Annotated in this window: 57 protein-coding genes and 1 tRNA gene (2 of these 58 running past the window's edge); 31 read left to right on the top strand and 27 right to left on the bottom strand. The window is 36.3% G+C overall.

Annotation, left to right across the window (positions count from 1 at the left end; all coding sequences use genetic code 11):
- The 4 genes from N0B16_RS01085 to N0B16_RS01070 form a co-directional block, all read right to left on the bottom strand.
- On the bottom strand, window positions 1-181 hold the start of the coding sequence (locus N0B16_RS01085) for an alpha/beta hydrolase (protein WP_262988874.1). 647 nt of this gene lie to the left of the window's left edge; the window shows 181 of its 828 coding nt (coding positions 1-181); its start codon is at window positions 179-181; its stop codon lies beyond the left edge, outside the window.
- 91 nt (window positions 182-272) lie between these two features.
- Window positions 273-2,603, bottom strand: a complete 2,331-nt coding sequence (locus N0B16_RS01080; RefSeq protein WP_262988873.1) for an ATP-dependent helicase — start codon at window positions 2,601-2,603, stop codon at window positions 273-275.
- A 139-nt stretch (window positions 2,604-2,742) separates the two neighbouring features.
- Complete coding sequence (locus N0B16_RS01075; RefSeq protein WP_262988872.1) at window positions 2,743-3,111, bottom strand: response regulator; 369 nt, start codon at window positions 3,109-3,111, stop codon at window positions 2,743-2,745.
- On the bottom strand, window positions 3,104-5,053 hold the full coding sequence (locus N0B16_RS01070; protein WP_262988871.1) for a PAS domain-containing sensor histidine kinase: 1,950 nt from the start codon (window positions 5,051-5,053) through the stop codon (window positions 3,104-3,106). Before N0B16_RS01070 ends, N0B16_RS01075 begins: the two co-directional genes overlap by 8 nt.
- Window positions 5,054-5,392: 339 nt before the next feature.
- Here N0B16_RS01070 and N0B16_RS01065 point away from each other — a divergent pair, with 339 nt between their 5' ends.
- From N0B16_RS01065 to secG, 3 genes are all read left to right on the top strand, one after another.
- Window positions 5,393-6,706 (top strand): M16 family metallopeptidase, encoded by a 1,314-nt coding sequence (locus N0B16_RS01065; protein ID WP_262988870.1) that lies wholly within the window; start codon window positions 5,393-5,395, stop codon window positions 6,704-6,706.
- 53 nt (window positions 6,707-6,759) lie between these two features.
- Window positions 6,760-8,805 carry a M16 family metallopeptidase gene (locus N0B16_RS01060; protein ID WP_262988869.1) on the top strand — a complete coding sequence of 682 codons (2,046 nt, stop codon included), beginning with the start codon at window positions 6,760-6,762 and terminating at the stop codon, window positions 8,803-8,805.
- 128 nt (window positions 8,806-8,933) lie between these two features.
- Window positions 8,934-9,284: a preprotein translocase subunit SecG gene (secG, locus tag N0B16_RS01055; RefSeq protein ID WP_262988868.1), complete on the top strand. Its 351-nt coding sequence runs from the start codon at window positions 8,934-8,936 to the stop codon at window positions 9,282-9,284.
- Window positions 9,285-9,333: 49 nt separating this feature from the next.
- Here secG and N0B16_RS01050 read toward each other — a convergent pair whose 3' ends face one another.
- Complete coding sequence (locus tag N0B16_RS01050; protein WP_262988867.1) at window positions 9,334-10,167, bottom strand: glycosyltransferase family 2 protein; 834 nt, start codon at window positions 10,165-10,167, stop codon at window positions 9,334-9,336.
- 6 nt (window positions 10,168-10,173) lie between these two features.
- Window positions 10,174-10,785 carry a recombination mediator RecR gene (recR, locus tag N0B16_RS01045; RefSeq protein ID WP_262988866.1) on the bottom strand — a complete coding sequence of 204 codons (612 nt, stop codon included), beginning with the start codon at window positions 10,783-10,785 and terminating at the stop codon, window positions 10,174-10,176.
- A gap of 195 nt (window positions 10,786-10,980) precedes the next feature.
- Here recR and N0B16_RS01040 point away from each other — a divergent pair, with 195 nt between their 5' ends.
- The 3 genes from N0B16_RS01040 (at window position 10,981) to N0B16_RS01030 (ending at window position 13,640) form a co-directional block, all read left to right on the top strand.
- Window positions 10,981-11,586, top strand: coding sequence for an LURP-one-related family protein (locus N0B16_RS01040; protein WP_262988865.1), 606 nt, complete (start codon window positions 10,981-10,983; stop codon window positions 11,584-11,586).
- Between the two features lie 16 nt (window positions 11,587-11,602).
- Window positions 11,603-12,094, top strand: a complete 492-nt coding sequence (locus N0B16_RS01035) for a hypothetical protein (protein ID WP_262988864.1) — start codon at window positions 11,603-11,605, stop codon at window positions 12,092-12,094.
- A gap of 100 nt (window positions 12,095-12,194) precedes the next feature.
- Entirely contained in the window at window positions 12,195-13,640 is a 1,446-nt protein-coding gene (locus N0B16_RS01030) for an aminoacyl-histidine dipeptidase (protein ID WP_262988863.1), read from the top strand.
- Between the two features lie 72 nt (window positions 13,641-13,712).
- On the opposite strand, the gene N0B16_RS01025 is transcribed toward N0B16_RS01030, so the two are convergent.
- Both N0B16_RS01025 and N0B16_RS01020 read right to left on the bottom strand, forming a co-directional pair.
- Window positions 13,713-14,042, bottom strand: a complete 330-nt coding sequence (locus N0B16_RS01025) for a 2Fe-2S iron-sulfur cluster-binding family protein (protein ID WP_262988861.1) — start codon at window positions 14,040-14,042, stop codon at window positions 13,713-13,715.
- 12 nt (window positions 14,043-14,054) lie between these two features.
- On the bottom strand, window positions 14,055-15,110 hold the full coding sequence (locus N0B16_RS01020; RefSeq protein WP_262988860.1) for an NAD(P)/FAD-dependent oxidoreductase: 1,056 nt from the start codon (window positions 15,108-15,110) through the stop codon (window positions 14,055-14,057).
- Window positions 15,111-15,262: 152 nt separating this feature from the next.
- On the opposite strand from N0B16_RS01020, the gene N0B16_RS01015 reads away from it, so the two are divergent.
- Both N0B16_RS01015 and N0B16_RS01010 read left to right on the top strand, forming a co-directional pair.
- Entirely contained in the window at window positions 15,263-16,033 is a 771-nt protein-coding gene (locus N0B16_RS01015) for a DUF3108 domain-containing protein (protein WP_262988859.1), read from the top strand.
- 102 nt (window positions 16,034-16,135) lie between these two features.
- Window positions 16,136-18,565: a DUF5916 domain-containing protein gene (locus N0B16_RS01010; RefSeq protein WP_262988858.1), complete on the top strand. Its 2,430-nt coding sequence runs from the start codon at window positions 16,136-16,138 to the stop codon at window positions 18,563-18,565.
- Window positions 18,566-19,138: 573 nt separating this feature from the next.
- On the opposite strand, the gene N0B16_RS01005 is transcribed toward N0B16_RS01010, so the two are convergent.
- From N0B16_RS01005 to N0B16_RS00990, 4 genes are all read right to left on the bottom strand, one after another.
- Entirely contained in the window at window positions 19,139-19,783 is a 645-nt protein-coding gene (locus tag N0B16_RS01005) for a response regulator (protein ID WP_262988857.1), read from the bottom strand.
- Window positions 19,780-21,324, bottom strand: coding sequence for a sensor histidine kinase (locus tag N0B16_RS01000; protein ID WP_262988856.1), 1,545 nt, complete (start codon window positions 21,322-21,324; stop codon window positions 19,780-19,782). Before N0B16_RS01000 ends, N0B16_RS01005 begins: the two co-directional genes overlap by 4 nt.
- Before the next feature lie 259 nt (window positions 21,325-21,583).
- Window positions 21,584-22,594, bottom strand: a complete 1,011-nt coding sequence (pheS, locus tag N0B16_RS00995; RefSeq protein WP_262988855.1) for a phenylalanine--tRNA ligase subunit alpha — start codon at window positions 22,592-22,594, stop codon at window positions 21,584-21,586.
- A gap of 132 nt (window positions 22,595-22,726) precedes the next feature.
- A complete protein-coding gene (locus N0B16_RS00990) occupies window positions 22,727-23,386 on the bottom strand; it encodes a YceI family protein (protein WP_262989953.1) in 660 nt (219 codons plus the stop codon).
- An 82-nt stretch (window positions 23,387-23,468) separates the two neighbouring features.
- Here N0B16_RS00990 and N0B16_RS00985 point away from each other — a divergent pair, with 82 nt between their 5' ends.
- Entirely contained in the window at window positions 23,469-24,413 is a 945-nt protein-coding gene (locus N0B16_RS00985) for a sulfate/molybdate ABC transporter ATP-binding protein (RefSeq protein WP_262988854.1), read from the top strand.
- Window positions 24,414-24,425: 12 nt separating this feature from the next.
- Here N0B16_RS00985 and N0B16_RS00980 read toward each other — a convergent pair whose 3' ends face one another.
- Window positions 24,426-24,770 carry a zinc ribbon domain-containing protein YjdM gene (locus N0B16_RS00980; protein ID WP_262988853.1) on the bottom strand — a complete coding sequence of 115 codons (345 nt, stop codon included), beginning with the start codon at window positions 24,768-24,770 and terminating at the stop codon, window positions 24,426-24,428.
- A 124-nt stretch (window positions 24,771-24,894) separates the two neighbouring features.
- Between N0B16_RS00980 and N0B16_RS00975 the strand changes: the two genes are divergently transcribed.
- From N0B16_RS00975 to N0B16_RS00895, 17 genes are all read left to right on the top strand, one after another.
- Entirely contained in the window at window positions 24,895-26,100 is a 1,206-nt protein-coding gene (locus N0B16_RS00975) for an RsmB/NOP family class I SAM-dependent RNA methyltransferase (protein WP_262988852.1), read from the top strand.
- Between the two features lie 98 nt (window positions 26,101-26,198).
- Window positions 26,199-27,863, top strand: coding sequence for a GLPGLI family protein (locus N0B16_RS00970; RefSeq protein WP_262988851.1), 1,665 nt, complete (start codon window positions 26,199-26,201; stop codon window positions 27,861-27,863).
- A 316-nt stretch (window positions 27,864-28,179) separates the two neighbouring features.
- The gene (gene asnB, locus N0B16_RS00965; RefSeq protein WP_262988850.1) at window positions 28,180-29,847 is read left to right on the top strand and encodes an asparagine synthase B; all 1,668 of its coding nucleotides are present in this window, start codon (window positions 28,180-28,182) and stop codon (window positions 29,845-29,847) included.
- 142 nt (window positions 29,848-29,989) lie between these two features.
- A complete protein-coding gene (locus tag N0B16_RS00960; RefSeq protein ID WP_262988849.1) occupies window positions 29,990-30,805 on the top strand; it encodes a hypothetical protein in 816 nt (271 codons plus the stop codon).
- 95 nt (window positions 30,806-30,900) lie between these two features.
- Window positions 30,901-32,304, top strand: a complete 1,404-nt coding sequence (locus tag N0B16_RS00955; protein WP_262988848.1) for an MFS transporter — start codon at window positions 30,901-30,903, stop codon at window positions 32,302-32,304.
- Window positions 32,305-32,470: 166 nt separating this feature from the next.
- Window positions 32,471-32,788, top strand: a complete 318-nt coding sequence (locus N0B16_RS00950; protein WP_262988847.1) for a GNAT family N-acetyltransferase — start codon at window positions 32,471-32,473, stop codon at window positions 32,786-32,788.
- Window positions 32,789-32,855: 67 nt separating this feature from the next.
- Window positions 32,856-33,758 (top strand): pirin family protein, encoded by a 903-nt coding sequence (locus N0B16_RS00945; RefSeq protein ID WP_262988846.1) that lies wholly within the window; start codon window positions 32,856-32,858, stop codon window positions 33,756-33,758.
- Window position 33,759: 1 nt separating this feature from the next.
- Window positions 33,760-34,632 (top strand): subclass B3 metallo-beta-lactamase, encoded by an 873-nt coding sequence (bla, locus tag N0B16_RS00940; protein ID WP_262988845.1) that lies wholly within the window; start codon window positions 33,760-33,762, stop codon window positions 34,630-34,632.
- Window positions 34,633-34,650: 18 nt separating this feature from the next.
- Window positions 34,651-35,187, top strand: coding sequence for an NADPH-dependent FMN reductase (locus N0B16_RS00935; protein WP_262988844.1), 537 nt, complete (start codon window positions 34,651-34,653; stop codon window positions 35,185-35,187).
- On the top strand, window positions 35,184-35,762 hold the full coding sequence (locus tag N0B16_RS00930; protein WP_262988843.1) for a TMEM175 family protein: 579 nt from the start codon (window positions 35,184-35,186) through the stop codon (window positions 35,760-35,762). The genes N0B16_RS00935 and N0B16_RS00930 overlap by 4 nt, the downstream gene beginning before the upstream one ends.
- Window position 35,763: 1 nt before the next feature.
- Window positions 35,764-35,982 (top strand): (4Fe-4S)-binding protein, encoded by a 219-nt coding sequence (locus N0B16_RS00925; RefSeq protein ID WP_262988842.1) that lies wholly within the window; start codon window positions 35,764-35,766, stop codon window positions 35,980-35,982.
- The gene (locus N0B16_RS00920) at window positions 35,982-36,380 is read left to right on the top strand and encodes an OsmC family protein (protein ID WP_262988841.1); all 399 of its coding nucleotides are present in this window, start codon (window positions 35,982-35,984) and stop codon (window positions 36,378-36,380) included. The genes N0B16_RS00925 and N0B16_RS00920 overlap by 1 nt, the downstream gene beginning before the upstream one ends.
- Window position 36,381: 1 nt before the next feature.
- Complete coding sequence (locus N0B16_RS00915) at window positions 36,382-36,663, top strand: GNAT family N-acetyltransferase (RefSeq protein WP_262988840.1); 282 nt, start codon at window positions 36,382-36,384, stop codon at window positions 36,661-36,663.
- 119 nt (window positions 36,664-36,782) lie between these two features.
- Window positions 36,783-38,357, top strand: a complete 1,575-nt coding sequence (locus N0B16_RS00910; protein WP_262988839.1) for a sodium:solute symporter — start codon at window positions 36,783-36,785, stop codon at window positions 38,355-38,357.
- A gap of 30 nt (window positions 38,358-38,387) precedes the next feature.
- Entirely contained in the window at window positions 38,388-38,903 is a 516-nt protein-coding gene (locus N0B16_RS00905; RefSeq protein WP_262988838.1) for a hypothetical protein, read from the top strand.
- Window positions 38,904-39,001: 98 nt separating this feature from the next.
- Window positions 39,002-39,853, top strand: a complete 852-nt coding sequence (locus tag N0B16_RS00900; RefSeq protein WP_262988837.1) for a transketolase — start codon at window positions 39,002-39,004, stop codon at window positions 39,851-39,853.
- A gap of 79 nt (window positions 39,854-39,932) precedes the next feature.
- Entirely contained in the window at window positions 39,933-40,877 is a 945-nt protein-coding gene (locus N0B16_RS00895) for a transketolase family protein (RefSeq protein WP_262988836.1), read from the top strand.
- A gap of 105 nt (window positions 40,878-40,982) precedes the next feature.
- Here the strand turns inward: N0B16_RS00895 and N0B16_RS00890 are convergent, their stop codons facing one another.
- From N0B16_RS00890 to N0B16_RS00880, 3 genes are all read right to left on the bottom strand, one after another.
- On the bottom strand, window positions 40,983-41,366 hold the full coding sequence (locus N0B16_RS00890) for a hypothetical protein (protein ID WP_262988835.1): 384 nt from the start codon (window positions 41,364-41,366) through the stop codon (window positions 40,983-40,985).
- Between the two features lie 68 nt (window positions 41,367-41,434).
- The gene (locus tag N0B16_RS00885; protein WP_047446659.1) at window positions 41,435-41,905 is read right to left on the bottom strand and encodes an Lrp/AsnC family transcriptional regulator; all 471 of its coding nucleotides are present in this window, start codon (window positions 41,903-41,905) and stop codon (window positions 41,435-41,437) included.
- A 135-nt stretch (window positions 41,906-42,040) separates the two neighbouring features.
- A complete protein-coding gene (locus N0B16_RS00880) occupies window positions 42,041-46,837 on the bottom strand; it encodes a translocation/assembly module TamB domain-containing protein (protein WP_262988834.1) in 4,797 nt (1,598 codons plus the stop codon).
- Window positions 46,838-46,841: 4 nt separating this feature from the next.
- On the opposite strand from N0B16_RS00880, the gene tsaD reads away from it, so the two are divergent.
- The 3 genes from tsaD to N0B16_RS00865 are packed head-to-tail and all read left to right on the top strand — an operon-like array spanning window position 46,842 to window position 49,037.
- Window positions 46,842-47,858 (top strand): tRNA (adenosine(37)-N6)-threonylcarbamoyltransferase complex transferase subunit TsaD, encoded by a 1,017-nt coding sequence (tsaD, locus tag N0B16_RS00875; RefSeq protein ID WP_262988833.1) that lies wholly within the window; start codon window positions 46,842-46,844, stop codon window positions 47,856-47,858.
- Between the two features lie 29 nt (window positions 47,859-47,887).
- Window positions 47,888-48,301, top strand: a complete 414-nt coding sequence (locus tag N0B16_RS00870; protein ID WP_262988832.1) for a hypothetical protein — start codon at window positions 47,888-47,890, stop codon at window positions 48,299-48,301.
- A gap of 40 nt (window positions 48,302-48,341) precedes the next feature.
- A complete protein-coding gene (locus tag N0B16_RS00865) occupies window positions 48,342-49,037 on the top strand; it encodes an RsmE family RNA methyltransferase (protein WP_262988831.1) in 696 nt (231 codons plus the stop codon).
- Here the strand turns inward: N0B16_RS00865 and N0B16_RS00860 are convergent.
- Window positions 49,034-49,480: a hypothetical protein gene (locus tag N0B16_RS00860; RefSeq protein ID WP_262988830.1), complete on the bottom strand. Its 447-nt coding sequence runs from the start codon at window positions 49,478-49,480 to the stop codon at window positions 49,034-49,036. The genes N0B16_RS00865 and N0B16_RS00860 overlap by 4 nt on opposite strands.
- Window positions 49,481-49,606: 126 nt before the next feature.
- Window positions 49,607-50,278 carry a TrmH family RNA methyltransferase gene (locus tag N0B16_RS00855; RefSeq protein WP_262988829.1) on the bottom strand — a complete coding sequence of 224 codons (672 nt, stop codon included), beginning with the start codon at window positions 50,276-50,278 and terminating at the stop codon, window positions 49,607-49,609.
- Window positions 50,279-50,355: 77 nt separating this feature from the next.
- On the opposite strand from N0B16_RS00855, the gene N0B16_RS00850 reads away from it, so the two are divergent.
- Entirely contained in the window at window positions 50,356-51,372 is a 1,017-nt protein-coding gene (locus tag N0B16_RS00850) for an asparaginase (RefSeq protein WP_262988828.1), read from the top strand.
- Window positions 51,373-51,430: 58 nt separating this feature from the next.
- A tRNA-Ser gene (locus N0B16_RS00845) sits at window positions 51,431-51,517 on the top strand.
- A gap of 253 nt (window positions 51,518-51,770) precedes the next feature.
- Here N0B16_RS00845 and N0B16_RS00840 read toward each other — a convergent pair.
- From N0B16_RS00840 to N0B16_RS00800, 9 genes are all read right to left on the bottom strand, one after another.
- Window positions 51,771-52,106 (bottom strand): hypothetical protein, encoded by a 336-nt coding sequence (locus N0B16_RS00840; protein WP_262988827.1) that lies wholly within the window; start codon window positions 52,104-52,106, stop codon window positions 51,771-51,773.
- A 208-nt stretch (window positions 52,107-52,314) separates the two neighbouring features.
- Entirely contained in the window at window positions 52,315-52,755 is a 441-nt protein-coding gene (locus N0B16_RS00835; protein ID WP_262988826.1) for a hypothetical protein, read from the bottom strand.
- Window positions 52,756-52,848: 93 nt separating this feature from the next.
- The gene (locus tag N0B16_RS00830) at window positions 52,849-53,076 is read right to left on the bottom strand and encodes a hypothetical protein (protein WP_262988825.1); all 228 of its coding nucleotides are present in this window, start codon (window positions 53,074-53,076) and stop codon (window positions 52,849-52,851) included.
- A 92-nt stretch (window positions 53,077-53,168) separates the two neighbouring features.
- A complete protein-coding gene (locus N0B16_RS00825) occupies window positions 53,169-53,561 on the bottom strand; it encodes a hypothetical protein (protein ID WP_262988824.1) in 393 nt (130 codons plus the stop codon).
- Between the two features lie 354 nt (window positions 53,562-53,915).
- Window positions 53,916-54,131 carry a hypothetical protein gene (locus tag N0B16_RS00820; protein WP_262988823.1) on the bottom strand — a complete coding sequence of 72 codons (216 nt, stop codon included), beginning with the start codon at window positions 54,129-54,131 and terminating at the stop codon, window positions 53,916-53,918.
- Window positions 54,132-54,134: 3 nt separating this feature from the next.
- On the bottom strand, window positions 54,135-54,560 hold the full coding sequence (locus tag N0B16_RS00815; protein ID WP_262988822.1) for a hypothetical protein: 426 nt from the start codon (window positions 54,558-54,560) through the stop codon (window positions 54,135-54,137).
- A gap of 32 nt (window positions 54,561-54,592) precedes the next feature.
- Window positions 54,593-55,696 carry an RHS repeat-associated core domain-containing protein gene (locus N0B16_RS00810; RefSeq protein WP_262988821.1) on the bottom strand — a complete coding sequence of 368 codons (1,104 nt, stop codon included), beginning with the start codon at window positions 55,694-55,696 and terminating at the stop codon, window positions 54,593-54,595.
- Window positions 55,697-55,718: 22 nt separating this feature from the next.
- The gene (locus N0B16_RS00805) at window positions 55,719-56,258 is read right to left on the bottom strand and encodes a hypothetical protein (RefSeq protein WP_262988820.1); all 540 of its coding nucleotides are present in this window, start codon (window positions 56,256-56,258) and stop codon (window positions 55,719-55,721) included.
- A 4-nt stretch (window positions 56,259-56,262) separates the two neighbouring features.
- Window positions 56,263-57,671, bottom strand: the end of a protein-coding gene (locus N0B16_RS00800) for an RHS repeat-associated core domain-containing protein (protein WP_262988819.1). It continues 9,070 nt past the right edge of the window; only the last 1,409 of its 10,479 coding nucleotides appear in the window; its start codon lies off the right edge, out of view — the gene reads right to left on this strand; it ends in the stop codon at window positions 56,263-56,265.

Raw genomic sequence — 57,671 nt, 5'->3', positions numbered from 1 at the left:
TGGGGAAGTTTTTTACATTTTTTGGGACATACAGATCAAGAACACATCTTTCATTAATATACACATCTGAACTGTTGGTTTGATGATCATAATAATGAATATTAGAAATAGTTTGATATTCCTGAGAAAATAATTTGAATGAAAACAATACAATTAATAGTAAGAAGAAGATTTTTTTCATTTTATTTTTTGGATTTAAGATGTGATGTGAATTTATAAAAAAACAGACTTTTGAGGAAAAATCTGTTTGTTAATTTGTGGTGAACTTGATTTTATATTTTCGTCAGCTTAGCATATTTCAAAATCAGGTTTTTCTCACCTTCATGTAAGAACACTACTTTTGCTTTAATATTTTGCGGATCGGTTCCATCTAAAAACTTCACTTCGCCTACGCCAAAACGGTCATGCCTCACCTTATCCCCCACTTCGATATCCTGAGAAGAAGCTCCGCTCGGATTAATGATTTTTGCGGTACTTACCGGTTTTAGTTTTCTCGGTTCAGCGGCAGGTTTGTCTTTCTCGCTTCGTTCAATGGTTTTCTTCTCCACTTTTCTGAAGCTTCTTGCTTCCGTGGGATATTCATCAAAAATATTGGAGGTAATCCCGGAATGATTGACAAAACGGCTCTCGATAGCAGGATTTAAGAGTTCTATATACTGCTCATCTACTTCACTTAAAAACCGCGAAGGCTCTGAATCGGTAATTTTCCCCCATTGAAAACGAGAAACCGCATAAGAGAAAAACACCTGTTTTTCTGCTCTCGTTAACGCCACATAAAACAATCTTCTTTCTTCTTCTAGATCTTCACGGGTTGTAGAGCTCATAAAGCTCGGAAATAAATTTTCTTCTAAACCAACGAGATGAACCACGGGAAACTCCAGCCCTTTGGAAAGATGAATCGTCATCAGGGAAACCATGTCTTCGTCATCATCTTTTCTCTGAGTATCTGCAGAAAGGGCGATATTTTCAAGGAAATTGGATAAACTTGGGTCACCGTCTTCCAGCTGCATCTGTTCTTCAATAAAACCCTGCATGGAATTCATCAATTCCTGGATATTTTCTACCCGTGAAATGCCTTCCGGAGTCTGATCGTCTTTTAAGAATTTGATCAGGCCGCTTCTCTTGGCGACTTCCATAGCTACGTTATACACTGTTTCTGTTTTCAGCAACACTTTAAATGCCTGAATCATAGACCAGAAATCACTCAGTTTCGTGATCACACCGTTATTAAATTTTAATTGCGGCGCGTACATCGTAAGATTGTCAAGTACTTTAGACACCGGAATATTCTGAGAATCGGCAAATACAATCAATTTATTCTGCGTCGTTTCGCCAATTCCTCTTGTAGGGTAATTGATGATTCTCATTAACGCTTCAGAATCATTTTCATTGATTAAAAGCCGAAGATAGGCAATGAGGTCTTTCACTTCTTTTCTTTGGTAGAAAGACAAACCGCCGTATACTTTATAAGGAATGTTTTTACGTCTTAAAGAGTCTTCAAAAGCCCGGGTCTGAGAATTGGTACGGTATAAAATTGAAAAGTCGCTGTATTTTCTCTGATCCCTGTTTCTTAGTTCCCAAATGTTTCCGGCCACGAAATTGGCTTCATCGGCATCAGAAAGCGAGCGGTATACTTTTATTTTATCCCCTTCTTCGTTATCACTGAACACATTTTTCTTGAATTGCTGCAGGTTTTTAGAGATGACAACATTGGCGGCATTCACGATATTTTGGGTAGAGCGGTAGTTTTGTTCCAGAGAAACCGTGATGGCTTCCGGATAATCTTTTTTGAAATTTAAAATATTATAAATATTGGCTCCACGGAACGAATAAATAGATTGTGCATCGTCTCCTACCACACAGATGTTTTCAAATTTTGAAGCCAGCGCTTTTACAATCAGATATTGGGAGTGATTGGTATCCTGGTACTCATCTACGAGAATATACCTGAAACGATCCTGATATTTTGCCAGAACTTCCGGAAACCGGGTTAATAATTCATTGGTTTTCAATAATAAATCATCAAAATCCATCGAGCCGTTTTTATAGCAGGCTTCGACATATTTTTCATAAATCTTCCCGATAAATTTCATGTTGGCTTTTTCATCCGCCTCCATTAATTCGGGATTATTAAAATAGGCTCTTACGGTGATAAGATTATTTTTATAATTGGAAATTCTTGCCTGAACTTTTTTAGGTTTGTATAAATCTGCATCAATATTCATGTCTTTCAGCACTTTTCTGATGACATTTAAAGAATCCTGCTGGTCATAAATGGTAAAATTGGAAGGATAACCTAAATAATGCGCTTCCATTCTCAGAATTCTTGCAAAAACAGAGTGGAAAGTTCCCATCCAGATGCTTTTTGCATTGCTTTGGCCCACTACTTTTGCGATACGTTCTTTCATTTCTTTTGCTGCCTTATTGGTAAAGGTAAGGGCCAGAATATTGAAAGGGTCTACTCCGTTGGTAATGAGGTGTGCGATACGCATGGTAAGTACACGCGTTTTCCCGGAACCCGCTCCCGCAAGCACCATTAAAGGCCCCTGTAAAGTGGTTACGGCGTCATATTGTGATTCATTGAGTCCTTTCAGATAATCCATACAGCAAAAAAATTTCGGAATACAAAATTAATGTATTATAAGGAGAATTCAAATTTTAGCGATTGCAGATCTTTAATTTTAAAAACAAAAAAATCAGCAAAAAATATTCTGCTGATTTTTATTTTGAAAACCTGTTTGTCTATTCTGTATATGATTTTATACGGTCTACCATATCTCCCAGATCAAATGGTTTTGCAATAAACGCATCTGCGCCTGCATCTAAAGCAGACTGTTCTAATCCTCTGCTTGCAGACATGATTAGGACAGGGATATCACGAAGGGTTTCATCCGCTTTTATAACTTTGCATATATCTCTTCCGTCTTCTCCTGAAAGCCACATATCCATCAGAATTACATTGGGTTTTGAATCGGCACTCAGGGTTTTAAGCATATCTGAACCTTTATAAAATTTTTCAATCTGAAATCCTTCAAAATCAAGCATCATCTCTATCGAATCTACAATGGCAGGACTGTCATCTACAACTACAACTTTTGCGGAACTATGCATTTTCTTTTACTTTTTTATTCTTCAGAATCTCGAAGCAAAAATCAGACCCTTTACCTTCTACTGAATGTACATAAATTCTTCCGCCGGTTCTTTTAATAATTTCTGAGGAGATGTATAGACCAAGCCCAAGTCCCGGAAAAGTATGTTCTTTGGAGCCACTTACCCGATAGTACTGTTCAAATACTTTAGCCTGCTTATCTTCCGGTATGCCGATTCCGAAATCTCTTACGCTGAATGTAATCCTGTTATTATCTTCCAGTAATGCGGAAACGTGAACTTCGCACGCATCCGGAGAATATTTGATGGCATTGCTTATTAAATTACTCATTACCTGAGAGATACGGTGTCTGTCTGCATACACTTCTCCTATAATAGATTTTTTGAGCATAATTTTATGCCTGGAACTCATCTGCTGTTCTGCGATCACCTCTTCTGTAAGCTGATCAAAATCGAAATACGATTCGTTGAGTTGAATTTTACCGTTCTGAATTTTGGTAACATCCAGTAAATCGCTGATCAAACCAGTAAGATGATCAATCTGAGAATCCATTTTTCTGGCTACGTCTGCATTTTTAATATCGTTCTTTCTGGCCAGGTTTTTCTCTATAAACTGAGTGTATAACTTAAGACTGGTAAGCGGTGTTTTGAGTTCGTGGCTTGCGATACCGAGAAAATTGTCTTTCTGGGTCTGCAGCTGTTTAAAATCGTCAATATCGGTAAATGTTCCGATCCATTGTTTTACATTTCCGTTTTCATCAAAAGTAGGCACTGCCCTTCCTAGAAACCATCTGTATATTTCAGGGTTTTTAAAGTCCTGAAATTCGTACTCTACTTCAAAAGGTTTTCCTGTTTTCACGCTTTCATTCCAAATTGCAGATACTTTTTTGAAGACCTCCGGTTTGATGATTTTTTTGAGTGATTCGTGCGGATCCGTATCTTTATCGAAACCCGTATACCGATACCAGTTTTCATTCATATACATGATTTTTCCTTTTTCATCACTCGTCCAGACAAACTGCGGCATAGAATCTGCCAGTTCTCTGAATTTTTCTTCTCTTATCTGAATTTCTGTTCTGGCAATGACAAGATCCGTAACATCTACCGCCATATTATAAATAGCATAGACTTCACCATTAGAATTTTTAAGCGGCTTATAGGAAAAATTGAAATAAAACGTCTGAAGTTTTCCGTCGACAACCAAATTTACACGGTCTTCTGTCGCCGTATATGTTTTTCCGGTTGCAAAAATATCTTTCAGAATACCTATAAATGGCTGACCTTCCAGCTCCGGAAGCGCATCTTCCAGTTTCATCCCGATTACCGAGCTGTCTTTACCCCATGTTTTTAGCATAAGCTCATTGGCAAGCTCGATATACAAGTCATCTGAGCGATATATAGCAATAGAATAATCTGATTTTGTGATAAGATCTTCAAATCGGTATTCACTTTCTTTCAGCTTTCTCTCAGAAATGACCTGATCTGTAACCTCTGTTGCCACCACACTAATGCCGATAATTTTCTGGTCACCATTATACACAGGCGCATAGATGAAGTTAAAAAAACGCTCTTCAAACTTGCCGTATTTTTCCAAAAAAATAGGCAGCCGGTCTCCGTTGAATATCTCACCTTTCTTATAAACACTGTCAAAAATTTCCTGAAAACCCTGATCTTTTATCTCCGGAAGTACCTCAAATATTGGTTTGCCGATGACCTCCTCATCTCTGTCCCAAAGCTCAAGAATCTGCGGATTGGCATTCTGTACAACAAGCTGGTCTCCTATAAGCAAACACATTGCAACGGGAGCCTGGCTGAATAAGGTAACAAGAGAATCCTGTGATACATTTTGTTCTAAAAAACTTTTCATTTCATATTGCTTTAAGGCATAATTAATTAAAACTGACTGATGTTTTCTAAAAGTAAAATAATTTACGTTTATAGACATACAAAACCCGTTTTTACTAATAAAAACGGGAGATAAAGTTATTAATAATTTATTGAAATTCTGCTCCGGAATGCACTAATTTAAATATTTTACATCATAAATTTTATGACTTATCATTCTGCATAAATATATTGAAGAATAAAACCTTCAGTATAATCCAGTAATTGAAATGCTTATTTTTAAAAATATATTATACTAAAGAAAGATTATCCATTCATGAATAATTTTTTATCATTCATGTAAGCAAACATCACATATTAAGAATTTTAACTACAAATAGATTAATAATTGTAACAATTAATGTATTTTTGAAACTAATTGACAAAACAATTTCTATTTATGAAAAAACGACTTCTTAGTGTTGCAGCAGCGGCCTTTTTTGGAGCAATGCTGAATGCACAGCAAATCAAATTCGAAGAATATGACTTACCAAACGGTTTACATGTAATTCTTCATCAGGATAATTCTGCACCGGTAGTTACAACCGGAGTAATGTATCATGTAGGAGCAAAAGACGAGGTAAAAGGAAGAACAGGTTTTGCACATTTTTTTGAACACCTTTTATTTGAAGGAACTCCTAACATCAAAAGAGGTGAGTGGTTTAAGATCGTTTCTTCAAACGGTGGGCAGAACAACGCAAATACAACCAACGACAGAACATATTACTACGAAACTTTCCCTTCCAACAATGAGCAGTTAGGTCTTTGGATGGAATCTGAGAGGCTGCGTCATGCAGAAATTAATCAGATCGGGGTAGATACGCAAAGAGAAGTGGTAAAAGAAGAAAAGAGACTGAGAATGGATAACCAGCCTTATGGAAATCTTTTCACAACCGTACAAAAAAACCTTTTCACCAACCACCCATACAACTGGCCTACAATCGGGTCTATGGAAGATCTTAACGGTGCAAAACTGGAAGAATTTCAGGCTTTTTATAAAAAATACTATGTTCCGAACAACGCTACTTTAGTGGTTGCAGGAGATATCAAACCTGAACAGACCAAAAAATGGATCCAGGAATATTACGGAGCCATCCCAAAAGGAACCCTTTATCCTAAAAATTTCCCGAAAGATGCACCTATCACTCAGGAAAAAGAAGTAACGGCTACTGATCCGAACATTCAGCTTCCAGCGTATGTTTTCGCATACAGAACACCGGCAAACAAAGAAAAAGATGCATACATTCTCGATATGCTTTCTTCTTATTTAAGCAGCGGGAAATCTTCTGTATTGTACAAAAAATTGGTAGATCAGGAGAAAAAAGCACTTCAGGTGCAGGCTTTCAACCAGGGTCTTGAAGATTACGGAATTTTTGCCTTCTTTGCCATTCCTATGGGAGCGACGACGAAGCAGACTTTACAGGCAGATATCGATGCGGAAATCAAAAAACTTCAGACAACTTTGATTTCTCAGGAAGATTATCAGAAATTACAGAATCAGTTTGAAAATCAGTTTGTGAATGCCAATTCAAGCATTCAGGGGATTGCTGCTTCTTTGGCAACCAATCACGTATTGATGGGAGATACCAACTTAATCAATAAAGAGATTGATATTTACAGATCGATCACAAAGCAAGATTTACAAAATGCTGCCAAAAAGTATCTGAATCCTAACCAAAGAGTAATCATTAATTACGTTCCTGAAAAAAAGTAATTTGATAAGAACTGAATTCTTCAAACAGGTTACTAAAAATTAAATTTTTACAAATGAAAAAGCAATTAACATATATAGCCGTAGCATTTTTATTCACAGGAATGCTTTCTGCACAAAAAATTGATATCAATGCGATGCCGAAACCGGGACCTACTCCCGCCATTAACATTGCAAAACCAAAAACTTTTCAGCTTAAAAACGGATTAACCGTAATGGTTGTTGAAAATAACAAACTGCCAAGAGTAAACATGAGCCTTTCTATGGACAGACAGCCGTATTATGAAGGTGCAGTTGCCGGAGTAAGCGACATCATGGCAGAACAGCTGGGTAACGGAACCACCACGCTAAGCAAAGACGAATTCAATAAAAAGATAGACTTTTTAGGAGCAAATCTTAATTTTTCTTCTTCAGGAGCAGCGTCTAACTCACTTTCAAAATATTTTCCTCAGGTACTTACTTTGATGTCTGATGCAATTATTAATCCTAAATTCTCGGCAGACGAAATTCAAAAATCAAAAGAAAGAGCAATCGAAAGCCTGAAAAGCGAAGAGAAGAATGCTTCTTCTATTGCAGGAAGAGTTTCTAACGCTTTGATGTACGGAAAAGACACTTCAAGAGGAGAGTTTGAAACCGTTGAAAGCGTAAATAAGATTCAGCTGGCTGATGTACAGAATACCTATAAAAAATATTACGCTCCGGATAATGCGTATCTTGTAATTGTAGGAGATGTAAAATATGACCAGGTAAAGCCAATGGTTGAAAAAGCATTCAGCAACTGGAAAAAAGCCAATACTACATTTGCACCTTTAGAGCCGGCTTCTAATGTTGCCAAAACTGAAATTGATGTAGTAGATGTACCTTCTGCAGTACAGTCTGTAGTTTCTGTAGGAAATATCAACAACCTTAAAATGAAGGATTCTAATTATTTCCCTGCAACCATTGCCAACTACATTCTTGGAGGTGGCGGTGAAGCTAGGCTTTTCATGAATCTTCGTGAGAAAAACGGATTTACTTACGGTGCCTATTCCAGCATGAGCGCAAGCAAATATTCCCCGGAATTTTCTGCTGAAGCAAGTGTAAGAAATGAAGTTACAGACAAAGCTGTAAAAGAATTCATGAACGAAATCAACGGCATCTCAACGGTGAAACCTGAAGAGTTGGCCAATGCAAAAGCAAAACTGAAAGGTAGCTTCATCATGTCTTTAGAGCAGCCTGCAACAATTGCAAGATTTGCGGTAAATCAGAAAGTTCAGGATCTTCCGGATGATTTTTATACCAATTATTTAAAATCAATCGATAAAGTAACCGCTGCTGATGTTTCGAACGCGGTAAAAACAACTGTTTTACCAAACCAAAGCAGAATTTTTATCGCAGGGAAAGCGTCTGAGATTTCTGAGGGATTAGAAAAATTAGGATATCCTGTAAAATATTATGACAGCAATGCCAATCCTGTCGGAAAGCCGATCACTCAAAAAGTTGATGGTAGTGTAACAGTAGCTTCTATTGCCGATAAATACATCAACGCGATTGGCGGAAAAGCAAATCTGGCGAAAGTAGCATCGTATACAATGACGGCCTCAATGGCTATGCAGGGCCAGAATATTGATTTCAAAGTCATTAAAGCGCAGGGCGGAAAAGAAGCCAATACTGTGATGGCAATGGGACAGGTTGTTCAAAAGCAGGTTTTTGACGGAACTCAGGGATATTCTGAGCAAATGGGGAAAAAAGTGCCGATGACTAAAGAAGAAGTGGCAGAACATCTTAAAAATCCTGAGCTTTTTGACGAATTGGCGTTTGCAAAGTCTCCGGAATATAAACTGGCAGGAATTGAGAAAATCAACGGTGAAGATTCTTACGCAATCAAAGGGAATGATAAAACCTATTATTATAGCGTAAAAACAGGTTTAAAAACAGGATCTACCGAGATGGTAAAAGCTCAGGGACAGCAAATAAGTGTTCCGACGACATATTCTGATTATAAAGATGTGGCAGGAGTTAAAATGCCTTACACAGTTACCATGAGCCAAATGGGAATGGATATGACCATGAATGTAAAATCATACGAGGTAAATCAGGCAAAAGATTCTGACTTCAAATAAGAACCAATATACAGTTTGAAACGGCGGCCATGGCCGCCGTTTTTTATTTTTACCTAATCTTATGAATCTTATTTTGCTGTTCCGCAAAAAAAGATTAAATTTGCCCATTCAAAAAGATATCAGAATTAATGGATACTATATTTATACTATTGATGGTTCTTATTATGATTGCCAGTGTTTTATTGGTAATTGTTGTTATGGCTCAGAACCCAAAAGGAGGCGGTCTTTCAAGTACATTTGGCGGTGCATCTTCTGCACAGTTCGGCGTACAGAGAACCAATGATTTCATGGAAAAAGCAACCTGGACGCTGGGTGCGGTCATCATCGTACTGATCCTGATCAGTGTCGTGGTAACCGGTAAACCTTCACAGACTGTCCCTATTCCGCAGAATCCTTCGAAAACAGAAGCTCCTGCCGGTAAAGCAGATCCTGCTTCTACCACCAAAGTTCCGGTAAAAACTCCGGCACCTACAAAATAAAGATTTAATGCTTACAAATATTTAAGCCACTCAAAAGAGTGGCTTTTTTTTATTTTAATTTTATGAGTTCAATTTTATGCCGGAGTTTCAAACCTGCTTTTAAGAAAGAATACTGCAAAGGTTTACTTTTTTTATAATATTTATCAATGAAAATCTGCATTGCCCCATAGAATCTTTCAAGATAAACCTCATCTTTTATAGTACTTTCACCTTTATGATGAAGAATTGAAGCTTTTCCATAATAATAATTCCTGAAACCCCGATTAAGAAATGTAAAGCAGAGATCTATATCTTCTCCGTACATAAAATAAGATTCGTCTAAACCGCCTGCTTTTTCATACACTTCCTTTTTTGCCAGAAAAAAAGCGCCCGTAATCACATCTACTTCGGCAATATCAAATTCACCAATATCATTTCTGTAATATGATTTTAAATTTTTCTTTTTAAAATTGGTAAAAAGCTTTTCAAATGAATTAAACATATCGGGAACCGAGCGTTTGCTTTCAGGCAGGAAGTTCCCTTCTGCGTCGTGCATTCTTACACCAAGACAGCCAAATTGAGGCTTAGAATCTGCAAAATTCAGAATATCTTTCATATAAAAACCTTCAAATTCCGTATCCGGATTCAGAATTAAAACATATTCTCCCTTCGCTGTTTTTACCGCTGCATTATTGGCCTTAGAAAATCCCGAATTTTCTTTAGAAGCAATAAAATTCACTTCCGGAAATTCCGCAATAAGATCTCTCCAGGATTTGTCTTCAGAATTATTATCAATGACGATCACTTCATAATTAATCCCTGAAATATATTTTTGGATAGACCGCAGACAATTTCTGAGCAGTTGCGAAACATTATAATGAACAATAATAACAGACAGCTTCATACTTCTTTAATCCTTTTCGTTATAAGGAAGCCTGTTGACAATAGACCTTCCCAGAGAAATCTCATCTGCATATTCCAGTTCATCTCCTACGGAAATCCCTCGTGCGATGCTTGAAAATTTAATCCCGAAACTTTTAAATTTTTTATAAATATAATAAGCGGTGGTGTCTCCTTCCATCGTGGCACTCAGAGCAAAAATAAATTCTTTTGCTCTCCCTTCCAGGAATTTCTTCTCAATACTTTTTATATTGAGCTGATTAGGGCCCACTCCTTCCATCGGAGAAATCTTCCCTCCTAATATTAAATATTTTCCCGTGTATTTTCCCGTGTTTTCAATAGCGATCACATCACGCACATCTTCTACGATACATATGATCTCATCGCTTCTTTTATGGTTGCTGCAAATTTCACAAATTTCAAAATCTGAAAAATTATGACACTCTTTGCAGTATTTGATTTCGTTGACAAGACTGATGATAGAACTTCCCAGACTCGTCGCTTGTGAATTGGGCTGTTTGAGCAAATGAAGCGCTAAACGCAAAGCGGTTTTCCTTCCTATACCCGGAAGTCCGGATATTTCTTCCACTGCTTTTGCCAATACTTTACTAGGATAATCCATACGTACAAAAATAAGGATTATCGTGATAACATGCGAATAGTCACTGATCAATTATCAAAGAAATCTACCATAAATGATGAATAATTGTTCTGAAATTTATAAATCAATACCATGATAAATCCTTTTAACACAATTAAACTCTGAAAAACCTTTATCTTTGAATACGAATATTAACCTGAAAAAATTAAAACGAAAATGGTACTCAACAATCTTAATTATCCGCTGGATTTTAAATTCAAAATCACAACACTCGCCAGTGATTTCAACATTACAGACAGGAACGGAAACTACGTAGCGTATGTACGCCAGAAAATGTTTAAGCTAAAAGAAGATGTTGTTGTTTTCAATGATGAAAGTAAAACAAAAGAACTTTTCAGAATTCAGGCCAATCAGTGGATTGATTTCAACGCTTCGTATTCAATTAAGGATGCTATCAATACAAAAAACTTTGGCAGACTGGCCAGAAAAGGGATGCGTTCTATCTGGAAATCGACATATGATGTGCTGGATGAAGCCGATCAGCAGAAATTTACCATTACCGAAGACAATGCATGGATAAAATTCTTCGACGGAATGGTAGGAGAAATCCCTGTAATCGGAATGTTTACCGGATATTTTCTAAATCCTACATATACCGTAAAAGGAATTGACGGTAAAGAATATTTTAAGCTGAAGAAAATGCCTTCTATGTTTGGAAGAAGATTTCAGCTCGACAGATTGGTAGACATTGATGATGAAGATGAAAGCCTTGTGGTTTTGTCTTTACTGATGATGGTTCTTTTAGAAAGATCAAGAGGATAAATTAATAGAGTACACTATGAAATATTGTATCATTTTCTTTTCAGCATTTTTATTAATTGCCTGCAAAAAAGACAAGGAAGCAATTTCTCCTTCAGTACATAAAGATTCCGCTACGTCAGTTCATGATTCTGTAACAGTACAGTCTCCTGCAGAAAAAGTAGAGGTAGATGTTTTTCCTTTTCCGAAAGAAATCAAAGAATGTTCCTGTTATTTTGCAAAAAACAGATCAGATTTTGAAAGCGAAAAGTATATTTATGCGGATGACGCGGCAAAAACCGCGTATATGAAACTCGACGGAAAACGTTTAGCTTTAAATCTTATCTCTTCTAGCGACATGGAAAATGATGAAGTATTGAGTAAAGAAATTGAAAATGAAAATTACAAAATCTCTGTACAAGGTAAAAAAGTAAAGCATGAAGAAGCGCTGATTTTTGAAGGTACTTTGACGATTGAAAAAGCAGACGGAGCGATTATCACGATGCCTATTTATGGTGAATGCGGATGTTGAATAATTAGTAATTAGTAATTAGTAATTAGTAATTAGTGAAAAAAATGCTTCTGGATTTCAGGGGCATTTTTTTATTTGTAATTTTGAGAAAAATAAACGTATGGAACTATCTAATATAGAACCGCAAATCATCTGGAAGAATTTTTCCAAATTAAATGCGGTACCGAGACCTTCAAAAAAAGAAGAAAAAGTAATTGCATTCATTAAAGATTTTGGGGAAAGCTTAAACTTGGAAACTACCGTAGATGAGGTAGGAAATGTAATTATTAAAAAACCGGCCACCTCCGGAATGGAAGACCGTAAATCTATCGTCCTTCAGTCACATCTGGATATGGTTTGCCAGAAAAACAATGATGTGAATTTTGATTTTGAAACGGAAGGCATCAATATGGAGATTGACGGAGACTGGGTCAAAGCAAAAGGCACCACTTTAGGAGCCGATAACGGTTTGGGAGTCGCAACCATCATGTCGATATTAGAAAGCTCAGACATTCCGCATCCTGCTTTGGAAGCTTTGTTTACCATTGATGAAGAAACGGGAATGACCGGAGCTTTGGGTTTAAAACCCGGTCAGTTAACCGGAGATATTTTATTGAATCTTGATACGGAAGAAGATGACGAAATCGACATCGGCTGTGCAGGAGGAATTGATGTGACCATCGCTCAAAACTATGCCACAGAAGCTGCAAACGGACAAACTGTAAAAATTGAAGTGAAAGGCCTTCAAGGAGGGCACTCCGGAATGGATATTCATAAAGGATTTGGAAATGCAAATGTTATTTTAGGGAGATTGCTTTACAAAGGACTGCAGAACGAAAATATCCAACTCATCTCTATTGACGGGGGCGGACTGAGAAATGCGATCCCGAGAGAAGCTTCCGCAATTGTTTCTGTAAGAAATGCACAGGAATTTATTGATGAGTTAAGCAATGGCCTGAGAACAGAAATATTGGAAGAATTTACTACTGTTGAACCTCATATCAACATCAATATAGAACATGCATCAAGTGCTGAAAAAGCCTTATCCGAATCTGATTCAAAAAAAATTATTCTCACCTTAAAATCACTTCATAATGGGGTGTACAGAATGAGTCCTGATGTAAAAGATTTGGTAGAAGCTTCAAATAATATCGCAAGAGTAGAACTACAAAGTGGCCATCTGAAAATTCTAAACCTTTCCAGATCTTCGGTAGATTCTTCGAAAGATTCTGTTGCAGAACAGTTAAAATCTGTTGCAGAACTAGCGGGAATGAATGTGGAATTCAGCGGCTCTTATCCTGGCTGGAAGCCAAAACCGGGTTCGGAGATTGTTCAGCTGATGGAAAAAATCTATACTGAAAAATTCTCGGAAAAACCTCACGTCGTAGCCTGTCACGCAGGATTGGAATGCGGAATTATCGGTGCAAACTATCCTGAAATGGAAATGGTAAGTTTTGGGCCCACCATCAGAGGTGCACATTCTCCTGATGAGAAAGCAAATATTCGTTCTGCACAGAAATTCTGGGCATTCCTGAAGGATATCCTGGCAAATATTCCTAAGAAATAGAAATCGTTTTATCCATAATAAAACTCCTGAAGAAAATCTTCAGGAGTTTTATTATTTTTAGATCTAAAATTTCTAAGGATAAGGAGCAATCTCCACTTCCAGGCCTTCCATTTCATCAGCAATATGCAATTGGCAACCCAATCTGCTGTTTTCTTTCACATGGAAAGCTTCGCCCAACATGGCATCTTCTTCATCGCCCATGTCTGTCAAGCCCGGATCATTGATGACGTAAACCTGACAGGATGCGCACATCGCCATTCCTCCACACACTCCGATTGTACCTTCTTCTGCCAATTCGTACGAACGGATGATTTCCATCAAATTCATAGACATATCTGTCGGCGCGACTACTTCGTGGGTAACTCCTTCCCTATCGGTGATTTTAATATTGATATCTGACATAATTGCGCAAAATTAGTCAATTTTTTTCACAACCGCTTTCTCAGCTTCCTTACGGCTTCCGTCAAAACCGTCTACTCCGCTTACTGTTGTATATTTTAAAACGTATTTTTTTCCGGGATTCAATCTATTGTACACACTTTGACACATCAAAGTCGCCTCATGGAAACCACAAAGAATTAATTTTAATTTTCCGGGATAAGTATTGATATCTCCGATTGCGTAAATTCCTTCGATATTAGTTTGATAATCAAGAGCATTGTTGACAACGATTGCATTTTTCTCAATCTGCATTCCCCATTGTGCGATTTCTCCCAATTTAGGAGTCAGTCCGAAAAGCGGAATAAAATAATCTGTTTCAATATCATATGCTTCCTGTCCATCGATTTCTACCGTAATGGCTTCCACTTTTCCATTGCCTTTAATGGCAGTAACTTCTGCAGGAGTAATTAATTTAATTTTTCCTTCGTTTTTCAGATCCTGCACTTTTTCTACAGAATCTAGAGCGCCACGAAACTCATTTCTTCTGTGAATTAAGGTAACTTCACTGGCCACGTTGGATAAAAAAACACTCCAATCCAGTGCAGAATCTCCACCTCCGGCAATGACCACTCTTTTGTTTCTGAAATGTTCAGGCTCTTTCACAAAATATTCAAGGCCTTTTTCTTCATAATCAGCAATATTGTCCATGGCAGGTTTTCTAGGTTCAAAAGTTCCTAATCCTCCTGCGATTGCAATCGCTTTTGCTCTGTGTACGGTTCCTTTATTAGTTATCACCTCAAACCATTCATCATCTATTTTAGAATACGAAACCGCTGTTTCTCCCAAAGTAAACCCAGGCTGAAACTGCTTGATCTGCTCCATTAAATTATCTACAAGTTCCCCTGCATTTACAGAAGGATAACCGGGAATATCAAAAATAGGTTTTTTAGGGTATAATTCTGCCAACTGTCCTCCAGGTTGAGGAAGCGCATCAATAATGTGGCACTTCATTTTAAGCAATCCTGCTTCAAATACGGCAAAAAGTCCGGTGGGTCCCGCTCCTATAATCAATATGTCAGTTGTTATCATAATATAGAGATAATTTAATTATATATACCCGCAAATTTACTAATTTTAATGCGAAGCATATTTAATTCAGTCTAAATAAAAAGCTGAGATTTATCAAAAGATCTTAAAAATCTGGCTGTAAAAATTTGGCAGTGTTTTTGTAAATTTAACACATGAAGAAATTTATTACAATTATCGCCTTATTTTCCTTCCTTACCGGGTTTGCCCAAATTACTAATATTGCAGACGGTGAATCTCTTACACTCAGGATTCATTATGGTTTTCTGAATGCAGGAATGGCTAATCTCACTGCAAAAAAAACAAATTATAAAGGTGTTCCGCATTTGTATGTGAAAGGAACCGGACAAACAACCGGTGCTGTAAAAGCCTTTTTCAAAGTGGAAGATTTATACGAAAGCTACATCAATATGTCAACGGAATTGCCGAGCTATTATGTAAGAAATGTAAAAGAAGGTGGTTATACACAACATTTACAGACGGTTTTCAATCATGATAACAATACCCTTGTTTTAACAGATAAGAAAAAGTCTTCGAACAATTCGAGAGTGGTAAAATCGGTAAAAGGCGTGCAGGATATGCTTTCATGCTTCTATTATTTAAGAAGCAAAACCACCGCTGAGCTGAGAACAGGAACCGTAATCAACATGAATGTTTGGATTGATGATGAAATGTTTCCATTTCAGCTGAAAGTAGTAGGAACAGAAAACCTGAAAACAAAATTCGGGACCATTAATTGTTTAAAGATAATTCCATCCGTAAAAAGCGGAAGAGTTTTTAAAGCCAAAGAAGGCGTTACCATGTGGGTTTCCAATGATGCCAATCACGTTCCGATGATGCTAAAGGCAGAACTGGCGGTAGGCTCTTTAAAAGCAAGTATCGATGATTATAAAAATGTAAAATACCCATTAAAATTTATAAAATAAATTAATCCTTCTATTAAAATGTCTGTATATTTCACAGACTTTTTTTTTACATGCATGTAACAGATTGAAGGTTGTGGTTGTTCTATTTTTATAAAACGTACCATGAAGAATCTATTACTGCTGTTTTTTGTCATTATTTCAGGCCTTGCTATTGCCCAGAAAAAAGAAGATGCCGCTATTGTAAGAAAGCAAATCATCATTACCAAAACAGCCTCTTCTCCAAAAATAGACGGTATTCTAAATGATGAAGAATGGAAAAGCGCACCTGTTGCCACCCATTTTATCGAAAGGAATCCAAATAACGGAAAACCACAGGCAGATTCTATTAAAACTGAAGTCAAAATTTTATATGATGATACCGGAATTTATTTTGGCGCGCAAATGTACGACCCGGAACCCGGCAAAATTGCTAGAGAACTCACCGAAAGAGACGGAATCAGTAATGATGATTTTTTTGGCATTACCTTAAATGGCTACAATGATAAACAACAGAGCTTAGAATTTGTAGTTACCGCCGCCGGAGTTCAGTTTGATGCTAAAATAACTACAGATGGAGAAGACGGTTCCTGGAACTCAATCTGGTACAGCGGCGCAAAAATAAATGAAAAAGGATGGGCGGTGGAAATGAAAATTCCCTACTCCGAATTGCGGTTCCCGAAAAGTAATGTTCAGGAATGGGGCATGAATATGTTCCGAAGAATTCAGAGAATAAAAGCTTCCTATGACTGGAATTTCGTAGATAATGCGAAAAATTCTTACACCCTTTTTGACGGAGTTCTGCAAGGTATGGAAAACATCAATACGCCTACCCGATTATCTTTTACACCTTATTTCTCAACATACATCAACAGTTTTGACGGAAAAACTACGGCAAATTTCAATGGAGGAATGGATGTAAAATACGGAATCAATGATGCTTTCACCTTTGATATGACATTGATTCCCGATTTCGGACAGGCCAATTTTGATAATTCAATATTAAATTTAACGCCTTTTGAACAGCAGTTTTCGGAACAGAGAACTTTTTTCACAGAAGGCACCGAACTTTTCAGCAAAGGCGGCATGTTTTATTCCAGAAGAGTGGGCGGAGAACCTTCCCGATATCCTGTAACCGCAGAACATGAAGAAGTCCTGGAATATCCTTCAAAAGTAAAATTATTCAATGCCTTTAAAATCTCGGGACGAACAAAAGGTGGATTGGGAATCGGTTTTTTCAATGGAGTTACCCAGGAAATGGAAGCTACGGTCATTAATACGGAAACCGGAACGACCAGAAAAGAAATTGTAGAACCGTGGAGCAATTATAATGTTTTGGTTTTTGATCAGAGATTCAGCGGAAATTCTTCAGTTTCCGTGGTAAATACCAATGTTACCCGAGACGGAAATTTTCGTGATGCCAATTCTACAGGGATTCTCTGGGATTTAATCAATAAAAAAAACACGTATAAAACCTTTGGAAGCCTTAAAGGAAGTTGGGTAATGGATGAAGGTACAACATTCGGGACCCGCGGTGAAGCAGGAATAGAAAAAATTGCCGGTAAACACCGTTTTAACATCAACGGAAATATGACCACGAAGAATTGGGATATCAATGATCTCGGGTTTTCTACCAGAACCAATTTTGCCAACTATAATGCATGGTACGGGTACAGGATTCTGCAACCCACTGAGAAACTGAATAATATGTATCTAAACTTTAATCTTAATTATTTCCATCGGCTGGAACCTTTTCTCAATTCAAATTTCGTATTTAACAATAACAACAGCTTCACCGATAAAAAATTCAGGGTTTTCGGTGGCGGTATAGAGGCTACACCTTTCGGGCAGAATGATATTTATGAGCCCAGAACAGAAGGGAGATTTCTCAAAATTCCGGCATACTTTGACACTTGGGTCTGGTTTGAAAGTGACAGCCGAAAAAAGCTGCAGTATAATTTTACCGTTGATTATTACGCTTTTAATGAAACCGGCAGAAATCAGGTTTTCACCAATTTCGGGTTGCGTTACAGATTCTCAGACCGGTTTAATGTGCATTGGAGCTTTAATCCCAGTTTCAGCAATAATGAAAACGGATTTGCAGGAAAGGACAACGGAGAAATTTTCATAGGAAGAAGACAAAGAAATACATATGAGAATGCTCTGACTTCAAAATATACCTTTAACGAAAAAACGGCTTTGACTTTAACGTTTCGTCATTATTTTTCAGATGTTACGTATAAGCAATTCTATACTTTGAATCATGATGGAACTTTAGCAGACACCAACAGCTTTACCAGAAACTTAAACGGAACATACAACGCATGGAACGTAGATTTGAGATTCTCCTGGTGGTTTGCCCCGGGAAGCCAACTGACCTTATTATACAGAAACGCAACGTCTAATTATCTGGATATTTCCAGGCTAAATGTGACAAAAAACTACACTATGCTCTTTAATGAATCGATGGTCAATAATTTTTCTCTGAAACTTACTTATTTTATAGATTACAACCGTTTAAAAAAGCTGATCAACAAAAAGAATGTTAAGAGCTAATCAGCACATTGATCTGTTATCAAAAAAAACCAACCTCTGAAATCCAGAGGTTGGTTTAAAAATTAAACCGGATGAGTTCTAAGCTCATTTGAGCAATTCTTATATTGTACAGAATGTATTCTGCGATTTATAAGATTTTCATCATTTGTGTCTTTGCATTTGTGTTTTTAACCTTTTTTACGAAATCTAATCTCATCATTTGTGTTTTCAGAACGAATTCCAGTTTAATATCATCTGTTATTAAATAACCATATATTTCAATTAATTTCTACTCAACATTCCTGTATGTATTACAGAGCTTATACGCTCTGTAATTACATAAGGATTTCATCATTGTGCCTACATTTGTGTTTTTAACCTTTTACGAAATTTAATCTCATCATTTGTGTTTTCAGAACTAAATTTTGTTTTCAGTATATCTTCCGATTTACTTATACAAAAGTAGTATCTATTGCATCACAAAAAGCGTAAATAGCTACGATATATATCGCCGCGGCTGTAGATATTTTTCTACAAAATATACATTGGGAACTAAGAAGTTGAGGCATGAATAAGCCCTGGAAATACTGCAGATTAATAGTAATTTTTAATCAGGTCAATAAGCTCTACAATGTTTTCAATGTTCAGTTTGTCAAACATTCTTTTTTTAAGCGTGCTTACGGTATTTTGTTTAATGTCAAGTTTATTTGCAATTTCGAGATTGCCGTACCCTTCTGCATACAGCTCTGCAATCTGAAGCTCTCGTTCAGTCAATGCATTAAAGGGATTGATAAAAGCAGGGTTCTGTAGTGAATGTAATAAAAGATTCTGGGTTACTGCTGAAATATACTTTCCATCCCGAATCATCGTAAGAATAGCGTGTTTTATTTCGCTTTCTTCATTCATCTTACTGAGAAATCCATTAACGCCTGCGTTTATATATTTTAATGAGTGAGTCTCCTCATCGATTCCTGTGAATATCAAAATTTTAGTTTCGGGACTTATTTTTTTAATTTCAGGCACTATACTGAGGCTGTTTCCATCAGGAAAATTGGCATCAATAATCGCAATATCGATGGGATGATTATTAAAATTCTCTAAAGTCTGTTGCAAATTTGAGGCCTGAAAAACCGTAAAATCAATATCTATTTCCTCTAGAAGAAAAATGATCCCCTGTCTGATGAGGGCGTGATCATCGGCAAGAAGAAACTGCAGAGGCTTATTTTCTAGCTGGCTCATGAATGACGGTTTAAATTGATTGAAAATATAACGGTAGTCCCTTTATTTGGTGTACTCGAAACGGATATTTCCCCTCCATACAACTCAACAATTTCCTTACACAAACTCAATCCGAGTCCTGCACCTAGATTTTCTACCTGATCTGATAATATTCCCTGATAATACGGCTCAAATATTTTCTCTAAATCAGATTTGGAGATTCCTGCTCCGGTATCACTTATTGTCGTAGTAAGTCCCACGGTTTTATCATTTACAGATTGTATGGCAGAAGTGACGGTAATTTGCCCGTTTTCGGTAAACTTATTGGCATTTCCGAGAATATTCATAAAAATCTGATTGATTTTGGTATTATCAGAATGCACCATTATTTCGGGATCGATAGTCTCATTGATGATGAGTGTATTGTTTCTGGTTTCAATATACGGTTCAATAGCGGTTAAAATAGATTGTATTTCATTTTTAAGATTAAAAACTGTCGGTATCAATTTATTTTCCACATGCTGGTTTTTGGTATATTCCAGAATCTGATTGGCTTGCATCAGTAAGGTATTGTTGGTAAAGCTTATCGATTTTAGATATTCTTTTACAGTATCATCGTTAGTTTTATTTTGAATCCGGTTAATAAAAATGCCTATAATTTTAAGGGGAGATCTGAGTTCGTGGCTCAACATTCCTAAAATCCTGTTTTTAAAATTCAGGTTTTCATTAATCTGCTGATTGGCAGCATTCAGTTTCCATTCGTAGATAAATGCTATTCTGGTAAAATACATGATCAATATGGAAACAATAAACATAAGGATGATTAATCCGAATACTAAATACGTTCTGATCTTATTATTTTTCGAATTTTGCGCGGTATATTCTTTTTCTAGATCTGATTTTGAATCTTTTATGGCAAAATCATAGACATTCATAAGACCATTGCTGTAGACCAGCAGATTGTTGAAGGTAGTATAGAATTTACTGCTGTTGTTTTTACCTTTATCAGCGCCTAATTGTATTTTTTGAACCTCTTTATAATAATGATTGTTTACAGAATTGATGATACTATCCAGCTCCATTCTCATTTCCTCAGCGTCAAAAGGTTTTCCGTTTTTTACAGTGATTACCGTACTGTCTTTCCTTACATTTTCTTTTCCGGATATGGCATCTTTTAACCGTCCGAATATTCCTTTTTTAACAATTGTATCCTTATAAGTTTGCTTTTCTATATTGAACTTGTTAAAGTCATAATCGATGTTGTACTTCTTAAGCTTCGGAAATTCCTGATTATTGTTAAAATTTGATGCGATAGAAAACTCGTAGGTCGAATCTATTAATAATTTTAAATTCTTAATAGGGGTAGAAAAATTCTTTTTTGAGGATAAAATATCCTTCAGCCTGGGATTTTTATATTTGAAATTGCTGATGCTGTCGAGATTTTTACCTAATATATTGAGGGATGAAAAATACGATTTCAGATACTGGTCATCTTCACTCAATAAGAAATTCTGAAAACTATTCTGGGCATTCAGAAGCTCTTTTCTTGAGTTATCCGTCAAATTCTCTAAAGAATGGATTTCCTTTAATTGTTTTTCAAAAAAGCTTAACTTTTTCCTGTTTATAAATTCATTGTAAAAAAATGCCGCAATGGTTACCTGTATTAATAAAATACATAATATAAGAGAATAATGAACAATTTTTCTCCATTTAAAGTTCAACAAATTTTTAAACATTTTTGTGTAAATTATGATCTTATAAATCTGAAAAAAACCTGTTAAAATAATTTTACAGGGTCTCTCATTGCAGGCAGTTACTCTGTTATAACGTCTTAAACTGCTCTAATGTTCTGATATCATTTTCAAAAAACATTCTGATGTCACTCATCTGGTAAAGAAGCATGACAATTCTCTCGATGCCCATCCCAAAAGCATATCCTGAATATTTTTCAGAATCGATATTTACGTTTTTAAGTACGGCAGGATCTACCATTCCGCATCCCATAATTTCCAGCCAGCCGGTTCCTTTTGTAATTTTATAATCAGTTTCAGAATTAAGTCCCCAATATACGTCAATTTCAGCACTGGGCTCTGTGAAAGGGAAATAAGAAGGTCTCATCCTGATCTTAGACTTTCCGAAAAGCTCAGTGGTAAAAAACTGTATCGTCTGTTTCATATCGGCAAAGCTCACCTTTTCATCAATATACAATCCTTCGATCTGATGAAAAATGCAGTGGGAACGAGAAGAAACGGCTTCGTTTCTGAACACTCTTCCCGGAGATAAAATCCTTATCGGAGGCTGATTTTCTTCCATATACCGGATCTGTACAGAAGAGGTATGGGTCCTCAGCAGAATATCGGGATTCTGCTCGATAAAAAAAGTGTCCTGCATATCTCTCGCCGGATGATATTCCGGTAAGTTGAGTGCGGTAAAATTATGCCAGTCATCTTCGATTTCCGGGCCGTCTGCAACAGCAAACCCTATAGATTTAAAGATTTCAATAATTCTGTTTTTTACCAGATTGATAGGATGTCTGGAACCCAGATCTAAAGGAAAAGCAGGTCTTGTAAGATCTTCCTTTTCGGCCATAACAGAAGATTCTGAAGTATTTTTAAAATCTTCAAGTTTAGCTGCAACAGCCTGCTTCAGGGTATTTATTTTCTGTCCGAAGTCTTTTTTCTGGTCATTAGGAATCGTTTTCAGTGTTTCGTAGAAATCATTCAACACGCCTTTTTTACCGTTGTACTTGATCCGGAAGTTTTCTATCTCATCTTTGGATGTCCCGCTGAAGCTGTTTACCTCTGTCAATAATTCTTCTATCTTTTCTATCATTATTGTAATCCTTTCAAAAAATATATCTGCAAAAATAAGGTTTTTCCTGTTTAAAAAAATTGTAATCGTAATAAAAAAATCTGCTTTATTACAAGAAAGCAGGCAGAATTATTCGTTCACTTTAAGACTTGATTATTTCTTTTCCAGTGCCTTTACGTTGATCTGTAAAGTTACTTCGTTTTTGATTATCCCATTTTCTACAGGGCTCTGAAATTTCACATTGAATTTTTCTCTTTCGATATCTTTCGGCTCTGTTGCAATGCGTACAGCACCTTCCTTTACAGAAATATTGGCTTTAAACTGTATAGGTTTTGTAATTCCCTTAATCGTAAGATTTCCATCAAGAATGGTGTTGTAATCTCCTTCATTTGCAGGAGTAATTTTGGTGATTTCGTAAGAAGCGGTAGGAAATTTTTCTACTTCAAAAAAATCTTTGCTTTTCAGATGTCCATTGAGTTTTTCGAGTTTCCCGGCGTCATCTTTCAGATCTACAGATGTTAAAGAAGTCATGTCGGCCACAAATTTCCCACTCTCCAGCTGATTGTTTTTTACAGTAACATCACCACTTTCAAAAGTAATGGTTCCGAAATGGCCGGTGTTTTCAGATTTAAATATTTTGTATCCTTTCCACTCTATTGTACTGTTCAAAGTATCCAATACATATTTGCGTCCCTCTTTAGTGGTGGCTACTTCATTATTTTCATTCGTAAGCGGTTTTTCTTTGTTGCACGAAAAAATTACTGCGAAAGATAAAAAAGCAGGGACAGCCAGAGAAAATAATTTTTTTTTCATCATAAATAGTATTGAAAGTGTAATGTATTCGCTAAGGTAATAAAAAAATATGAGTGTTTTGTAAAATCACTATTTTTGTATCATGCTTGTAGAGATTAATCATTTATATTTTTCACATGTAAAAGAACAGCCTTTGTTTGAAGACTTCAGTTTGCAGTTAGATGAAGGTAAAATAATCGCTTTGGCGGGTGAAAGCGGGTGTGGGAAATCTACTTTATTAAACCTCATCTACGGGCTTTTGAACTGGGAAGAAGGTGAAATCATCTTTGACGGAAAAAAACTGATGGGTCCCAAAGGAAATCTCGTTCCCGGTGAAAGTGAAATGAAATTTGTGGCCCAGAACTTTGATCTGATGCCTTACGCAACGGTTTCCGAAAATGTGGGTAAATTTATTTCCAATATTAACCTGTCGAAAAAAAAAGAAAAAATCGCTGAACTGTTAGAAGTGGTTGGGCTTGCAGAATTTGCGCACATCCTTCCGAAAAATCTCAGCGGCGGCCAACAGCAGAGAGTGGCCATTGCAAGAGCGCTCTCCGTGCTTCCCAAACTGCTCTTACTCGATGAGCCTTTCAGCAATCTCGACTTTGCCAGGAAAATCGAGCTCCGGGAAAAGCTCTTCCGGTACGTTAAGGAAAATCACATTTCGCTCATCATTTCTACCCACGAACTGCAGGATATTCTTCCATGGCTTGATCAGATCATTATTCTTGAGAAAGGAACATTACTGCAAAATGATATTGCTGAAAAAGTGTATAAAAAGCCTTTCAGCCCGTATGTTGCCAAGCTTTTCGGTGAAGTTAACTTATTTACTGAGGATGAAAAAAATATTTTTGGAATTTCAGACTTCTCCTATTATCCTCACCAGATTACATTAGCTGAGAGTGGTTTCGAAGCCGAAGTTCTGGAAAGCAGATTTGCAGGAAGCCATTATTGGAATAAAATAAGATGTAAAAATAAAAGCCTTGTCCTGTATACCGATCACTCATTAGAAAACAAGGTGAAAATTTCTTTTATTAAAAAGCATTAAGCAGTTATTCTGTTAAGCTTTTTTTACAAACTCAGATTTCAGTGCCATTGACCCGAAACCATCAATTTTACAGTCTATATTATGATCACTTTCCGGTCTAAGACGGATATTTTTCACTTTAGTTCCTGCTTTCACAGGTTTTGGAGCACCTTTTACGGGAAGGTCTTTTACCACTACCACAGAATCTCCGTCTTGCAGCTCATTGCCGTTTGCATCTAAAATTTTTCCGGCATCGTTGTTTTCAGAAGTCGCTTCTTCAGGATTCCATTCATAAAAACATTGAGAACACACCATCATATCGTCACTCGGATACGTAAATTCTGAATCGCATTTAGGGCAAATCACTACTCCGCTCATAATTTTAATTTTTGCAAAGGTACTATTTATTAGTCTTTAATATTCGACAGCATAGTAGCGAACATAACCGCATGATTACAATTAAAAGTCGTATTTTTGCAAATTCAAACAGCTTACTGCAATTATGGAATTGATACACAGAAACTTAGCGATCGGAATTCACGATGCTTTACTAGAAACTTTTTTTGAGAAAAATAAATATGCCGACAAAGTAATCGAAAGACTTTTGAAAGCAAACAGAAAGTGGGGAAGCCAGGACAGAGCAGTTGTTTCCGAAATCTTCTACAATATTATCCGATGGAAAAAACGTCTGGAATATTATATGGGAGAAGGAATAAAACCTAATAATATCTATAAGCTGATTGTCGCCTATCTTCTGTGGAGCGAAACCAATTATAAAAGATTTGAAGAGTTTGAAGGTATTAAAATTGCCGATATCATCACCAAACTCAAAAAAGGAACCGTTCCTACCAAAGCCATAGAATATTCTATCCCGGAATGGCTTGCCGAAACGCTGGAAAAAGAACTGGGACCACAGTGGGAAAAAGAAATGAAGGCTTTAAATGAGCAGGCTCCCACCGTATTAAGAGCAAATTCTCTCAAAACTTCAGCAAAAGAACTTATCTCAGACCTTGCAGATGATAATGTAGTCGCGTATACGGTTAAAAATTATCCTGATGCCGTTCAGCTCGAAGAAAAAAAGAATGTTTTTCTGACCAGTGCGTTCAAAGACGGATTATTTGAGGTACAGGATGCAACTTCTCAAAAAATAGGATATTTTCTGGATGTAAAAGAAGGCCAGAGAGTTGTGGATGCATGTGCAGGAGCAGGAGGAAAAACCCTTCACCTCGCTGCGTTGATGGGAAATAAAGGCCAGATCATCGCACTGGATATTTACGAATGGAAATTGGCCGAGCTGAAGCGCCGCGCCAAAAGAGCCGGAGCGCATAATATTGAAACCCGTATGATTTCTGATAATAAAGTCATCAAACGTCTTCATGAAAAAGCCGACAGGCTTCTGATTGACGCGCCATGTTCCGGTTTGGGGGTCTTGAAAAGAAATCCGGACAGCAAATGGAAAATCGATCAGGACTTTATTGACAGGATCAAAAAAGAACAGCAGCAGATTATTCAGGACTATTCTAAAATCCTTAAAAAAGGAGGTAAAATGGTGTATGCGACCTGTTCCATTCTTCCGTCTGAAAATAATGAGCAGGTGGCTGAATTCTTGAAAAATAACCCTGATTTTAAATTGATCAAAGACGAAAAAATAATGCCAAGCGAAGGCTACGACGGATTTTATATGGCTCTAATCGAAAGACTGGCTTAATTTAATTAAAATAAAAACATACAACTACTCTATTTTCTGGAGTAGTTTTTTTTATTATCTCAATCAAACATTATCTTTGTAAAAACCATCTTTACACCATGTTTAAATCAATCCTATTTTGTTTTTTTATACTCTTATCTGTGTTCAATTTTGCCCAAACCTACGAAATTCAATACACAAGCTCATACAACGGAAAAGTGCAGCCCAACCAAAATCCTACCGTCGTTTGGGTCAATGAAAATGAGAATTACATTTTAAATTCAAAAGTAAAAGACCAGAAAAGCGATTATCCTTTTGAAATCAGCAAGATCGAAAAACCTTCCAACACGATTATATCGTATGGTTTCCTGAGACCCGGAGAAATCATTTCTACTTCAGATTCACAATCAGTTGCTAAACAAAGTTTTGAATTCACAGATAAAACAAAAAAAATTTTAGGATACACCTGTAAACAGGCAGTCACAAAGATCAATTCAAATACAATTGAAGTTTGGTACACCAATGATCTCAAACTCAAAGGCGGGCCTTCAAGTCTGGGGCAAAATTTAGGGTTAGTGTTAGAAATCGAAAGAAACGGAAACTCTGCAATAACGGCAATTTCCCTAAAAAAGATCAAAAAAACCGGCATCGGAAACATTATTAATAAACCGACCACTATTACAGACCTTCTAAGCTATAAAGACCTGCTCTGGAAAAGCAGATTTACTACTTTGAAAGTTTTCGAAAATGAAATCATCAATTTCTCGGATCAGTCAAAATCTGATGAAAACATAAAACGATTTGCCAACGGAACCATCATCGTAAAGAAAATTAAGTTTCCAAAAATTACGGAAGGTGAAAATATTTTTGTAGAACTGAAACAGCGCTCCAATGGTGACGCGTATGACAGAACTGGGACCGTATTTTTTATTCCCGAAGATACATCACAATCTTTCTTTGACGGTCTGGAAAAAGGCGTGAAAACCCTCCCGATGTACGAAAATGGAAACGGGAAACAGTATTTTGGAATTATTTCAAACCAAAATTACCAGCCGGTGGTAGAAATGATGAGATTCTTTACCGCATTTGGAATCAACTCATTTAATAATCTAGAACTGAAAGATAAAACCTGGCAAACGGTAAGCCCGTTTCGACAGGAGATTACCGAATTAAAGCCTTCCCTTTCTGAAAAAGAAATCTGGGTCGGAACCTTTATCGGGAATTATGATAAAGGTGGCCACAAAGTGAGTCTGGAAATTACCATTCATAAAAGCGACCAAACCGTCTATAAAAACAATAAAGTGATCCCATTATTTAACACAACCAATATTATGGAAATGGCAGGACAGGATTATGCTACCATGTTCGATACTGAAAAAGGGCTTCTGGTAGAGTTTAATATAGAAAAAGACCTTAAAAATGCGCAGCTCAGATACATTACAACCGGACACGGAGGCTGGGAAAACGGAGACGAATTTATTCCCAAAGTAAATTCAATTTATCTGGATGGCAAAAACATATTTTCTTTTACCCCATGGAGAAGCGATTGCGGATCATACCGACTTTACAATCCTGCTTCGGGAAATTTTCCGGACGGGCTTTCTTCCTCAGACTTAAGCCGTTCAAACTGGTGTCCAGGAACCGTAACGAATCCTAATTATATACAGCTGGGTGATTTGAAGGCTGGAAAACACAGCATTCAGGTAAAAATTCCGCAAGGTGCACCGGAAGGCACAAGTTTCAGCGCATGGAATGTTTCCGGAGTTTTATTAGGATCTGAATAAAACAAAACCTCCTCGCAATATTATTGCAAGGAGGTAAAAACACAAATGATGAAAAAAAATTATTTCGAGCCACAAAGAAATAAAAAATATTTGAATAATTTCTTATCATAGAATAAGTTTTTTTATAATTTAATTATCTATATAATCAATAAAATAACTTTGATGATGAAAAATATTCACCCACCTCTCAATTAAGCATTGTATAAAAATAAAATTTAATTAATTTTTGATTTTTACATTTAAAATTTAAACGAATCAATTATTTTATTTGTTATTTATAAACACAAATACTAGTTTTGTTTTAAATATATAAAAAATGTGTGGAATCGTATGTTTGTTTGATGCAAAACAGCCAACTGAAGTATTGAGGCCTCAAGTCTTGGAAATGTCAAAAAAAATCCGTCATCGCGGCCCGGATTGGAGCGGAGTTTTTCAAAATGAAAAAATAATGTTTTCTCATGAAAGATTGGCCATCGTAGATCCGGCTTCCGGAAAACAACCCTTATTTTCTATAGATGGAAAGATTGTTTTAGCCGTCAACGGAGAAATTTACAATCATCAAGGATTAAAAGAAGAGTTTTCAGAAGATCAGTTTAAAACCCAGTCTGATTGTGAAGTGATTATAGCACTATATCAAAAATACGGAACGAATTTTATCGAAAAATTAAACGGAATTTTTGCATTTGCCTTATATGACCTGGAAAAAGATGTTTATCTCATTGCAAGAGACCACATGGGAATTTGTCCGTTGTACCAAGGATGGGATAAAAATGGGAACTACTATGTCGCTTCAGAACTAAAGGCGCTGGAAGGTATTTGTAAAAGCATTGAAACTTTTTTACCCGGTCATTATCTTTACAGTGCGGAAGGAAAAGAGCTTCAGCAATGGTACACAAGAGACTGGGAAAATTATCATGCTGTAAAAGATCATGTCACAGAAATTTCGGTCATCAGAAAAGGGCTGGAAGATGCGGTCCACAGACAGTTGATGAGTGATGTTCCATATGGTGTTTTGCTTTCCGGGGGATTAGATTCTTCCATTATTTCAGCGATTACGGCAAAATATGCTAGACAGAGGGTTGAGAGCGGTGATACCCAGGAAGCGTGGTATCCCAGACTGCACAGTTTCGCAGTGGGATTAGTGGGTTCACCCGATTTAGCGGCAGCGAAAAACGCGGCAGAGCATATCGGTTCTGTACATCATGAAGTACATTTTACCGTACAGGAAGGCCTAGATGCGATCCGTGATGTCATTTATCATCTTGAAACCTACGACGTTACCACAATCCGGGCATCTACCCCAATGTATTTACTGGCAAGAGTGATAAAATCGATGGGAATCAAAATGGTGCTTTCAGGAGAAGGTGCCGATGAACTGTTCGGTGGATATTTATATTTTCACAAAGCTCCGAATGCGAAGGAATTTCATGATGAAACCGTAAGAAAATTAGGCAAACTTCATCTTTATGATTGCTTAAGGGCCAACAAAGCGTTGATGAGCTGGGGAATTGAAGGGAGAGTTCCGTTCCTGGATAAAGAATTCATGGATATTGCGATGAACGTCAATCCGCAGGATAAAATGATCAATATATCTGAAGGAAAAATTGAGAAATGGGTACTAAGAAAAGCTTTTGAAGATCTATTGCCGGAATCTATTGCATGGAGACAGAAAGAACAGTTTTCCGACGGTGTGGGATATTCATGGATTGATACTTTGAAAGAAGTTGCCGAAAAATACGTGACTGATGAAATGATGGCCAATGCGAAATTCAGATTTCCGGTAAACACCCCACAAAACAAAGAAGAATATAGATACAGAACTATTTTTGAAGAACACTTCCCCAGTGAAGCCGCTGCCGAAACTGTGCCTTCTGTACCCTCAGTCGCATGTTCTACTCCTGTAGCATTGGAATGGGATGAAGCTTTCAAAAAAATGAATGATCCGAGTGGAAGAGCTGTAAAAGTGCATGAAACTTCTTATTAAAATCAAATAATTTATTAATCCTGTATCTGTACAGGATTTTTTATTCAATAAAAGCAATAATATTTTGATAATTTAACCAACAATTAAAATTATTATCTAATAAATAATTATATTTGGAAAATAAAAAAATCTCTGTTGTACAATGAAAAGAAATATTACTATTTTTTTTGCTTTGCTTTCTATAACATTTGCTTTCGGGCAAGGTAAATATGGGAAGTATCTCAATTCAAAAAAACTGGCTTTAACCTATAAAAGTGTAAAACCTGGTGATAAAGAAGATTATTACCAGCAATATTACTGGCTGGTAAAAGCAGAACAGCTAAAAACATATCCTCACCTTAAAGATGTAAAACCTGTTGTATTATATGAGTTTGTAAAAAAAGTGAACCCTCAGAATCCTACCAAAAAGCTTGATGACAGAGGTAAGGAGCTCAGAAACACTGCAGAATTATCTCTGGATCAATATTTTAAAAATAAAAATTTCCAGAACAATGCCGTTTTGATGTACAACCTGGAAACGTATGTAGATCCTTCCCAGGGAGAATATTTCACAAAAGTAGATCCTGAAAAAATCAAAGAACTGGTACCTAAAGAATTTTTCGGATTTGCCTCATTAAACAAAAAAACAGGCGCTGAGCAGAATTATTATCTTTGGATTGATAAAAAGAAGGATGACTATAAAATCGTAAGCATCATTCCGAACGAAAAAGACAACAAACAATTTTATGCTTCGCTTAAACAGTATTTACCGAAATATAAATTTCAGGAAAAATATATGCCTACAGTAAAAAAAGGGACTAAAGCAGATAAAACCGATAAAGATTTTTATTACATCATGCCTTTTGAGCAGAATGTAGATAATATAGAATATAAAACGGATGATTTCGAAAACTTTACGCTGAGCCAGGTTAAAAGAACCGGAGAAGCATGGATAGGAGTAGAAAAGCCTAAAAAATAATTAAAAAGTCCTGTGAATTTCACAGGACTTTTTAATTAAATACATTTTACGATTCAAATTTCATAAATGGTGTACAATTTGGTTTGAACTTAACCATGCCCGCAAAAACTTCCCCAAGACAAACCGTAAAGAAAGTGCTCCCTCTGATTCTTGCGACTGCTATTTTCATGCAGATGCTGGATTCTACGATTCTGAACACCTCTTTGCCATCAATTGCAAGAGATCTTCAGGAGTCTCCGCTCAATATGCAGAACACGATTATCAGTTATGTACTGACTTTAGCTGTTTTCATGCCCGCAAGCGGATTTCTGGCAGACCGGTTCGGAACTAGAAAAGTTTTTATAGCGGCACTCGTTCTGTTCAGCATAGGATCTTTATTCTGCGCCGTTTCCCAAAATCTTACGCAACTGGTTATTTCACGGGTTATTCAGGGGGTCGGAGGAAGCTTGATGACCCCTGTCGGAAAACTGGCTTTAATTAAAACATTTGACAGGAACGAACTGCTCAAAGCAATGAATTTTGCCATTATTCCTGCATTGATAGGCCCGGTTTTGGGGCCATTGGTAGGAGGATACATCGTCGATTATCTTTCGTGGCACTGGATTTTTCTGATCAACATCCCGATTGGGATTGTAGGAATTATCTTAGGCGCAAAATATATGCCCAACTACAATTCGAAAGACACCGATTTTGATGTAAAAGGATTTTTGATTTTTGCCGCCGCTTCTCTCCTACTTTCCATTTCTTTAGAACTATTTGGAGGGATACAGAACATCACCCCGGTTTTACTGGTTTTTATTCTGGGTTTCTTATTTCTGTACTATTATTACAGACATGCAAAAAAAAGAGGCAATCCTATTTTTCCGTTAAGTTTATTTCAGGTTCGTACTTTTCGGGTAGGCATTGTGGGAAATCTCGCAACGCGGCTGGGAATCAGTTCGGTCCCTTTATTATTACCTTTAATGATCCAGATTGCATACCATCAGTCAGCCGTCACATCCGGATGGATTGTGGCACCGATGGCGCTAACCGCAATGTTTGGAAAATCTTCCGTGATCAGAATTCTTAATACGTACGGATACAAAAGAACTTTGATGCTCAATACTTTAATAATCGGTATTTTGATCTGCTGTCTTGCCATTCCGGATATTCACACTTCCCTGTTTTGGTTTATTCCGATTATTGCGGTTTTAGGATTTTTCAATTCGATACAGTTTACTTCAATGAATACGATCTCTATAGCAGATCTTCGTAATTTCCAGACCAGCAGCGGAAATTCTTTACTCTCTGTCAATCAGCAATTGGCGATAGGATTCGGGATCGCATTTGGGCTGATTGTTTTAAAGCTTTATGAAAGCAGTCCGGATCTAATTAAATATGAAACGCACAACGCCTTTCGGTACACATTTCTTACGGTAGGTACGCTTACCATCTTATCAAGCCTGGTTTTCAGGAGATTACATGTTTCAGACGGAAGAAATATGAAATCTGAAGAGTAAATATGACTTCTTATTTTAATGTATTATTGAGTTTCACCGAATTAAAAATCTTGCTTAAATTAACACACATCAATACCCTATATTTCTAATTGTTCTATTTTTGTTTCAAAGTCAGTGAATACAATAGTCTTCACATTCACCGACATCATTTATATAAAATAGAATTATGAAAACAGAATTTGAAAGCATTCCTTTAGTAAAAAACGAAGCAAAAAAAAGATTTGAAATAGAAATCGACAGCCATTTTGCTTCTATTGTTTATAAAGAAACCTCTCTTCAGATCGCTCTTATCCACACCGAAGCAGAGCCGGAACTTGCCGGGACAGGAGCTGCAGCCGCAGTTGTTGAAAAAACCCTGCAATACATTGAAAACAGCGAAAAAAAATTATTGCCATTTTGTCCTTATGTTTTTGCATTCATTAAGAAACATCCGGAGTGGAAACGTATTGTAGATGAAAGATTTGAAGGATATGATCAACTTTAATAGTGAGTAAATCTTACAATAGGAAATTATAAGTAAATTAGCATTATTCAAAAAACGAAGAATCTTTATGTCAAACATCGGCCTCATCATAGAAGAAAAATCAGCAGATATAGGAAATTTTTTAGTGGGAAGATTATTGCCTTTCCGAGAAAAAAGAGCGGTAGGACCTTTTGTGTTTATAGATCACATGGGACCCGCAGAACTGAAAGACTTTCAGAATCTGGACGTTCCGCCACATCCCCATATCGGTCTTTCTACGTTAACGTATCTTCTGGAAGGATCAATCTTTCACAGAGACAGCATCGGAAGCGCGCTTGAGATCAAACCGGGCGCCGTAAACTGGATGACTGCCGGAAAAGGCGTTGTACACTCAGAAAGAACACCGGAATATCTGAGACATACCGATAAAAAAATGCACGGATTTCAGATCTGGGTAGGACTTCCGAAACATCTGGAACAGTCTGAGCCGAGCTTCCATCACATCGAAGCAGCCGAACTTCCGGTTTGGGAAGAGGATGGAATTCAATATAAATTAATTGCCGGAGAAGCTTTCGGAAAAAAATCTCCGGTCCCGGTGCACAGCAAATTATTTTTCATAGAAATCAAAACTAAAACAGCGCAGAAAATCAGTATCGGAAAAGATTTATACGGTGAAGCTGCAATGTATGTTTTAGACGGCACGATTACCACAGATGGGAATTCTTATGGCTCAAAACAATTATTAATTGCGAAAAACACTCAGCTTTGCGAGTTTGAAATGAGTGAAAATGCAACCGTCTATCTTTTTGGAGGCGAGCCTTTTGATGAAGAACGTTTCATATTCTGGAACTTTGTAAGTTCAGATAAAGATTTAATAGATCAGGCAAAAGTAGACTGGAACGATCAGAACCATGATGCATTTCCACTTGTTCCCGGTGATGAGCTTGAATATGTTCCGCTTCCGAAAGCAATTCTAAAAAGAAAATCTTAAAATGAAAAGAATAATCCTTGCATTATTAGTGATCATATCCTTTGTATGTAATGCTCAGACAGTGAGTGAACCTAAAAATAATCCCGAAGAATGGTCAAAAACATACGAACCGTTCAGAATTGCGGGAAATCTGTATTACGTAGGAACCTACGATTTGGCTTCCTATCTGATTGTTACTGATAAGGGAAATATTCTTATCAATACCGGATTAGCAGATTCTCTCCCGATGATCAAGAATAATATTAAAAAACTTGGTTTTAATTATAAGGATATCAAGATTTTAACCCTTACCCAGGCCCATTTTGATCACATGGGTGCAATGGCTGAAATCAAAAAAGAAACAGGTGCAAAGCTTTATGTGGATGAAAAGGATGCCGCAGAATTAAAAAGCGGAGGAAAATCTGATTACGAAATTGGAAAATACGGAGTTACTTTCAAACCTGTACAGCCTGATTTTCTATTAAGAAACAACGACAAAATAAAACTTGGAAACACTACTTTGACACTGCTTCATCATCCGGGACATACAAAAGGATCTTGCAGCTTTTTATTTGAAACCAAAGATAAAAATCAAACCTATAAAGTGTTAATTGCCAATATGCCTTCCATCATTATTGACAGGAAATTTTCTGAAGTAAAAGAATATCAAAGCATTCAGAATGATTATGCTGAGACATTCAAAGCGATGAAAAATGTAGATTTTGATATCTGGGTAGCTTCTCATGCAAGCCAGTTTGATCTGCATATGAAACGAAAACCGGGAGATGTTTATAATCCTGAACTGTTTACAGATAAGCAATTGTATTTTCAGAAACTTGGAAAATTAGAAGCAGATTATCTGGAAAAAGTAAAACAGGATTCAGCAGAAAAATAACCGTAATTATTAGTAGCTATGAAAATATTCGCATTTGCAGGAAGCACTTCTTCCACATCGATCAACCGGGAACTGGTAAAATTTGTTTTGAAAAGCTTTCCTGAGGAAGAGATTAATTTTATTGACCTTAACGATTTTACAATGCCTGTTTTTTCTGTAGATCTCGAAAAGAAAGGCTTTCCGGAAGAGGCGCACCGGTTTTTAAAACAAATAGAAGAATGTGATGTTATTATTTGCTCTCTTGCAGAGCATAACCGTTCTTACGCGGCAGCTTTTAAAAATGTATTTGACTGGGCTTCCAGAATCAATGTGAAAGTTTTTCAGAACAAGCCGATGTTTCTGATGAGCACTTCTCCCGGCGGCTACGGTGGAGGAAATGTAATGAATACCGCAAAAACCTTTTTCCCGCAATTTGCAGCCGAAGTAAAAGAAACATTTTCACTTCCTAAATTTTATGAAAATTTTGATCTGGAAAGCGGCGTAATCGATCCCGAATTGCTGAAAGAATTAAACAATAAAATAGAAAATTTTAAAAATCAGGTTAAAAGCAAATGACAAAAGGAAGATTAGAAGCTTTCAGCGACGGTGTTCTGGCAATTATCATCACCATCATGGTTCTGGAATTAAAAGTGCCTGAAGGAGATGACTGGCAAAGCCTGCAACCTCTTATTCCTAAATTTCTAGCCTATATTTTCAGTTTTTTATACATCGGAATATACTGGAATAATCATCATCACTTGTTTCAGGCAGCAAAAAAGATTAATGGAGGCGTTTTATGGGCCAATCTTCACTTGCTTTTCTGGCTTTCGCTCATGCCTTTTGCAACCGAATGGATCGGTGAGACCCATTTTGCGAAAAATCCTGTGACTGTTTATGGATTTGGACTGATTATGTGTGCGATCGCCTATACGATTATGGAAAATTTAATCCTGAAAAATGAAAACGAAAATTCGAGGTTAAAAAATGCAATCCATTCTAAATTTAAAGAATATATCTCTATTGCATTCTATATTTTAGGGATCGCGGCTTCGTTTTTTTATCCTTATGTGGCGATAGGTCTTTATTATGTTGTTGCTGTCATATGGCTGATTCCTGATAAAAGAATTGAAAAATCATTAAAAGAAGATTAATATGGACACACACGAATATGTCAACGGCGACATCACCGTTATCTGGCAGCCGAAAAAATGCATTCACGCGGCTCTTTGTGTAAAAACGCTTCCTCAAGTGTACAATCCACAAGAAAGACCTTGGATAAAAGTGGAAAATGCAACTCCTGAAGAGCTTAAAAACCAAATTGACTTATGCCCTTCCGGAGCATTAAGCTACAAATTTAACACCGATAAATAATGGCAGTAACCGTAAAAGCAAGCTTAGGAAAAACAAAATACTACACTGAGGTAATTGCCGGAGAAAATACGCTGATTACCGATGAGCCTATTGATAGAGGAGGACAAAACAAAGGCTTTAATCCTTTTGAAATCTTGGCTACCTCTTTGGCTAGCTGTACTGCTGCGACTTTGAGAATGTACATTGACCGGAAAGAATGGGATGTTGAAAAAATAAATGTAGAGGTAGAATTAGAAAATTTTCCTCTAACGAAACTTTGCATTTTTAAAAGAATAATTGGTTTTGAAGGCGCAGATCTGAATGAAGATCAGATGAAAAGACTTCATACCATTGCAGATGCATGTCCGGTTCACAAAATTTTAACCAATAATATAAAGATTAACACTAATTTTATATAGTATGATAGACGTAAAACAAAACAACGACGACAAGCACGGAAGCTTTGAAGCCTCAGTAGAAGGCAAAAAAGCGGGCTTAATGACTTACACTTGGGCCGGTGAAGAAAGATTCATTATTGATCATACAGAAGTAGAGGAAGAATTTAACGGTAAAGGAGTGGGAAAAGAAATGCTTCTGGCCGCAGTAGATTTTGCAAGGAAAAACAATAAAAAAATAATTCCGCTGTGTCCGTTTGCGAAAGCAACTTTTCAGAAAAACCCGGATTTGCAGGACGTACTCTAATTCAACGATGATTTTTCAACATACAACCCTTCCAGCGTTTAAAACGCTGGAAGGGTTTTTCCATTATATTTCGCAATTGTGATCCAAAAAACTATATTTGCTGAAATTTAAATACAGATATGAATTCCGGAACGATTCTTTTGCTTTTTGTTTTTGTTTATTTTATCGGATTATTGGTCATTTCTTATTTTACCAGCCGAAATTCTGACAACCAGTCGTTTTTCATCGGCAATAAAAAAAGCAAATGGTGGCTCGTTGCCTTCGGAATGATCGGGACGAGTTTAAGTGGCGTCACCTTTATTTCCGTACCGGGAACAGTCGGAAAAATGACAGGAAGCGAATATATTTTCGGCGGTTTCGAATATTATATGATGGTGATCGGGTTTTTCATCGGGTATTTTATTGTTGCGGCCATTCTGCTTCCCCTCTATTATAAGATGAATCTTACATCGATTTACACGTATTTAGGAAAAAGATTCAATGTAGAAGCGCACAAAATCGGGTCTATTTTCTTCATCATTTCCAGAGCCATCGGTGCAACGGCGAGACTGTACCTTGTCGTGAATGTTTTGCAGATATTTTTACTGGAAGGTTTGGGAGTACCATTCTGGCTCACTGCCGCAGTGCTTTTGCTGATGGTTCTTTTATATACCTTTGAAGGCGGAGTGAAAACGATTGTGATTACCGATACGCTGCAAACTTCGTTTATGATTATCAGTCTTGTTGCCTGTATTATTTATATTTTATCTCATCTCAATTTATCTTTTGGAGAAGCTTATACCATATTAGAACAGAAAAACTATACCCATTTTATCAATTTTGATCCCAATTCCAAAACATTTTTCCTGAAAACCATTTTAGGGGGAATTTTCATCACGATTGCCATGACCGGGCTTGATCAGGAAATGATGCAAAAAAATATCTCTGTTGACAATCTGCAGAATTCCAAGAAAAATATGCTCACTTTTGCAGGAACACTCCTTTTTGTCAACCTCGCCTTTTTATTTTTAGGCGGCCTGCTTTATCTTTTTGCATTACAAAACGGGGCTGAATATGCCAAAATAACCAACATCATTGAAGGCAAAGAAGTGATCTCAGATATTTTCGGGTTTAAAGACAGCACCGGAACTGTAAAAAATATCATGGGAGATGATCTTTTCCCTTCCCTATCACTTCAGGGACATTTCCCGATGATTATTTCTGTGATTTTCATTATTGGGCTTATCTCTGCTTTATTTCCTTCTGCAGATGGAGCTTTAACCGCTGTCACCAGTTCTTACTGTGTAGATTTACTCAATCTTAACGACAATAAAACAAAAACAGAAAAACAGAAAAAACGTCTCCGTATGAAGGTGCATTTAACATTTACCATTGTTTTCTTTGTTTTGATTATGATTTTTAAAATGATGAATGATAAATCAATCGTGTACCTTATTATGGAAATTGCAGGATATACATACGGACCGCTTTTAGGACTTTTCGCGTTCGGGATTTTCACCAAATTTCAGATTTCAAGAAAATATTCCATTCTTGCGGTGACCCTGTTAGCTCCGATTCTTACGTACATTATTAATCTATCGGTAACTACATATACTGATTACAGAATTGGCGTAGAGCTGATTATTTTAAACGGATTAATCACCTTTATCGGGTTGTGGCTGGTAAAAAACAAGCAGTATCTAAAGTTGGTGTAGGTCTTTAAAGAATATTAAAAAACATACTCTATGAAAAAAATGATCCATTTACTCCTGTGCTTATTTACATTCAGCTTTATTACCGCCCAGGATTTCGAAGTTTCCACCTTAAGAATCGGGCCTTATAAAATGTTTATGAAAAATGATGAAGCCGAACAATTGGGCACGAAGCTTAAACAAACCGACTACGAACTCAAAAATATTGTACAATACAAAGGTGAAACTATCTTAATTGCGACTTCTCAGAACTACGATCAAAATGGGAAAGAAACTGGCCAGCTTATGATTCAGGGCCTTTCGACAACCAGCAAAAAATTCAGGACAAAAAGCGGAATCGGAGTCGGAAGCACCAAAGATGAGGTGATTAATGCATATAAAAACTATGCAAGCTACAGTGTCTACCCAGGTTGGGACGACAAAGGAAACCAGCAGAAAAATATAAGCCATTTTGTATTAAATGATTTAGATGCGGGAACGACATTAAGTTTTAAAATCGTCAATAACCTCGTTACAGAACTATGGGTATCCATTAATGAAGGCTGTTAAACAATATCATATTCAGAATCCGGAGTTTACTTCCGGATTTTTACATTTCCAAAAGCCACTAAAAAATTGTAAATTCGCACGCAAATAAATCCTAATATATGAGTAAAAGTATTGAAGAGCTGAAATCTCTTACAACACAAATCAGAAGAGACATTTTAAGAATGGTTCATGCTGTGAATTCGGGGCATCCGGGAGGAAGTTTAGGCTGTACCGAATATTTTACAGCGCTGTACGGTAAAATCATGAATTATAATCTTCCGTTCACCATGGAAGGCAAGAATGAAGATCATTTTTATCTTTCAAACGGGCATATTTCACCGGTCTTCTATTCTACACTGGCAAGATTTGATTTTTTTCCGGTAGCTGAATTAAGTACTTTCAGAAAATTAGATTCAAGATTACAGGGCCATCCCACTACTCATGAAGGTTTGCCGGGAATCCGGATTGCATCAGGATCTTTGGGTCAGGGACTTTCTGTTGCGCTTGGCGTTGCCCAGGGGAAAAAATTAGACGGTGATGATTCTTTGGTATTTTCTCTTCATGGAGACGGAGAATTGCAGGAAGGACAAATCTGGGAAGCACTGATGTATGCAGCAGCAAACAAAGTTGATAATATCATCTCAACCATTGATTATAACGGACGCCAGATTGACGGTGATACCGATGATGTATTAAGTTTAGGAAATCTCCATGCAAAACTGGAAGCTTTCGGGTGGACTGTTTTGGAAGAAAAAAACGGAAACGATCTTGAGGCGGTGATTGGTATTCTGGAAAAAGCAAAAACAGAAACAGGAAAAGAAAAGCCTGTTGCCATTATTCTGCATACCGAAATGGGATTTGGAATTGATTACATGATGGGAACTCACGCTTGGCACGGTAAAGCTCCAAATGATGAGCAGCTGGATACCGCTTTTAAACAGTTGTACCTAGAAGCCCCGGCTGATTATTAATTAATCGGCAATAAAATCTAATTAATAAGAGTAAATAAAACCGGAAGGTTACATGACTCTACAAAATTTAAAACTTCTCATGAAATATACATATACAGAAAAAAAAGATACCCGTTCAGGATTCGGGGCCGGATTGGCAGAACTGGCAGATAAAAACCCTAATGTAGTAGCACTTTGCGCAGATCTTATCGGTTCTTTAAAAATGGAAAAATTCATTGAAAAGGCACCTGAGCGATTTTTCCAGGCAGGGATTGCAGAAGCCAACATGATGGGACTTGCTGCAGGCTTAAGCATTACAGGAAAAATTCCTTTTACAGGAACGTTCGCCAACTTCTCTACTTCAAGAGTGTATGACCAGATTCGCCAGTCGATTGCCTATTCTAATAAAAATGTAAAAATCTGTGCTTCTCACGCAGGCCTTACTTTAGGAGAAGACGGAGCGACCCATCAGGTTTTGGAAGACATCGGAATGATGAAAATGCTTCCGGGAATGACGGTAATCAATCCTTGCGATTATAACCAGACTAAAGCGGCTACGATTGCGATTGCAGATTTTGAAGGCCCTGTTTATTTAAGATTCGGAAGACCGACTGTTCCTGTCTTCATACCGGAAGATATGCCTTTCGAAATCGGAAAAGGGATTTTACTTCAGGAAGGAACTGACGTAACGATCGTTGCAACCGGTCACTTGGTTTGGGAATCTCTGGTTGCCGCTGAAGAGCTTGAAAAAGAGGGAATCTCTTGTGAAGTGATCAATATTCACACCATCAAGCCGCTAGACGAAGAAATCATCTTAAAATCAGTTGAGAAAACCGGTAAAATCGTAACGGCTGAAGAGCATAATTATTTAGGTGGTTTAGGAGAATCAATTGCCGGAATGCTGGCAAGAAAAAGACCTACAAGACAGGAATTTGTAGCGGTAAACGATACATTCGGCGAGTCTGCAACCCCTGCCGAACTGATGAAAAAATATAAAATCGACGCTGCAGCCGTAGTGGAAGCAGTAAAAAGAATTTTAGCATAATAGATTTTCTTTAAAATAAAAAAAAGCATCCAGATTTGGATGCTTTTTTATTTTATAGAATACGTTTTAATTTCAATGAAGTGAATGAAACTTCTTAATCTTAAATTATGATCTGAAAAATTTCCATTTCGGAATAATCGCCAACATTCCGAAGCCTGTAAAAAGAAACAGATTGGTCACATCTGTGTATAAAAAAGTAGAAAGGTAATAGTTATGCATAAAAAAATGTAACAGCAGTAAAACTGGGAAGGTGAAAATTCCTACTTTTCGGTAAAAATAAATTAATGCTAAACTGACTATCATCAGAATATCTATGGAGAAAATAAAGTAAAAATACCATTTCGGGATATTGAGAAATTCGTGCTGCAGGTATTCATCCACATCAATTCCTACTCCCATAATGGTAAACAGTAATAATGCGGCCAATGCCAGAATAAATCCCAAACCTTTTTTCGGGTCTTCATCAAAATAACTGTATTCTTTTTCCATACTGCAAAAATAAAGAACTTATGAAACATTTCATAAGTTCTTTGTAATTTATATCGCTTAAAATGTGATTAAATAGAGATTGCGTTGATCAATCTGTTTTTATCACTTAAGAATTCTTCCATTGAGATCATACTTTCCGTTCTCATCACATCCTGTATATCGTCGATCTGATATATAATCTTTTTGGCGTCTTCCGTATTTTTGGCTTTTACCTTACAGAAAATATTGTATTTACCTGAGATTACGCTTGCTTCTACTACGTTCGGGATTGTTCCCAATTCTTTCAAAACCTCTTGTGTGCGGTTTGATTTCGTTAAAAGAATTCCTATAAAAGCGGTAAAATGGTAATCTAGTTTACCGTAATCCAAATTAAGTGAGGATCCTAAAATAATACCTGCATCTTCCATTTTCTTTACCCTTACGTGGATTGTTCCTGCAGATACATCCATCTGTTTTGCAATTTCTGTAAAAGGCATTCTCGTATTTTCTACTAAGAAATCAAGAATTTTCTTGTCTATTTCGTCCAGTTGATAGTTCATAATGAGTGAAATTATATTTTTCCTAAAAAATCAATAAATTTTTTACAAAATTAGAAAAAATAATTTAACTAAAAAAATTATATCAAACATTAACAATAATTAACATGGATGATAAAAATCATTAAAATATTCTGACTATTTACCCTTTGTTTTTACGGAATCTGTTTTTACAGCAGATGAAACAGTGCTTTGTTTTTTACTTTTTTTATTTCGTTTAAACAATGAATTGAAGCTTTTGCTCCATACAATACCACCACCATATGCTTGATTTGCAGATCCGTTGGTACCTGTAGTTCCTGCTCCCATTCCTATATTGGTAGGTTTAGAATATCCTCTGAGAATTAAAGTCCCGTCATTTTTTTTAGAAATATCATATTCTACAGATCCTTCTCCGGAGAGATAATTATTCGTGTCAGTTCCCGCTCCTTCTGTTTTCGTAAGCGGTATACCGAGACCGGTTTTTACTTTTATTCTCGGAGAAAGTGCAAAACTGAGACCTGCATTAGCTCGGTCTCCCGTATTCGAATACTGATCTCCTTTTACGTAATTGAGATCAATCTGAAATTCGTTACTCATCGTATTAAGGACAGATCCCAACTGTTTTAGCAGCATGTTATATCCTGAAGATTCTGCCACGCCTACCGCATCAATATCTACTCCTCCCGTATTGGAAACATTAAAGCTGTTTAACAATAAAATAGAACCGAACTGCAATACATTTTCTCCTTCCGTCTGATTGATTTTTGCGGCCAACGTTTCTTTAACCTGGCTGGAAACGTCCAAAGCAGTCACATTTAACGCAATATCGGGATCGTTTAAGGTATTGGTAATATTGGCCTGTAGTAAAATACTGATCGGCTGAAGCTGCCCCATATTGAGGTATTCTCCTGCATTAGAAACCATTCTTACATAATTGGCGGTAATATCCAAAGCAGGTTTCATGGCATTACCATCCCAGCGGATACTGCTCTCTTTCTGAATCTGGAAGGTTTTATTCAAAATGGCTTTAGACACAAAAGTTCCACTTTCTACCATATAAGTGCCATTCATCGCAATATTTCCCTGTCTGCTCATCTGGAATCTGAGGTCATCCGCAATTCCTTTCACTGTAATATTTCCCACATCATCTCCTACCAAAACATTTACGGTAGTTCCTTTATCGACATCCAGGCTGAAATCAATATTCATATTGGCTCCGGATTTCTTTTTCTCTTCTAAGGTAACAAGACCGTTTTTCCCTTCTTTTAAAAACCTCAGCATTTTAAATTCTTCCACATTTGAAGTAGAGCTTGAGTTAAAGGTGAATGTACTCCCATTCAATGCTTTCATATTTGGGGTTGACAAATTCAGCGCAGAAACCGGCCCGTCGACGTATAAATCGCCCTGTCCATATACTCTCCCCCAAAATAAATCGTAATCTTTCTGGGTGGTGCTCAACATCAGTAAATTATCTGCTCTCATCACGAGGTTGACACCCATTGAAGATAACGTTTCAAACTGGATCGCCCCGGAAATGGTTCCTTTAGAATTGGTTCGTCCGTCATGAACTCCGATATTGTTCAGGATCGCCAAACCTTTAGTTAAAGGGATTACCGTATCATCAAAAGAATAATCAACCCCCGTAAACAGAAGCTTTAAACCAAATTCTTTCAGTGCAATATCTCCGCTGTAATCAAGATTCTTCAGGGTTCCGTTGATCTTGAGATCACCGGTTGCTTTTCCTCTCAGGTTTCCGAAAATCGTCTGTACAAATTGTTGTGTAAAAGCGAGATCAAAATCCCTTAATTCGGTAATCAGATCAATCGTAGGTGAAGACGTATTATTGTTGACAGTACCTGTTAAATGAAGATTATTATTACCAATTACGCCTGCTGAAGTTACTTTGACATCCACATCATACACATTGAGCGAATATCCGTTGACGGCAGAAACGGTAAGGTCGCCCATATCATTTCCATTCATCATAATATCATCAACCGTTAAATCGATCAGGGGCTGCAGTGTACTTTTATCCATTTTAATTTTCACGCTTCCGTTGGCAAGGCCTTTTATATCCATGGGATTTCCTCCGGCCTGCATTTCCAGAAGCTTTTCAACGGCAAAATCTTTCACTTCTGCGTCTACGTAAAAGTCTTTTGCAGATTTAAAAGTAGATTCATTAATCAGTAATGAGCTCTGGTCTGAATAAATCCTCAGATTTTTAATTTCAAAATCCTGGGTTTTTTTTCTGTAGCTTATATAATGATCCAATTCCGGTGATGTGTCAATGGCCCATTTTACATTATTAAAGCTCACTTCCGTAGGTTCAAACCTGAAAACATAATCTCCTGCAGGATTGGTAGACTGATTAAAATTGATAGCGTAAGTCTTCAGATTATCATCCAGCTCATCCTCCGGACTGCCATGTTTAAAATTGGTCGCGATGCGAAGTAACGTATTGTTTTCGTTTTTACCCGTGAGCGTAAAATCTTTCAGTATATTCTTGTTATATTCAATTCTTTTAACCTTCGCATACAGCTGCTGATCGAGATTTGCCGTATTAATTCTCACCATGACGCTATCGACCAATGCACTGTCTCTGGTAATATTTTCCCTTTCGTTTACTTTATACTCAGGGTTGGCTTTTGCCAAAGCAATATCGGCATCAGAAATCTCCTCCTTTTTGGTCATTACATATTTCAGGGCAGCGGCATCAAGATTTAAAATCAGGTTATTTGAATTTCCATCATATTCTCCGTTAACAGATGCTCCCTGAGGAATTTTGAGATCCGGCATAAAATAGCTTACCAATCCCTGCTGAACATTAAAATTCATGGTAAAATTCTGTCCGCGGTATAATTTTCTGGGCGGTGGTCCCACTAAAATTTTTCCTAATCCGTTCTCTACCATTCCTGCGAGATCCGCAAGGTTATATTTCCCGGAAATCTTACCATCAACGGCGCCCGGAGCAATCACATCAATCACCCGGTTTCCTCCTTCTATAAAGGTTTTCACCTTTGCATTAGGAATTAAATACCGTTGTGTAGCCGTTGCAAAATTGATATTATTCGCTTCAACATCCAGATTTAAATCATTAAGGGTAGTCATCGACATTTTTCCGTTAACCTGGCCGCTTACGATCTGATTGCCTGGTTTATCTGCAAAATAATTCATATTCAGGTACCTTACATCCGCCTTTACATCGGCAGAAATTCTTGAAGTACTGAAATCAATAAGTCCTTTTACGGTTGCTTTTGCCTGCTCATCGTTTACGGTGATTAACCCGTTGTATTTCCGGTGATCCAATAATCCGTCGAGATATAGATTATTGATTTCCTTATTCATAATTTCAATGCTTGAAATCTGAGATTTTGTACTCAGACGCATGGTTTTGACATCAAAGCTCTGTCCGTTCAGATTAAATTTTCCTGAAATGAGTCCTACTGCTTTATTTTTAGTAATGACGAATGTATTTAAGTCTTTAACTTCTGCATATCCTGCATATTTTGGCAAAGGCGAACTGTAATCTGTCAGTGAAAAATTAGAAATTTTTGCCTGCCCTATTCCGGTCATCAGGTTTCCGGAAGCGATATAGACTTGTTTCGGATTTACTTTTGCAGTTCCGTTGTATTTCAGTTTCCCAAAATCATCTGCGAAAGTTTTCATCTTAGTAGCAATGAAAGAAGGCATCATGGCTTTTAAATCTTTATAGGTGAAATCTGCGGAAAGATTGTTGGTTTCTATCAGAAAATTGCCTTTCAGTAAATTGGTCACCATCATTTTTTTGGCGGCAATATTTACTGACGGATTTCGGATCAGAAAATTATCCAGCGTAAATTTGTTCAGTGGGCCATCCATTTTTCCTGAGACATTAAAAGGAATAAAATTATCCCATCTGGTTACAAAATAACTGATGTCATAGCCGCTCAGCTGACTTCCCTGAATAAGATTCATATCCCATCTTACTTTATCTGCAAAATCTGCCCATGAACCTTTGTTAAGATTAAATTTGATATCTCCCTGCAGAAGAGAATGATCTGTATTGAGGGTGAGATCTCTTAGAAACAGGAAATCCTGCGTCATGGAGAGCTCTGTAGAAAAAGTTTCTACAAAATGTGATTTTCCCCATCTTTTTGTGGTAAATGTAAAATTATTGATCTGAGCTGAAATATTAATCCCGTTTACTTTTACTTTTGGTGCTCTTAAATTTACATTGGTGGCGGTAAGCCATTTTCCGGGTTCGCCCGGTGAATTCTGATTAACAATAGAAACTTTAGAATCTATAATATCCAATCTTGAATTGAGCTGGAAAGGCGGTTTTGAAGGATCTTTTTTCTTGCCGCTGTCAAACAGTTTTGTAAAACGGATAAAATTTGAAATGCTGTCGCCTTTGTAGGTAATGACTTTTATATCGGCATTTTTAAGCGTTAAAGCATTAAAGCTTAGGGAATTGTTCTTTCCAACATTGGTTGCAAGAGAAAACCAGTCAGAATTCGCAATAAATTCCCGGGCTTTAATAAATTCCAGGCCTTTATAATCTTTTATTCGTAATCCTTTTATAGTCACATCGCCAAAAAAATCAACTTCTACACTTTCGGTAGTCATTTCAGCTTTAAAATCTCTGTTGACGATTTGTAATGCCTGATCTGCAGCCCATCTTTTGGTCACCGGAAGATTGATGGCAATAAAAACCAAAATTACAATAGAAAGAACAGTCCAAAATAAGACCAGTAAAAGCCTTGCCCACCAAGAATAACTTGTCACATCTTTTGCAGCCTGTTTTCCGAATTCCTGTGCGGTATCTATTGGATGTTTTATGGCATCAGAAGCAAGTGCGGAAGCTTCTTTCACAGTCTCCTGAACATTACCAACAGTCTTCTGCACCTGATCACCCAGGTTTTCTGCTACCGATTTTTTATGCTCATTTTCGTTATTATTCTCTAACTTTGCCATTACTATGAGTGACTCTATAATTTTAGGTATCGAATCGTCCTGCGATGATACTTCAGCAGCCATTATCAAAGGAAATTCTATTCTTTCCAACATCGCCGCAAACCAGGAGATCCATAAAGAATACGGAGGGGTGGTTCCTGAACTGGCTTCACGGGCGCATCAGCAAAATATCATTCCTGTCGTTGAAAAGTCTTTGCTTAAAGCAAATATACAACAAAATGCCATCTCAGCCATAGGATTTACCCGTGGTCCCGGACTTTTGGGTTCTCTTCTTGTAGGAACGTCTTTCGCTAAGTCTTTCGCTATGAGTTTAAACGTTCCTTTAATAGAAGTCAATCATCTTCAGGCGCACATTTTGGCGCACTTCATCGACGATGCAAATCCTGTGCCGCCAAAATTTCCGTTTCTATGTCTTACAGTGAGTGGCGGTCATACCATGATCGTCTTGGTAAAAGATTATTTTGAAATGGAAATTATCGGGAAAACCATGGATGACGCAGCTGGAGAAGCATTTGATAAAATTGGAAAAATTTTCGACCTGGATTATCCTGCAGGACCGATCATCGACCGTTTAGCAAAAGTAGGTAATCCTGATGCTTTCACATTTAATAAACCCAGACTGGAAAATTATGATTATTCTTTCAGCGGGATAAAAACTTCGGTATTGTATTTCATTCAGAAAGAAATAAAGAAAAATCCTGATTTTATCAAGGAAAATATGAATGATCTCTGTGCTTCGGTACAAAAATGTATTATTGAGATTTTAATGAATAAACTGGAGAAGGCGGCAAACGATTTGAGTATCAAAGAAGTAGCCATTGCAGGCGGAGTTTCTGCCAATTCTGCGTTAAGACAAGCCATGCAGGACAACCACACAAAACTGGGATGGAATATTTATATCCCGAAATTTGAATATACTACGGATAATGCAGCAATGATCGCTATGGTGGCCCAGCTCAAATTTGAACGGGGAGAGTTTACGGATTTACGGACCACCGCAACCTCAAAATACGATTTATAAATTAAGACTTTAAAAATAAACATCTACAGATGAAAGTATTATTAGAAGAAAAAATACTGGGAACGCAATCTAAAAAGAACTCAAAATACTATTGGGTATTGGAAACCGTTACCGAAAAAAATGAAGCAGAAGAAAAATCTGAAGATGAAGATTATTTGATGATCAGCTCAGAAACAGGATATATTCAAAATGTAAAGGAAGAGGTCATTGATAAAATCAATTCAGAAAATGTCTTTAGTTTTACTTACGAGCCCAAAGAAGGAGATTATTTATCTATTAAAAATAATTTAAGAAAAAATGAATACCTGAATTTGATTTTTATGAATGATAAATGGATTGAAGAGATTTACGCTTGTTCTTACAGAGATTGTGACGGTGATATCTATGCCACAATAAAAACCGGGGTTGCTTTCTTGAGCGATAATGAGATTGCGTTTCAATAATCATATAATATAATTTCAGGCCTATTTTAAATAACTGACTATGAAACTATTTTTTGGAGAAATAGCTGACGGAAAAGCCATTATTAACGACGAAGAGCAGCAACACATCGTAAAAGTGCTTCGTATGAAAGACGGTGAGGAAATTTATGTAACTGACGGAAAAGGGAATTTAGCTTCCGGAACATTAATGATTGAAGGCAAAAAAGCCGGAATTAAGATTTTGGGAATTAAAAATAATACTCCGGAATTCAATCCAAAACTTCATATTGCGATTGCACCTACAAAAAATATTGACCGTATTGAATTTTTTGTTGAAAAAGCGGTGGAAATGGGAATTTATGAGATCACCATTCTTCAAACTGAAAAAACAGAACGCAAAAATTTGAATATTGATAAGATCAGAAAACAGGCGGTCGCGGCATCAAAGCAAAGCCTGAGATTTCATTTTCCGGTCATTAATGATGTAATGAAATTATCTGATTTCCTGAAAAATATGGATCCCGAGAATACTTTCGTGGCACACTGCAACGAAAATTTAGAACGAATTCATCTTAATGAAATCCCGACATTTGAAAACTATACTTTTCTGATTGGCCCGGAAGGAGATTTTTCGGATAAAGAAATTCTGTTTTTAGCCGAAAAAGGGATCAAAGCGGTTTCACTAGGGAACCAAAGACTGAGAACGGAAACCGCGGGAGTTTTTGTAGCAGCCTGGAATTATAATAGGATGATTTAGTCATTACTCTTTTTCACTCTTCCTTTTATGGGCCAAGTTATCCCGATATGACCTGTATTGACGGGCAAACTTTCAGCTTTTGCCAATCTGAAATTGTATCCGATATAAAATTTGCCTCCCCAACCGCCAATCCCGAAATACGGCATTATTCTTGGCACAAATTGTTCAAAATTCGTTTGCAGCTGCAATTCGGTACCAAACATAAACCCTGCTCCTACATTTATCCCAATTTTGGGGGCGACAAAGAAATCATATTTATTACTCAGACTGAAATCACTTCCTGCATAATACACTTTTGATCCGCCATGCGGGCCGCCGTATTTGAAAACTTTTGCATATGCTAATTCTAAAGTATGCATTTGGCCGGATTTCCAGGTTTCTGTATGGTCTTTTGCATCACCAGAAAAATGATACCCTACCAGAAATGCGGGATAAATAATCATTTTTCTATTTTCTCTCTTATAGGATATCGAATCGACTTTTAATTGTGAAAAAAAGCATCCTGAAAAAAATAAAAATAAGAGAGGCAGTAATCTCGTCATGATGATTTAAAATTTTAATGATACCTTTTAAAAAGTAAAATTATTATCTATTAAATACTTTCCTAAAATCTGCTCACCGCTTCTCATCGAATTCACCGCCCAGCGAATCTTCATTTTCAGTAATTTTTCTTCATTGAGTTTATAGTCAATATCCGATTTTATCAGTTTTTGTTTTAATTCATACATACAGATGGAAGCCGCAACCGAAACATTAAAGCTTCTCGTAAAACCATACATCGGGATCGCCAAGGTTTCATCCGCAAAATCAAGAATTTCCTGAGAAACACCTTCCAGTTCTGTTCCAAAAACCAAAGCAATAGACTCATTAATCGTATAATCCGGCAACATGACGGCATTATTTTCTAATGAAACAGCCACTATTTTATACCCTTTATTTTTAATTTTCTGCAGAGATTCCATATTTCGGGGCAGTTTTTCCACCTCAACCCAGGTATCTGCACCTTTTGTCACTTTTAGATTGGGTTCAAAATTATTTTCCTCCTGCAGCGCCACCACTTTGTGGAATCCGCAGGCTTCTACCGAACGAACGATGGCCGCAGCGTTTCTGAACTGATACACATCTTCCAAAACCGGCAATACAAAATCTGAACTTTCCGGGGCAAAATGCTCAATTTTTCTTAATCTTTCTTCCGTTAAAAACTGCTTTAGATATTCGTAGGTTTTTGCTAAATCTTCCATCTATTTTCAAATCTTTGCAAATTAACGTAATTTTGAAATTCTGAACCTGATGCGGGTTCAAAAATATTTGAAAGTACATGAAAAGAAAAGTCCTGCTTATCTACACCGGTGGAACCATCGGTATGGAAAAAGATTATGAAAGCGGAAGTCTGCGCGCTTTTGATTTCGGAAATATTTTTGAAAAGATGCCCGAAATGAAATTGATGGAATGCGAAGTTTTTGTACATCCTTTTGCCAAACCGCTCGACTCTTCCGATATGGGACCTGAAGAGTGGAAAATCATTACCAATTATATTTTTGACAATTATGATCATTTTGACGGATTCCTGATTCTTCACGGTACCGACACCATGTCTTATACGGCTTCCGCATTAAGCTTTATGCTAAAAGGTCTGAAAAAACCCGTGATTTTAACAGGCTCTCAACTGCCGATCGGAGATTTGCGTACAGATGCCAAAGAAAACCTTCTTACGAGCCTGTATTATGCGAGTCTGTATGAAAATGAGGAAGCGGTTATACAGGAAGTGGCGATTTATTTTGAATATAAATTGCTGCGCGGAAACCGTACTTTAAAGTATTCTGCAGAATTTTTTGATGCATATTCCAGTCCGAACTACCCTATTTTGGGGCAATCTGGTGTGCATCTAAATATTGTGAAAGACAATTTATACCGGGATCGTTCTGAAACGGAATTCCATATTGACAATTATATCTCCGAAGATGTTCTGTTCTGGAGAATTTTCCCCGGGATGAAAATGAATCATTTTAAAGAAATCCCGAAAATGAAAGTTTTGATTTTACAGGTTTTCGGTTCGGGAACTATATTCAGCAGCGAAAAAACACTTGAAATATTACAGGAAATCAGAAATAACGGAACGGAGATCGTAGTGGTAAGCCAATGTATTTCCGGCGGAATATCATTTGGAAAGTATGAAAACAGCAATGTTTTTGCTAAGATTGGCGCCATAAGCGGTAAAGATATGACGGCCGAAAGTGCAATTACCAAGGCGATGCATCTGATTGACAATCCCAATTATACAGGAAGCTTCGCAGAAAATTTTTCCAGAAGCATGTGCGGAGAAATTACGGAATAATTGAAATTAATCATTTGTGAATTCAATAAAAATAGCCTATTTTTGCAGTCTTCAAAATAGAGAGGTGTCCGAGTGGTTGAAGGAGCTACCCTGGAAAGGTAGTATGCGGGTAACTGTATCGAGGGTTCGAATCCCTTCCTCTCTGCAAAATCCCTATAAACAAATTGTTAATGGGGATTTTTAATATGAGGTTTCCCAAATAATTCTGCATCGTTTTGTGCAATGTCCCCTTCTTTCTCCTATTATTCCCGATGGATCTGCAAAGTTAAAAGATCATTTCAAGTACAGGTATATGAAGAGTAGGTAATTTCTGCTAACGGGTCTACACTTAGCCAGAAACTGCGTTTAGGATTCTATAAACGAAAGATATTCCTATTGTTAATCTGTTAGACATTAGTTTACAAATCGGTAACATTGGGGCTTTTATAATTAATAATGCCCAAGATTACTTTTGATTTATTTCTTACTTGATTCCAAATGTCATTATTCAAATCATCAATATTGTACAATTCGTATTCATCAATCTTCTCTAAAATTTTATCAAGTTCTAAAAACATTATTTTAATATTTTCATTATAAGAATCTCGCAAAAATTTAGCATCTTCATACTCTAGTAAAATTTCATCAACATTGAAATATTTATTACCAAATAAATTTCTTAAATATTTCCTTTGATCATCAGAACTTGATGAAAGCAATTCGAGTGAATCGATTAAGTTATTTTTTTTTGTCATATTATTACTACATCCTTTTATAGGAGCGGATTTCCGTAATGATCTATCACTATCCAATAAAGACTTTCTCTCCTTTCTGATAGATTAGAATCCGAGTTATCTTATTTGTCGACCAGATTACTTTCCATTTTCCATAACTCCCTCTTCTCCTTTATTATTTCCTTTGCCTAATTTAGTTTCATGGCAATAAACTATAATAAAATTATTTTCATTTCCTTTTACAATAAAATGTAATTGTTGGGCCATAATCGTTTTTATTAAAGTCTATAACAAATTCTTTTACAGGAAATTTATACTTCAAATAAAATTCCCAAGATAATTTTATTTGACTTGCAATTTCTAAAAAAATAGCTTCATCAATTACTTCATTAAAATGACCGAATAAATCATAAATATGAAGATGATTAATAACTTTTTCTACCTCTTGTATGTCGCCATTTAGTTTATTAAACCATACATTATATAATTCATCTGATATTTTTTCTTTCAGAAAAAAACCTTTCTCATGTGCTATAATATCAGGAAAATATATATACTTTCCTATTAAATATATATCTTCAGGATTAATATTACTACTTATATAATCATAAGGATTGTCTTGTTCTTGTCCTGTATAAATTTTCCAATCTTTTAATATTTTTAATTCCATATTATAATTTATTTAGGCATTTGTAATTTCAGCAAAAATATTACCTTACTTAATCCTTTTCTTCAGTAAATTAAAATACATTATTCCTTTTTATCAAGTAGTTTCAAGAATTTGAAAATTTACCCCAATTTCACTTATTTTTTCAATAAACTTCTGAGCTAAAAATGTATCTTCAATATTTAAAATAACTTCTTCTTCATTTAAAATAGCATCCACATTAGATTTTGCATCTTTCAAAGAAATTCTAAGCATATTAATTTGTAATTTTGTAAGAGTTACTTTTTCAAACCCGGTTTTCCAGTCTTGTAATATTATTTTCATTATTATTTCACTTTTGAGTTCTATTAATAACTTTTAATCATAATTTGTCTCCATCATTTTAAAAGCTAATTACAATCGATATAAAACTATAACTAAAGAATTAATAAATCAGGAAATAAATACTTATTCGCTTCTTTATCATACTGGACATTAATTGGTGGTATATCCATATTATTACTTTTGAAAAACCATTCTCTGAACATATAATACATCCCTTCAGGTTGATAATCACAAATATTATATTCTAATTTTTCAATTACAAAAGTAGTAGGGAAAGATTTTAGATATGGAATTATACTTTTAGCTCCTGCTTTTAAATATTCTAAAGATATAGCATCTATAGTCTTACAGTTTAAACTTATAAATACTGACGAATTAATTTCATAAGTATCTTTTGACTTTACGTCAACACCAATCAATTCTTTTATTTCATAAAATATAGAAATCCCCCAACTGCTTTTTAATATTGTAAATCTATTCATCATTGTTTACTTATTGCTTAGATTTATATAATAAGCAATATAATTAAATTTGTAAGTTATTTGGAAAAACAATTTTAATTAAAGGAACAATAAAGTTTAAATTACTTCAAATATTGTAAAATGAAATATATTCTACAAGTAATGACTAGTAATTATTATTTATTTGACAATATTTCGATAACGTACCAATTTACAGATATTAATAAATTATTTTTTTCATCAGTTATAAAGTATTCCATTCCATAGCATTCTTCAATCAAATTAGAGAAGTACTTTCCTTCCTGTAAAACAAATATTTGATTTCTATTATAATAATCTTGTTCAAAGAAAACATAGGCAGACCCTAAAATATACTTTTCAGAAAATAAATTCATATTTATCTGTGGATAGTTTTTCTGAAATATTACTACCTATTGATAAATGATCTGTAGTTTTAAAAGGTTTAAATTTATCAAATGTATTTTTAATAAATTCCTCTGCTATTTCTCCCTCAATAACTGAATATTCTAAAAACATTTTCGATGCCGCAGCCTTTAACTCTTTAATTTTGTACAAAAAAATTTGATTTTCCATTAATTACTTATCTGGAATTTTTAATATTTCAATAGCATACCAATTTACTGAAATTAAAAAGCTATGGCTATTATCAGTTATAAAATATTCTAATTGAGAACATTCAAGAAGTAATTGAGAAAAAAACTTACCTTCCTGTAAGACAAATATTTGATTTTTATTATAATAATTTTGTTCGAAGAAAACATATGCAGTTCCTAAAACATATTTTTCTGAAAAATTAAATTCATTTCCTTCCGTAGATAAAATTATAGACTTTTCACTACCAATGCCCAAATGACCAGTTACTCTAAAAGGTTTAAATAAATTAATTGTGTCCTGAATAAATTTTTGAGCAGTTTCTCCTTCTATTATAGAATATTCCAAACTTAGTTTTTTTGCTGCTTCTTCTAATTCTTTAATATCATATAAAAAATCTTGATCTTTCATTTTATATTTACCTTCTTTTTGTTTACGATTACTTATCTAGATGATGGGACATTATCTATAAAAATATGTCCAACCACTCTATTTCTACCTTTTCCAACTTTATATCCTATATGTGGTTGATGAGGACCTTCACCTAAAGTCCCTCCTGGTTTCACATTATTAAATGCAGGAATATCCATATTTACTTCTGCAGAATTAGGTCCTTTATAGACTGTTGGAATACTTTTTCCATTTATATCTTTACCCCACTCTGTAACTTTGAATAATTCTTTAGGCACACCTGTTCTTTTAAATGCTTCTTCCAAGGCCATCAAATGTGTTGCTCCTCCTCTCATGTCAACATCTCTTACAGGGTTAAATTCCCAATTTTTTCCACTTAGCCCCTCTCCTGCTGCACCTTTACTAATCTTGTGAATTAGCACCATTGCCGCTAATCCTTCAATTTCCTCTGCATTTGTCTTTCCCCTCATAATATGCCTAACCGCAGACTCCGTGTCACTATCTCCTTCATACACCATAGCTGAAGCTTCTTTCCCTTGCATTCCTTCGTTCCACATAGATGCAACACTGTTATAAACGGTACCAACTGTATTCTTTAAGAATACATCTCCATTTTCGAGATAATCTGAACCATATTCACTTCTTTGGATATATGGTATTACAATATTATGTGCTCCTAATGTCAAAACTGGTTTTCCGCCATACTTGCCTTTATTAAGATACCATGGCAAATTATTTTGGGCAGCTTGGTCCGGTTCACGACCAACACGAGTAACCTCTCCAACTATAATACTGCTGTGAGATTTACGTCCAAATAAACCGACAATATAATCATACGTCCTTCTCACAAAACTTTTTTTCCCTGGTGGATCACATGGGTCATTTCCTCCCTTTCTCTCCCCCATCATTCCCGATGGATCTGCAAAGTTAACAGGATCATTCCAAACATACGCATACGGAGAGTTGGTAATTTCTGCTAACGGGTCTACACTTAGCCAGAAACTTCTTTTTGGGTCATAATATCTGGCTCCGTAATAGTAATATCCGGTTGCCATATCCAGTTCTTTGCCATTGAACTTGTACGGGTGGTCATAATCCATCGTGGTGTTTTCCATCAGTATTTCTCCATAAGGCATAGTGGAAATAGAATTAAATTACCTAAAAGTTTCTTTTAAAAACATTTATTCCTTGATCTCCCATCACTAAAAAATATTTTTGCGTTTTTGAAAAACCACAATACATATAACCGTCATAACTGATCTCATGGAGCTCAAAAAACCATGATTTTCTTGTTTTATAATTCATTAGTCTTGGGATCTTATAATTATTATGGATATTGATTATTTCCAATTTCCAATCATTTTCTATAGTTAATAAATTTCCTCCTCCTCCTCTTAATCCAAAAACATCTATATTCTCATCTCTTTCTTTCAATGAATACTTTAAATTATCGGTAGAGAGATTCTTTTTAAAATTAGACTCGTAATCTTCCATAATAATATTTTTACTTTCTATATCATATAAAAAAATTCCGTCTCCATTTACAATTAATAGATCATCATTTATTAACCACCCTACAAAAATAGACGAGTTTAATTTTAATAATGCATAAAAGCTCCACCCTTCATTTAACTCAATTAGCTCTTCGTGTAAAAATTCGTTATTATTGTTTGTTTGTATTATATCTATAATTTTCATAATATTATTTAGGTGTTATTATTTTACCGCTTCCTTTTATCTGCCATTTAAGAAAACCATTGATTTTAGAGGAATGAACTCCAACTCTGTTATAGCCTCCAATTACATTCGCATCGGAACCAGAAATACTTTTTAATCCCAATTCTTGTGGATGTTTTAGTTCTAAAATTTTGTTTGCATATCTAGAATTAATTTCAAATTTTGTTATTGTGCTACCTGGCTTGTTTCCAGCATAATTTAAAGCAGCACTCTCATCACCAATAAACATGTAGATTGTTTTTGGCTTACCATTCATAGAATTGTAAATTACATTATTAGCGTTATCTAATTCTAAAAATTGTCCAGTTCGTTGTACTCGATAAACAGATGTTGTTTGTGCTGTAAGAGCTACTCCTGCTGTTATTATACCGTCGGCAAACATTATACCACTAAATTTAGTAGTTAGGCTTTCTTCAGTTCCCATGGTATTACCATCCCATTTGGTCATTCTTGGTCCTAATCCTGAATAATCTGATTTATTAAAGACGCCATTCCGTATTAAATTTCCCAAATCAAGTGCTCCATTCAAAAAAGGTTTAATTATTTTACCGCCCAGATCTGTAGAAGAAGGTTCATAATCCCTGTAAGATTGCAACTTTTGTCCGAAAGTTGATAAATCACCAACACTTTTTATATCTGGTGTAGGATAAATCGTTGGTGCAGCTCCTGCAGTTGCATTTCTTGGTGAACCATTAATTATATTACCAACTCCCTTTATAAATCTATTCCACCAAGAATGTCTCCTTCCTTTAAGAATTATTTCCTGGATCTGTCCTTCTTTGATGCCATCTCCAGGACCTCCCTTTCTTTCCCCCATCATTCCCGATGGATCTGCAAAGTTAACAGGATCATTCCAAACATAGGCATACGGAGAGTTGGTAATTTCTGCTAATGGGTCTACACTTAGCCAAAAACTGCGTTTAGGATCATAATATCTGGCTCCGTAATAGTAATATCCGGTTGCCATATCCAGTTCTTTACCATTGAACTTGTACGGGTGGTCATAATCCATCGTGGTGTTTTCCATCAGCATTTCCCCATAAGGCATGTATTCGTACCAATTGGTAACCTCTCCCGAGCTGTTCATCAGTATAGAAGCCCCGCTGAGATGATCCGGATGAATCCAGTAAATTTCAGATTCTAAAATTTCCGGAGGGGTATATCCCTGCATGCATCGGTCATCTTCCAAGAAATGACTCCACATAGAGCATATACTTGTGCCATTGGCCAAAGCATCACCATACATCTCACTCAGCTTGATCGCACAGTCTCTGTTATCATCCTGTTGAAAAGCCATCAATTGCTGCTCTACCAGAAAGGCGCATGCGTTTTCATCCTGTGTGCTGGAAACCGGCGGCGTGTAAGTGCCCTGCG

Origin of the sequence: Chryseobacterium gilvum (assembly GCF_025628965.1) — a bacterium.
GTDB classification, from domain to species: Bacteria; Bacteroidota; Bacteroidia; order Flavobacteriales; family Weeksellaceae; genus Chryseobacterium; species Chryseobacterium gilvum.
Note: the sequence above shows the minus strand (reverse complement) of the source record. Positions and strands in the feature narration are given on the sequence as shown.

What these genes read in the sequence shown, in the direction of transcription:
- N0B16_RS01080 (WP_262988873.1), bottom strand. Translation starts at nt 2,603, where the DNA reads ATGGATTATCTGAAAGGACTCAATGAATCACAATATGACGCCGTAACC.
- N0B16_RS01075 (WP_262988872.1), bottom strand. Translation starts at nt 3,111, where the DNA reads ATGCATAGTTCCGCAAAAGTTGTAGTTGTAGATGACAGTCCTGCCATT.
- N0B16_RS01070 (WP_262988871.1), bottom strand. Translation starts at nt 5,053, where the DNA reads ATGTCTATAAACGTAAATTATTTTACTTTTAGAAAACATCAGTCAGTT.
- N0B16_RS01065 (WP_262988870.1), top strand. Translation starts at nt 5,393, where the DNA reads ATGAAAAAACGACTTCTTAGTGTTGCAGCAGCGGCCTTTTTTGGAGCA.
- N0B16_RS01060 (WP_262988869.1), top strand. Translation starts at nt 6,760, where the DNA reads ATGAAAAAGCAATTAACATATATAGCCGTAGCATTTTTATTCACAGGA.
- secG (WP_262988868.1), top strand. Translation starts at nt 8,934, where the DNA reads ATGGATACTATATTTATACTATTGATGGTTCTTATTATGATTGCCAGT.
- N0B16_RS01050 (WP_262988867.1), bottom strand. Translation starts at nt 10,167, where the DNA reads ATGAAGCTGTCTGTTATTATTGTTCATTATAATGTTTCGCAACTGCTC.
- recR (WP_262988866.1), bottom strand. Translation starts at nt 10,785, where the DNA reads ATGGATTATCCTAGTAAAGTATTGGCAAAAGCAGTGGAAGAAATATCC.
- N0B16_RS01040 (WP_262988865.1), top strand. Translation starts at nt 10,981, where the DNA reads ATGGTACTCAACAATCTTAATTATCCGCTGGATTTTAAATTCAAAATC.
- N0B16_RS01035 (WP_262988864.1), top strand. Translation starts at nt 11,603, where the DNA reads ATGAAATATTGTATCATTTTCTTTTCAGCATTTTTATTAATTGCCTGC.
- N0B16_RS01030 (WP_262988863.1), top strand. Translation starts at nt 12,195, where the DNA reads ATGGAACTATCTAATATAGAACCGCAAATCATCTGGAAGAATTTTTCC.
- N0B16_RS01025 (WP_262988861.1), bottom strand. Translation starts at nt 14,042, where the DNA reads ATGTCAGATATCAATATTAAAATCACCGATAGGGAAGGAGTTACCCAC.
- N0B16_RS01020 (WP_262988860.1), bottom strand. Translation starts at nt 15,110, where the DNA reads ATGATAACAACTGACATATTGATTATAGGAGCGGGACCCACCGGACTT.
- N0B16_RS01015 (WP_262988859.1), top strand. Translation starts at nt 15,263, where the DNA reads ATGAAGAAATTTATTACAATTATCGCCTTATTTTCCTTCCTTACCGGG.
- N0B16_RS01010 (WP_262988858.1), top strand. Translation starts at nt 16,136, where the DNA reads ATGAAGAATCTATTACTGCTGTTTTTTGTCATTATTTCAGGCCTTGCT.
- N0B16_RS01005 (WP_262988857.1), bottom strand. Translation starts at nt 19,783, where the DNA reads ATGAGCCAGCTAGAAAATAAGCCTCTGCAGTTTCTTCTTGCCGATGAT.
- pheS (WP_262988855.1), bottom strand. Translation starts at nt 22,594, where the DNA reads ATGATAGAAAAGATAGAAGAATTATTGACAGAGGTAAACAGCTTCAGC.
- N0B16_RS00990 (WP_262989953.1), bottom strand. Translation starts at nt 23,386, where the DNA reads ATGAAAAAAAAATTATTTTCTCTGGCTGTCCCTGCTTTTTTATCTTTC.
- N0B16_RS00985 (WP_262988854.1), top strand. Translation starts at nt 23,469, where the DNA reads ATGCTTGTAGAGATTAATCATTTATATTTTTCACATGTAAAAGAACAG.
- N0B16_RS00980 (WP_262988853.1), bottom strand. Translation starts at nt 24,770, where the DNA reads ATGAGCGGAGTAGTGATTTGCCCTAAATGCGATTCAGAATTTACGTAT.
- N0B16_RS00975 (WP_262988852.1), top strand. Translation starts at nt 24,895, where the DNA reads ATGGAATTGATACACAGAAACTTAGCGATCGGAATTCACGATGCTTTA.
- N0B16_RS00970 (WP_262988851.1), top strand. Translation starts at nt 26,199, where the DNA reads ATGTTTAAATCAATCCTATTTTGTTTTTTTATACTCTTATCTGTGTTC.
- asnB (WP_262988850.1), top strand. Translation starts at nt 28,180, where the DNA reads ATGTGTGGAATCGTATGTTTGTTTGATGCAAAACAGCCAACTGAAGTA.
- N0B16_RS00960 (WP_262988849.1), top strand. Translation starts at nt 29,990, where the DNA reads ATGAAAAGAAATATTACTATTTTTTTTGCTTTGCTTTCTATAACATTT.
- N0B16_RS00955 (WP_262988848.1), top strand. Translation starts at nt 30,901, where the DNA reads ATGCCCGCAAAAACTTCCCCAAGACAAACCGTAAAGAAAGTGCTCCCT.
- N0B16_RS00950 (WP_262988847.1), top strand. Translation starts at nt 32,471, where the DNA reads ATGAAAACAGAATTTGAAAGCATTCCTTTAGTAAAAAACGAAGCAAAA.
- N0B16_RS00945 (WP_262988846.1), top strand. Translation starts at nt 32,856, where the DNA reads ATGTCAAACATCGGCCTCATCATAGAAGAAAAATCAGCAGATATAGGA.
- bla (WP_262988845.1), top strand. Translation starts at nt 33,760, where the DNA reads ATGAAAAGAATAATCCTTGCATTATTAGTGATCATATCCTTTGTATGT.
- N0B16_RS00935 (WP_262988844.1), top strand. Translation starts at nt 34,651, where the DNA reads ATGAAAATATTCGCATTTGCAGGAAGCACTTCTTCCACATCGATCAAC.
- N0B16_RS00930 (WP_262988843.1), top strand. Translation starts at nt 35,184, where the DNA reads ATGACAAAAGGAAGATTAGAAGCTTTCAGCGACGGTGTTCTGGCAATT.
- N0B16_RS00925 (WP_262988842.1), top strand. Translation starts at nt 35,764, where the DNA reads ATGGACACACACGAATATGTCAACGGCGACATCACCGTTATCTGGCAG.
- N0B16_RS00920 (WP_262988841.1), top strand. Translation starts at nt 35,982, where the DNA reads ATGGCAGTAACCGTAAAAGCAAGCTTAGGAAAAACAAAATACTACACT.
- N0B16_RS00915 (WP_262988840.1), top strand. Translation starts at nt 36,382, where the DNA reads ATGATAGACGTAAAACAAAACAACGACGACAAGCACGGAAGCTTTGAA.
- N0B16_RS00910 (WP_262988839.1), top strand. Translation starts at nt 36,783, where the DNA reads ATGAATTCCGGAACGATTCTTTTGCTTTTTGTTTTTGTTTATTTTATC.
- N0B16_RS00905 (WP_262988838.1), top strand. Translation starts at nt 38,388, where the DNA reads ATGAAAAAAATGATCCATTTACTCCTGTGCTTATTTACATTCAGCTTT.
- N0B16_RS00900 (WP_262988837.1), top strand. Translation starts at nt 39,002, where the DNA reads ATGAGTAAAAGTATTGAAGAGCTGAAATCTCTTACAACACAAATCAGA.
- N0B16_RS00895 (WP_262988836.1), top strand. Translation starts at nt 39,933, where the DNA reads ATGAAATATACATATACAGAAAAAAAAGATACCCGTTCAGGATTCGGG.
- N0B16_RS00890 (WP_262988835.1), bottom strand. Translation starts at nt 41,366, where the DNA reads ATGGAAAAAGAATACAGTTATTTTGATGAAGACCCGAAAAAAGGTTTG.
- N0B16_RS00885 (WP_047446659.1), bottom strand. Translation starts at nt 41,905, where the DNA reads ATGAACTATCAACTGGACGAAATAGACAAGAAAATTCTTGATTTCTTA.
- N0B16_RS00880 (WP_262988834.1), bottom strand. Translation starts at nt 46,837, where the DNA reads ATGGCAAAGTTAGAGAATAATAACGAAAATGAGCATAAAAAATCGGTA.
- tsaD (WP_262988833.1), top strand. Translation starts at nt 46,842, where the DNA reads ATGAGTGACTCTATAATTTTAGGTATCGAATCGTCCTGCGATGATACT.
- N0B16_RS00870 (WP_262988832.1), top strand. Translation starts at nt 47,888, where the DNA reads ATGAAAGTATTATTAGAAGAAAAAATACTGGGAACGCAATCTAAAAAG.
- N0B16_RS00865 (WP_262988831.1), top strand. Translation starts at nt 48,342, where the DNA reads ATGAAACTATTTTTTGGAGAAATAGCTGACGGAAAAGCCATTATTAAC.
- N0B16_RS00860 (WP_262988830.1), bottom strand. Translation starts at nt 49,480, where the DNA reads ATGATTATTTATCCCGCATTTCTGGTAGGGTATCATTTTTCTGGTGAT.
- N0B16_RS00855 (WP_262988829.1), bottom strand. Translation starts at nt 50,278, where the DNA reads ATGGAAGATTTAGCAAAAACCTACGAATATCTAAAGCAGTTTTTAACG.
- N0B16_RS00850 (WP_262988828.1), top strand. Translation starts at nt 50,356, where the DNA reads ATGAAAAGAAAAGTCCTGCTTATCTACACCGGTGGAACCATCGGTATG.
- N0B16_RS00840 (WP_262988827.1), bottom strand. Translation starts at nt 52,106, where the DNA reads ATGACAAAAAAAAATAACTTAATCGATTCACTCGAATTGCTTTCATCA.
- N0B16_RS00835 (WP_262988826.1), bottom strand. Translation starts at nt 52,755, where the DNA reads ATGGAATTAAAAATATTAAAAGATTGGAAAATTTATACAGGACAAGAA.
- N0B16_RS00830 (WP_262988825.1), bottom strand. Translation starts at nt 53,076, where the DNA reads ATGAAAATAATATTACAAGACTGGAAAACCGGGTTTGAAAAAGTAACT.
- N0B16_RS00825 (WP_262988824.1), bottom strand. Translation starts at nt 53,561, where the DNA reads ATGATGAATAGATTTACAATATTAAAAAGCAGTTGGGGGATTTCTATA.
- N0B16_RS00820 (WP_262988823.1), bottom strand. Translation starts at nt 54,131, where the DNA reads ATGGAAAATCAAATTTTTTTGTACAAAATTAAAGAGTTAAAGGCTGCG.
- N0B16_RS00815 (WP_262988822.1), bottom strand. Translation starts at nt 54,560, where the DNA reads ATGAAAGATCAAGATTTTTTATATGATATTAAAGAATTAGAAGAAGCA.
- N0B16_RS00810 (WP_262988821.1), bottom strand. Translation starts at nt 55,696, where the DNA reads ATGCCTTATGGAGAAATACTGATGGAAAACACCACGATGGATTATGAC.
- N0B16_RS00805 (WP_262988820.1), bottom strand. Translation starts at nt 56,258, where the DNA reads ATGAAAATTATAGATATAATACAAACAAACAATAATAACGAATTTTTA.